The following is a 57,671-nucleotide window of genomic DNA, read 5'->3' as shown; positions in this document are numbered from 1 at the left end:
GCAGCACGAGTTCCTGGGCCAGCATGTCGGTCCAGGTGCGCCGGGTGACGTTGCAGCCGGTGTGTTCCACGAACTGCCGTAGGGCGCGTCGTCGAAGGACTCCGGCGGCGGGCTCGCACCGGCCGTGACGGCGGTGCGGCGGCCGTCCGGCGCCCGGCGAGACGTCACTCACCTCCCGCCGGGCCGGACGCGGCCGTCGCCGCCGTGTCAGTCGTGTCTCAGCTCCCGGCGCACGTGACGGTGGCGCCGCTGCCGTTGCCGGCGCCCTGGAATCCGAAGGTGGTGGTCTGGCCCGCGCCGACCTGCCCGTTGTAGCTCTGGTTCGCCACGGTGACGGTGCCGCTGGTGCCGCTGGGCACACCGTTCCACAACGAGCTGATCGACGCGCCGCCCGGCAGGGCGAGCGTCACCCGCCAGCCGGTCAGCGCCGTGGTGCCGGCGGTGACGGTGACGGTGGCGACGAACCCGCCGTTCCACTGGTCCTGCACCACGTAGGCGGCCGAACAGGACGGGCCTCCGCCGGGCGGCGGCGTAGTGGGCGGGGGAGTCGTGGGCGGCGGCGTGGTGGGGGGTGGCGTGGTCGGGGGTGGCGTGGTGGTGGGCGGCGGGTCGAGCGTCAGGTTCTTCTGCTGGACCGTCCACTGGGTGCGGCACAGGCCGCAGTCCGGGCCGACGAAGTTGGCCCCGGCGCCCACGTCGCCCTTCAGGCGCCACTTCAGGTAGAGCACCGCCACCCGGCCGAACTCGCCGCCGTTGGGCTGGTCGTAGGTGCCGCCGTGACCGACGTTCAGGTTGCCCATGAACGCGGGCAGCCCGGACGGCAGCTTGCCCCAGTCGTCCATGGCGTTGGGGTAGGCGATGTCGCTGGGCCCGCCGATGAAGTACGCGATGGGCTTGGTCAGCCGGCGCAACTGGTAGTCGTCGGCGTCGTTGAGCAGCCCGCTGCTGAAGATGCCGGTCGTGGTGACGCGCGGGTCGTTGGAGACGGCGTACGCCTCCACGCCGCCGCAGGAGAAGCCGGCCACGGCGATCTTCGTGGTGTCCAGCCGGTTGAAGTACTTGCTGCCCGACCGGGAGTTCTCCGCCACCGCCCAGTCGATGGACTGGGTGAGCATCTGGGCGTTCGTGGAGCCGGAGCCGTTCGGCGCGCCGTTGGCGATGGCGAGGAAGCCGTGGGAGGCGATCTCACGGAGGAAGTTGCCCTGGGACAGGCCGTTGGCCGAGCACGCGCCGTTGCCCCACACCAGGATGGGAAGGCGCTCGGACGGGAGGGTCTGGGGCCGGAAGATGGTGTGGTTGGCCAGGGCGGACGAGGTTTCGTAGTCGGCGGGGTAAGGGCCGGAGCCGCCGATCGCGGCGCCCGCGGGTGTCGCGCCGAACGTCATGGTCACAGAGGCGGCCGAAACGACGGCGGCGGCCAGTCCCGCGTAGATTCTCGATCTCCTTCTCATGGGTCCTCCAGCGACTGACGCGTAGGCGCCCTTGGTGGTGTCGGTGTGCGGTTACTATCACCGGCGTAACGAAAAGTGTCAATGTAACGTCCGCTGTGTGGACGCGACTTCGCGCTGGTCGGGGGCCTGAGGCGAGGCCCCGGCGCGATCAGTGGCGACCGTCCTCTGCGCCGCGCGTCAGGCGTCCGTCGCGTCGAGCCGCTTCTGCAGCCGGTCGAGGCGGTCGAGGACGTCGTGCATCATCACGCGCAGGACCGTCGTGTCGGCGTCGCGTCCGGGTAGCATCCGCCCGAACGCGACGCCGTAGTAGAGAGCGGAGAGCGCGGCGGGCGTGACGACGGCGCTCACCCCGGTGCGGCGCAGCGCGGCGCCCGCCTCGCCGTCGTCGCGCAGCAGCCCGAGCAGCAGGTGGCTGCCGGTGGTGACGGCCGAGGCGTGCGCGGTGGCCTGCTCGGCGGCGGCCGCCAGCACCGCCAGGGTGGCCGGCGAGGTGGCCGGCTCGCTGGGCGTCGCCGTGACGGCGGGGGTCTCGCCCAGGGCCGCGCGGATCGTGGCGGCGGGGAAGCCGAGCAGTTCGACGGTGTTCAGCACCAGGCTCTCGCCCTCGTCGAGGAAGGCCCGCAGCAGGTGGACCGGCTCCACCGTGCCCGCGCCGGAGGCGGACGCGAGGGCGTACGCCTGGTGCAGGATCGCCGCCACGTGGTGGTTGGCGGGCGGGGTCAGGGTGAGCCCGGCGGGCAGCGCCCGGGTGGTGGGTGTCTCGTGAGTCGCGCCCACGGCGCCGTCCAGCGCCTGGGTCAGCGCGGTCTGGCAGATCCGGGAGACCGGCAGCCGGGCGTCTCGGACGCGGTCGGCGAGGGCGTCGGGTAGATAAACGTTGACCTTGGGCACCTGACCGATCCTGTCACGCGGGGGCCGGGCCGGGCACCCCTTGATCGCCTACATTCCCTAGGGTTATAGTAGGGTTATGCCGGCGCTGCTGACCACCCGACGAGCCCTCGACCAGGGCCGTACCTCCAGCGCGCTCTGTCGCCGCTGAGCCCCACCGGCTCGCTTCGCACACGTCGCCTCGTCGTGCCCTCCTGGGCACGGCCGACTCCTTAAGGCCCGACACGCCATGACTCAGCACGACCCTGTCCAGAAAGCCCGCGTCGACCTGACCGCCGGCATCAACAAGCTCTTCGCCGCCTCGGCCATGTCGGCCAGCGGACACGGCAACATCAGCGTCCGGATCCCCGGCCACGACGACCGCCTCCTCGTCAACGCCGGGGAACTGCTGCGCCCGTGGCCCGCCGACGACCTGCGGGTCGCGGCGCCCGCGCTGCGCACCGTCAACGACGACGTCGTCGTGGTCGGCCTCGACGGGACCGTCCACGAGGGAACGCCCAGCCCGTCGGTGGCCGCGATCCTGAAGATGCACATCGGCGTCTACCAGGCCCGGCCGGACGTCAACGCCGTCATCCACACCCATTCGCCGTACGCCACCAGCTACGCCCTCGCCGGTGTGTCGCTGCCGGCCCGGTACGAGGCCCTGCTGGTGCACGGCCAGCCGGTCGACATCCCGGTCGCGCCGTGGGCGCCACGCGGCACCGAGGAGGCGGTGCGGTCGATCGCCGAGACGTTCGCGGCGCACCCCCGCACGTACGCGATCCTGCTCGGCAACCACGGCCTGCTCGTCGCCGGCGACTCCGCCCGGCACGCCGCGAGCCTCGTCGTGGCGATCGAGGAGGCGGCCGTCTCCAGCATCGGCGCCGAGCCGCTCGGCGGCCCGGTGCCGTTCCCCGACCACGTCCACGACCTCGACCTGCGCCTGCGCTTTGAGGAGCCGACCGCATGACCACCCGAAGCCGCCGGATCGCCGGCGCCCTCGCTGCCGTCCTGCTCACCACGTCGCTCGCGGCCTGCGGCGGGAACGACGAGCCCGCCGCGGCGAGCGCCGACGGCCTCACCACCGTCCGGCTCGCCTCGTCGCCGCTGGGCCACCTCGCGCCCATCTACCTGGCCCAGGAGCGCGGCATCTTCGCCAAGCACGGCCTCAAGGTCGAGGTCGACACCGAGACCTCCGACCTGACCTCCGTGCCGGCCGTGCTGGCCGGCAAGGTCGACTTCGCCACCGGCGACCTCACCACGCTGATCGTGGCCCGGTCCAAGGGCCTCGACGTCAAGGCCGTGGTGCCGGCGTCCGCGTCCACCGGCAAGGAGGGCGCCGACTACGGCGCCCTGGTGGTCAAGGGCGACTCCGGCATCACCAGCGCCAAGCAGCTCGAAGGCAAGACCGTCTCGGTCAACGTCCTCACCAACATCGCCGCCGCGGCGGCCCGCGAGGCGGTCCGCGCCGACGGCGGCGACCCGACGAAGGTCAAGCTCGTCGAGATCCCGTTCCCGCAGGCGCCCGCCGCGGTCAGCACCGGCCGGGTGGACGGCGCCTGGGTGGTCGAGCCGTTCCTGTCGGCGGCCAAGGCGCAGGGCGCGGTGCCGGTCGGCTGGGGCTTCACCGACCTGGCGCCCGACCTCACGGTCTCCGCCTGGTACGCGGCCGGCTCCTACGCCTCGAAGAACGCGAAGACCGTCACCGCGTTCCGGGACGCGGTGCGGGAGGCGTACGCGTACGCCCGCGACCACGAGGACGAGGTGCGCGCGAAGATCCCCACGTTCACCGAGATCAAGCCGGAGGTGGCCGCGAAGATCACCCTGACCGGCCTGCGTGACGAGGTCAGCCGGCAGGCGGCCGAGAAGCTCGCCGGCTACGCCCAGCGCGACGGGCTCATCACCACCACACCCGACCTCGACGAACTGATCCTCAAGTGAGAAGGGGGTGGCTCGGCGCCGTGGGCCTGGCGGGCGCGGCCACGGCGTACGAGATCCTCGCCCGCCTGTTCTTCGACCCGGCGCACGTGCCACCGCTGAGCGCCGTGGTTCCGGAGGCGCTGCGCCTGCTCACCGGGGAACGGTTCTGGACGGCGACCGGCCGTACGCTGGCGGCGGTGGCGGTCGGCCTGGTCATCGCGCTGGCCGCCGGCATCCTGGCCGGGTTCGCGCTCGGCTCGGTGCCGCAGGTGCGCCGGGCCACCTCCTCCACTCTCGACTTCCTGCGGCCGGTCCCGTCGATCGTGTTGATCCCCGTGCTGGTGCTCGTGCTCGACGTCCGGCAGATCACGGTGCTGCTGGTCGCCGTGTCCTGCTTCTGGATCGTCGTGTTCCAGGTGCTCTACGGCCTGCGTGACGTGGACCGGGTGGCGGTCGAGACCGCCCGTGCCTTCCGGCTCGGCCGGCTGGCCCGGATCGTGCACGTCACCTGGCCCACGGTGCTGCCGTACCTGGGCACGGCGCTGCGCCTGATCGTCTCGGTCGCGCTGGCCCTCGCACTGACCGGCGGGCTGGTGATGGGCGCCGCCGGACTCGGCGAGATGATCTGGAGCAGCCAGGAGTCCGGCGAGTCCACCGGCATGTACGCGCTGGTGCTGCTCACCGGTGGGCTCGGCATCGGCCTCGACCAGCTCGCCCGGCTGGCCGAGCGGCGGCTGCTGCACTGGCACGTGGCGACCCGCCGGGAGGCCCTGGCATGAAGGCCCTCGGCTACGCGCTCGGCCTGCCCGCGGCGCTCGTGGCCGCCTGGTGGGTGGCCAGCGACGGCAGCACCAACGTGTTCCTGCCGCCGCTGCGCACGATCGTCGAGGCGTTCCGGGACGTGTGGTTCTCCGACACGTTCGTCCGCGACGTGGTGCCCAGTCTGTGGCGCCTCGCCGCCGGCTACACGATCGCGCTCGCCGCCGGCGTCGTCCTCGGCTTCGTGATCGGGCGGTGGGCGGTGCCCCGCGCGCTGACCGGCCCGCTGCTGGCGTACTTCCGGGTGCTGCCCGCCCCGGTGCTGATCCCGGTGCTGCTGGTGGCGGTCGGCATCGGCGACACGACCAAGCTGGTCGTCATCACTGTGGGCGCGGTCTGGCCGATCCTGCTCAACACCGCCGACGGCGTCCGCGCCGCCGACGAGGTCGGGCTGGAGACCGCCGCGGCGTACCGGCTGCCGCGCCGCACCCGGCACCTGCTGGTGCTGCGCGGCGCGAGCCCGCAGATCTTCGCCGGCGCCCGGCAGGCCCTCGGCCTGTCGATCATCCTGATGGTGGTCAGCGAGATGCTGATGAGCACCGACGGGCTCGGCTTCACAGTGGTGCAGTTCCAGCGCAGCTTCGCCATCCCGCAGATGTGGAGCGGGGTGCTGCTGATCGGCCTGCTCGGGTTCGGGCTCGCCAAACTCTTCGAGCTCGTCGAGCGGCGCGCGTTGCGCTGGCATCGCGGCCACACCGGACAACTCACGGAGCGACCATGACCTCCCTGCTCGAGATCACCGGGATCGGCAAGACCTACCGGGCCCGGGAACGCACCGTCGAGGTGCTGACCGCGATCGACCTGACCGTGTCCGAGGGCGAGTTCGTCGCGCTCGTCGGCCCCTCCGGCTGCGGCAAGACCACCCTGCTCAAGATCGTCGCCGGGCTGCTGCCGGCCACCGTGGGGCAGGTCCGGTTCGGCGGCCGTCCGGTCACCGAACCGCCGCCCGGCCTCGGCGTCGTCTTCCAGGAGTACGGCCGCAGCCTGTACGCCTGGAAGACGGTCCGGCAGAACGTCGAGCTGCCGCTGCGGCACCTGGACCTGAGCCGGGCGCGGCGGCGGGAACTCGTCGCCGACGCGCTCGACGCGGTCGGACTCGGCGCGGCCGGCGACGCGTACCCCTGGCAGCTCTCCGGCGGCATGCAGCAGCGCGTCGCGATCGCCCGCGCGGTCGCCTACCGGCCCCGGCTGCTGCTGATGGACGAGCCGTTCTCCGCCGTCGACGCGCAGACCCGCGCCGACCTGGAGGACCTGGTGGCCACGCTGTGGAAGCGCTACGGCATGACCATCGTCTTCGTCACTCACGACATCGACGAGGCGGTCTACCTCAGTCAGCGCGTCGTGGTGCTCGGCGCCGGCGTCTCCGGCGTCCAGGCCGACATCCCGGTCGACCTGCCCGCCGACCGGGAACAGATCGGCACCCGTTCCTCCGCCCGCTTCGGCGAGCTGCGCACCCGAGTGTGGACGCAGGTCCGCCGTACCCCCGAGAGCGAGATGGTATGAGCAACGCCCGATGGACCGACACCGGCGGCGGCGAGGGTCCGCTGTGGTCCTTCCGAGTCGGTGAGGTCGAGGTCTTCCCGATCCGCGAGGTCGACTACTTCGTGGACCCGGCCGAGTTCTTCCCGCAGCTGGCGACCGAGTCGTGGACCGACGGCGCGTTCTACACCCGGGAGCCGTTCACCCACGACGGCCGGATCCTGCTCAACCAGGAGGCCCACCTGCTGCGTACGCCGGACCGGCTGATCCTGGTCGACGCCGGCGGTGGCAACGGCAAACCGCGCAACGGCGGCGTGTTCGACCGGGCGGACCGGCCGTTCCTGGAACAGTTCGCCCGCGCCGGGGTGTCGCTCGGCGACATCGACACCGTCGTCTTCACCCACCTGCACGTCGACCACGTCGGTTTCGCCACCAGCGCGGACGGCCGCGGCGGCTGGGAGCCGACCTTCCCCAACGCCCGGTACCTGGTGGTCCGGGAGGAGTTCGACTGGTGGACCGGCCCGGACGGCGCGCGGGCCATGCAGCGTACCGGCGACTACATCGCCGACAGCATCCTGCCGCTGCGCGACGCCGGGGTGCTCGACCTGATCGAGGCCGACCACGTCCTGTCCCCGCAGGTGCACCTGGTGCCCGCGTTCGGCCACACGCCCGGCAACGTCTACCTGGTCGTCGAGTCGGCCGGGCAGCGGGCGCTGTTCGCCGGCGACATGCTGCACCACGGCGTCCAGCTGGAACGGCCGGAGTGGAGCATCCGCTACTGCGTGGTGCCGGGCGACTCCGCCGACCAGCGCCGCCGGCTGCTGGAACGGGCCGCCGACTCCGGTGACCTGCTCGTGCCGGCGCACTTCCCGTTCCCCGCGGCCGGGTACGTGCGCCGGGCCGAGCGCGGCTTCACCTACACGTTCCTCGACGTCTGATGCTCATCGCCGACTTCCACACCCACCACGCCTGTCCGGACTATCCCGCGGTGCTGCCGCACAACGCCACCGGCGCGCTCGCCGCCCGCTGGGCCGACACGGCCCGGCGGGTCGCCGACCTCGACGGCCTGCTCGCCGAGTCCGGCCGGCACGGCGTGGACCTGCGCGTCCTGAGCGCCCCGCCGGCGATGGTCACCCCGCACGGCGAACGGACGCGGCCGGACGATTTGCGGCGGCTCAACGACCACCTGGCGGCCGTGGTCGCCGCGAATCCGGGCCGCCTCGCCGGGCTCGCCACGATCGACGCCTTCGGCGGCGACGCGGCCGCCGGGGAGGTGGTCCGGGCCGTCCGCGAGCTGGGCCTGCCGGGCGTCGTCGTCGACTGCGCCGCCGCGGACGGGCGGCTGCTCGGCGACCCGGCCGCCCGTCCCACCCTGTCCGCCGCGGCCGAGCTGGGTGTGCCGGTCTTCGCGCATCCGATCAGCAGGTCCACGCTGACCGCCGAGTTCGCCGGCCTGGGCCGGCTCGGCACGTCGCTGGCCCGCGGCACGATCAACGCCGCCGCGCTGCTGTCCCTGCTCACCGGCGGCGCCCTGGCCGCGCTGCCCGGCCTGCACGTGGTCTTCCCGATGCTCGGGGTGGCCGGCCTGGCGCTCGCCGCCGCCACCGACGAGGGCGCGTTGCTCAGCGCGCCCGGCCGCCGCGCCCACGTGTACGCCGACACCATGGGCTTCGCGCCGTCGGCGATCCGCTTCGCCACCGGCCTGCTCGGGGCCGACCACGTGGTCGTCGGCGGGGACTGGCCGGTCGCCGAACGGGAGACCACCCGGGAGCGGGTCGAGGCGGCGCTGCGCGGCGCGGGCCTCGACCCGGACGAGCGCGCCCTGGTGGCCGGCGGCAACACGCTGCGCCTGCTGGGCCGCGGCTGACGCGCCGATCAGGCCGGCGCCGATCCTGTCCCCGCCACGGCCAGCGGGGCCGCGCCGAACGACACCGCGAACCGCTTGCACCAGATCGACACGCTGCGCAGCCCGTCCAGGTCCACCGACGCCGGGATGTCGTACGCCTGGTCGCCGATGTTGCCCTTGAGGCGGCCCAGTTCCACCCAGCGGCCGTCGTCGAACACCTGCCAGCCCGCGCGGCCCTGCTGCACCTTCCGGTCGGTGAGCCAGACCCGCAGGTCGGGGCCGTCGGAGGTGTTCAGGCCGCGCAGCAGCAACTGACGGCGGCCGTCGGCGAGCCGGACCAGCTGCGCCCGGCCGGACGTGTCGTGCTCGTGGGTGACGAAGTCACCGGCGGCCAGGACCACGTCGGTGGGCGGCCCGCCGGTGGCCGGCGGGCCGCTCGTGCCGGCCGTCGGCGGCTCCGTCACCGACGGCAGCGCCTCGCGCACCTCGCGGTCGGTCACCAGCCGCCACGGCTGGAACAGGTACAGGCTCACCCCGAGACCGGCGACCACCACGACGGCGAGCACCGACAACACCACACGTCTTCTGCCCATGCCGTGAACCGTAGGGCCGTTCCCGGCCGGAGGATCTTTCCGTCCGCTTACGGCCCGACCGCGGGCCGCCGCGCCGGGACGCCGATGGGTAGCGTCGGGCCCATGGAGCGCTACGTGCTCGTCGTCGACGACGACCGGACGGTCAGCGACGTCGTCCGCCGCTATCTCGAACAGGACGGCTACCGGGTCCGGCTGTCCTTCGACGGGGCGGACGCGCTCGTCGCGGCCGGGGAGCAGCCGCCCGACCTGGTGGTCCTCGACCTGATGATGCCGGGCCTCGACGGCATCGAGGTGTGCCGGCGGCTGCGGCGGAGGCTGCCGGAGCTGCCCGTCGTCATGCTCACCGCGCTCGGCGACGAGGCCGACCGGGTCGCCGGGCTGGAGGTCGGCGCGGACGACTACGTGACGAAGCCGTTCTCCCCCCGGGAACTGGTGCTGCGCATCCGGTCGGTGCTGCGGCGCACGGCGCGCGACGACCGGGGACCGGCCGGGGTGCTGCGCGACGGCGACCTGACCGTCGACGCCGGCCGGCGGGTCGCCGAGCGAGGCGGGGAGCCGCTGGCGCTGACCGTGCGGGAGTTCGACCTGCTCGCGTTCCTGCTGGCGAACCCGGGTCGCGCGTGGTCCCGGGCCGAACTGCTGGACCGGGTGTGGGGCTGGCGCTTCGGCGACCAGTCGACCGTCACCGTCCACGTCCGGCGGCTGCGGGAGAAGATCGAGGACCGCCCGGCGCAGCCGTGCCGCATCGTCACCGTGTGGGGCGTCGGCTACCGCTACGAGCCGCTGGAGTCCCGGTGAGCGAGCTGCTGGTCATCGGGTCCTACGCCCTGCTGGCCGGCGCGGTCGTCGGCGCGCTCGGCGTGGGCGCGTTGCGGCTGGTGCGCCGCCGGTCGATCCTCGCGCACATCGCGGTGCTGCTCGCGGTCACGATCGCCTCGGTGACGGCGGGCGTCACCGCTGTCGCGCAGGCCATGTTCCTGTCCGCGCACGACCTGCAGGTGGTTCTCGTGACGGTTGCGGCGTCCGCGGCGGTCAGCCTGGCCGTCGGTGTGGCGTTCGCCCGCCGGCTGGCGCGGGCGGCGGTCTGGGCCGACCAGGCCCGGCAGCGGGAACGGCAGTTGGAGGCCGGCCGCCGCGAACTGGTCGCCTGGGTCTCCCACGACCTGCGGACACCGCTGGCCGGCCTGCGGGCGATGGCGGAGGCGCTGGAGGACCGGGTGGTGGACGATCCGGCGACGGTGGCCGAGTACCACCACCGGGTCCGGGTCGAGACCGACCGGATGACGCGCCTGGTCGACGACCTGTTCGAGCTGTCCCGGATCAACGCGGGCGCGCTGCGGCCCGCGCTGTCCCCGGTGCCGCTCGGCGACGTCGTCTCCGACGCGATCGCCGCCACCGCGCCGCTGGCCGCCGACCGGGGGGTGCGTGTGCTCGCCCCGGAGACCGGCTGGCCCACGGTCCGGGCCGGCGAGGCCGAACTCGCCCGCGTCGTGACGAACCTGCTCGTCAACTCGGTGCGGTACACGCCGCCGGACGGCACGGTGCGCGTCGACACCGGCCACGACGAGGGCGACGTGTGGTTCGCCGTCTCCGACACCTGCGGCGGCATCCCCGAGGCGGACCTGCCCCGGGTGTTCGACGTGGCGTTCCGGGGGACCCGGGCCCGCACACCGGCCGGCGCGGACCAGCCGGCGCCGGCCGGTGGCGGGCTGGGCCTGGCGATCGTGCGCGGCCTGGTCGAGGCGCACGGCGGGCGGGTGCACGCGCACAACGTCACCGGCGGCTGCCGGTTCGTCGTCCGCCTCCCGCCCGCCTGACAGCCGCCGCGCCCGGTCAGGCGGCGTCCGGGGGACCGGTCTGCGTCAGGCGCCCGTCGGCGAGCCGCAGCCAGCGCTCGACCCCGATCGCGGCCAGGAACCGCTCGTCGTGGCTGACCACGAGCAGCGCCCCCCGGTACGCGTTCAGCGCGCTCTCCAACTGCGCGACGCTGAGCAGGTCGAGGTTGTTCGTCGGCTCGTCGAGCAGCAGGAGATGCGGGGCCGGCTCGGCGCCCAGGACGCAGGCCAGCGTCGCCCGCAGCCGCTCGCCGCCGGAGAGCACCCCGGCCGGCAGGTGCGCCCGCGCGCCGCGGAACAGGAAGCGGGCCAGCAGGTTCATCCGCTGCGCATCCGGGGCCTGCGGCGCGAACGCGGCCAGGTTCTCCGCCACCGTACGGTCGGAGTCCAGCAGGTCGAGGCGCTGCGACAGGTACGCGATGCGGCCGTCGGCCCGGCTGATCCGGCCCTGCTCGGGTTCCAGGTCGCCGTTGATCAGGCGCAGCAGCGTGGACTTGCCCGCGCCGTTGCCGCCGAGCAGAGCGATCCGCTCCGGTCCCCGGATCGTCAGGTCGACGCCACCTGTGGCGAACAGCTGCCGGTCGCCGTACCGGATCTGCGCTCCTTCGGCGGTGAGCAGCGTGCGGCCGGCCGGCACCTCGGTGGCGGGCAGCTCCACCGAGATCCTCTGCTCGTTGCGCAGCGCCCGCTCGGCCTCGTCGAGCCGGGCCCGGGCGTCGTCCACCCGCCCGGAGTGCATCTCGTTCGCCTTGCCGGCGGCCACCTGCGCGTCCCGCTTCATGCCGCCGGCGACGATCCTCGGCAGCCCCGCGTTCTTGAGGTTGCGGGCGGCGTTGCCGGCCCGGCGGGCCGCCCGCTCGCGGGCCTCCTGCAACTCCCGCTTCTCCCGCTTGAGGTCCTGCTCGGCGTTGCGGATGTTCTTCTCCGCCACCTCCCGCGCGGCGCGCGCCGCCTCCTCGTACGCGGTGAAGTTCCCGCCGTGGAACCGCACCTCGCCGCGGTCCAGCTCGGCGATGCGGTCCATCCGGTCCAGCAGCGCCCGGTCGTGACTGACCAGCAGCAGGCAGCCGGTCCACTGCTCCAGCACGTCGTAGAGCCGGTGCCGGGCGTCGAGGTCGAGGTTGTTAGTGGGCTCGTCGAGCAGCAGCACGTCGGGCTGTTTGAGCAGTTGCGCCGCCAGGCCGAGCGAGACGACCTGCCCGCCGCTGAGGGTGTCCAGCCGCCGGTCGAGCGCGAGGTCGCCGAGGCCGAGCCGGTCCAGCTGGGCGCGGGTGCGCTCCTCGATGTCCCAGTCGTTGCCGATGGTGGTGAAGTGCCGCTCGTCGGCGTCGCCGGACTCGATGGCGTGCAGCGCCGCGATCAGCGGGGCGATCTCCAGCACCTGCGCCACGGTCAGGTCGCCGGACAGCGGCAGGCTCTGCGGGAGGTAGCCCGGCACACCGTGCACCGTGACCGACCCGGCGGCGGGCCGCAGCTCACCGGCGATCAGCTTGAGCAGCGTGCTCTTGCCGGCGCCGTTCGGCGCGACCAGGCCGGTCCGGCCCGCGCCGAGGGTGAAGGAGAGGTTCTGGAAGACCGGAGTGTCGTCCGGCCAGGAGAAGGTCAGGTTCGAGCAGACGACGAAGGAATCGGACATCAGGAAGACGACCTCGAAGATGAGGGCGGGCGGACCTCAGCCGCCCGGCGGGGGACACGGTCTCGGGGTACGACGACGCGACCACGGCGCCTGCCTGTGGTCGGTCACATGTCCGGTCTCACCCGGAGATGTCGTCGTCACCCGCCATGTCTGGTCTCCCTGCCTGCCTGATCGCCACTGGATCACTCCGGTCCACCGTAGCACCGGCCGGTGCCCGGCGCGGGCGTGCCGGACCGGCGTCCGCGCGGCGGTCCGCCGCGCCGTGCGCCCTATGCTCCTGGCCATGTCCCAGGTGACTGCGAGCCGCTGGTTCGGGCCGGCCGGATCCTCGACCGGCGACGCCCAGGTGTTCGTCTTCCCGTACGCCGGCGGCGTCGCCGCCTCCTTTGCGCAGTGGCGGGAACTGGCCGCGCCGGAGCTGTCGGTGCAGGTCGCGCTGATGCCGGGCCGGGGCGTCCGGCTGCACGAGCCACCGGTGGACGACCTCGCGGAACTGGTGGACGCGCTGGCGACGGCCGTCGCCGAGCGGGCGTCCGGGCCGTTCCTGCTGTTCGGCCACAGCCTGGGGGCGCTGGTGGCGTTCGAGGTGACCCGGGAGCTGCGCCGCCGGGGCGCGCCCGCACCGCTGGCGTTGCTGGTCGGCGGCGCGGAGGCGCCGGGGACCCGGCTGGTACGGCGGCGCGTCCACGACCTGGACGACGCCGGTCTCATCGACGCGCTGCGCGACTTCGGGGCCACGCCGGCTGCGCTGCTGGCCGACCGCGACCTGATGGAGCTGATCCTGCCCGGGGTGCGGGCCGACTTCGCGCTGTCCGAGCGGTACGCCTATCGCCAGGGGCCGCCGCTGGAGGTGCCGGTGCACGTGCTGCTCGGCGACGGGGACGAGCACGTGGACCCGGAACGGGCCGCGGGGTGGGCCCGGGAATGTGTCACCGAGCCGCGATGGCACGTGTTTCCCGGCGGGCATTTCTTCCTTACCGACCATCTGCCGGAAATCATCGACCTAATGCGACACATCGTCGTCAGTCACACCCCTGTGGCGGAATAAGCGACAAAGAGCAGGTAAGGACTCGTACCCGCGCCGGACCTTCCACAATGTCCGGTATTCGACCTGGTGAGTGGCCGAGAAGCGGTGTTAAAGTTCGCCATCCGTTCGCCGAAGGGACGTCGCTGACGAGGCGGCATACTGTCGCGTGCGCCGAGGTGTTCATGAGCCGGCCGTACCTTCCGTCCCTGGTCCTACGCGATTACCTGCACACCGTGGCGACCCTCCACCCGCAACTGCGCGAGCTGCTCGACTTCGGCCGTCCCGGCGCGGACGCGGCCCTCGCGGAACTGGCCGGCACGGTCAGCGAGTTCGACACCGACTCCACCGGCCGGGGCGATTCCTATCGCCGGGCTCAGCGGGACACGCTCGTCCGCTGGACCGGTATGCGGCGGCTGCTGGACCTCGCCACGCCGGACGCAGCCGCTCCGGTCACGCTGATCCTCGACGTACTCGGCGGCGACGGCACGGTGGCCCGCGCCGCGGGCAGCCAGTCGGCCTGCTTCGAGTCCAAACTCGCATTCATCACCGGCGACCTGTCCGGCCACATGGTCGACAAGGCGCTCGCCCACGGCCTGCCCGCCGTCCGCCAGGCCGCGCACTTCCTGTTCCTGCGCGACGCCGGCGTGGACGCGGTGCTGCTGGCGTACGGCACGCACCACATCCCGGCGGCCCGGCGGCCGCAGGCGGTCGCGGAGGCGGCCCGGGTGGTCCGACCCGGCGGCCGGATCGTGCTGCACGACTTCGACGAGTCCAGCCCGATGGCCGGGTTCTTCGGCGAAGTGGTGCACCCGCACGCCGCCGGCGGCCACGACTACCGGCACTTCAGCCGCGCCGAGCTGACCGGCCTGTTCACCGCGGCCGGGCTGCCGGTACGCGTCCTCGACCTGTACGACCCGCTGATCGTGCGCGCCGACAGCGCCGAGTCCGCGTCCGCGGGCATGCGCGACTACGTCGGCGACATGTACGGCGTGCGCGACTACTTCGCGACGCTCACCGACGACGAGGTGTGGCAGCTGCTGACCCGCCACTTCGACCACACCCGTTACCTGGCCGGGATCGGCCGCGACGACCTGCCGGCCCGTCCGCTGGTCTACCGGGCCGACGGGCAGTTCGTGGCCGAGGTGCCCCGGATGGCCATCGTCGCGGTCGCGACGAGGACGCAGGTAGCGCCGTGACCGGCCCGAGCCACCTGACCGGCCCGCGCTACCTGACCGACCTGGTGCACCGGCCCGCCGGCGCCGGCGGCGACCGGCCCGCGATCGTCGGCCCGGACGGCGAGCTGAGCTACACCGCGCTGTGGGAGCGGGCCGGCGCGACGGCCGAGCTGCTGCGCCGCGCCCGCGTGCGGCCGGGTGACCTGGTGGGTCTCTACCTGCACCGGTCCGCCGACTACGTGACGTCGCTGCTGGCGACGCTCGCGGTGGGCGCGGTGGCGGTGCCGGTCGACCCCGAGCTGCCCTCCGGCCGGGCCGAGCAGATGCTCGCGGCGGCCGCGCCCCGGCTCGTCCTGTACGCCGACCGTCCGCCCGCCGTCGCCGCGCCCGCGTCCACCGGCTGGCGGGACGTGCGTACCGCGCGGGCCGGGTCGACGGCCGACCTGACCGATCGCACCGGCTGGCTGCCGCCGGGTGAGCACGCCGCGCTGGTGCTGTTCACCTCCGGCTCCACCGGCCGGCCGAAGGGCGTGGTGCTGCACCACGCCGGGCTGGTCAACCGGCTGGCCTGGGGTCACGAGTGGTTCGGCTTCGGCGCCGACGACCGGGTGCTGCACAAGGCGTCGATCGGATTCGACGCGTCGGTGCACGAGATCCTCTCCCCGCTGATCGCGGGCGGCGCCGTGGTCGTCGCCGGGCCGGGCCTGCAGTTCGACAGCCTCGGGTTGGTCCGGCTGATCCAGCGGGAGGCGGTCACCACCGCGCACTTCGTACCGACCATGTTGCGGCACGTGCTCGACGAGCCGGAGTTCGCCGGCTGCCTCACGCTGCGGCGGGTGCTGTGCGGCGGCGAGGCGCTGGACATGCGGCTGGTCCGGCGGTTGCGCGAGGTGCTGCCGTGCGGGCTGTTCAACGGGTACGGCCCGAGCGAGACGTCGATCAACGTGTCCTACTGGGACTGCGCCGAGCCGTACGCGGGCAGCATCGCCCCGATCGGCCGGATCATCGACGGCGTCACCGCCCACGTGCTCGACGACGATCTGCGCCCGGTGCCCGAGGGCGGGACCGGCGAGCTGTGGATCGGCGGGGTCGCGGTCGGGCTGGGCTACCTGCGCGACGACGAGCGGACGGCGGAACGTTTCCGCGCCGACCCGGCGCGGCCGGGCGCGCGGCTCTACCGCACCGGCGACCTGGTGCGGATCGCGCCGCAGGGCTTCCTGGAGTTCCGCGGCCGGGCCGACGACCAGGTCAAGATCCGGGGGGTCCGGGTGGAGCCGGGCGAGGTGGCCGCCGTGCTGCGCGAGCATCCCGCCGTGCACGACGCGGTGGTGGTGACGGTCCCGGACACCGACGACGGCCCCCGCCTGGTCGGCTACGTCGTGCCGCAGCCCCGGCAGGCCCCGGCGGTCGGCGGGCTGCCGCGCTTCCCACTGCCGAACGGCATGGCGGTCACCGCGGCGTCGCCGGACGAGGCGGTCTTCCTCTACCGGCAGATCTTCGACCAGGCCGAGTACGCCCGCTTCGGCGTCCGCGTCGGCGACGGCGCCGTGGTCGTCGACGTCGGCGCCAACATCGGGCTGTTCTCGCTCTGGGCGTCCCGGCAGGCGCGCGACGTGCGACTGGTGGCGGTCGAACCGAACCCGGACACCCTGCCGTACCTGCGCGCCAACCTCGGCCTCTACGCCGGGTCGGCGTCGGTCGTCGAGGCCGCCGTGACCGACGCGGCGGGCACCGCCGAGCTGACCTCGTTCCCCGAGCTGAGCTACCTGTCCGGCCTCGGCGCCGACCGGGCCGGCGTCGCCTCCGACCTGGTCCGGTCGCACTACCGCAACGGTGGCGGCGACGCCGACGAGACCGAACAGGCGGCGCTACTCGCGGACGCCCGCCGCCGCCTCGCCCCGGTGGCGCACGTGGTGCCGACGGTGACGCTGTCGGACCTGCTGGACCGCTTCGGGCTGGACCGCGTCGACCTGCTGAAGATCAACACCGAGGGCGCCGAGCTGAGCGTGCTGCGCGGGCTGCGCCCCGAGCACTGGCCCCGCATCCGCCAGGTCTGCCTGGAGGTCGAGCGCAGCAGCGTGACCACCCCGCTGGTGCGCGAGCTGCTGTGCGCTGCCGGGTTCGAGGTCAACGACATCGGCGACTGGAACGTCGGCGCGGACGCCGACGTCAGCTACGTCTACGCCGTACGGCCGCAGGACCCGCCGCCCGCGGCGACGCCCCGGGACGAGCCCGCCGACCACCTGCTGACCACCGGGCTGCTCCAGGGCTACCTGGCCTCGGCGCTGCCGCCCGCGATGCGCCCGGACCAGATCGTCCTGGTCGACCGGCTGCCCCGCCTGCCCAACGGCAAGGTCGCGCGGCTGGAGCTGCCACCACCACCGCCCCGGCCTACCGGGCCTGCTGCGGAACCCGGCGACGGCGCCCTCACCGACCGGCTGCGCGAGGCGTGGCGGGCCACGCTCGGCGTCGACGCGGTGCACGACGACGACACGTTCGTCGCGCTCGGCGGGCACTCGCTGACCGCGCTGCGGATTGCGCTGCGGGTACGGGAGATGGCCGGGCTGGAGGTGTCCCCGGCGAGCTGCCTGCGCGCCGGGTCGTTCGCCGACTGGGTCGACCGGGTCACGGAGGCGGGACGCGATGTCAGCCCGGTCCGCTGACACGCGGCACGTCGTCGTGGTGGGCGCCGGCCGGCTGGCCCGCTCGCTGTGCCACGCCCTGGCCGCGACGCCCACCCCGGCGCCGCTGCGCGTGACGGTCCTGGCCCGCGACCCGGACGCGGCGCTCGCGCTCGCCCGCGCCGCGCGGGTGCGCGCCACAGTCGCCGGAACCCCCGTCGCCGTCACCGCCCGGCCGTTCACCGCCGAACCCGGCGCCGACCCGGGGGAGGGGTACGCCGCCGACGCCGCCTCGATGGCCCGGCTCCGGCCCGACGTGCTGGTCTGCGCCGCGTCCGCGCAGTCGCCGTACGAGCGGGCGGCGGCGCCGTCGGCCTGGACGGATCTGATCGCCGCGGCCGGTTTCGGCGTGACGCTGGCGTTGCAGGCCGAGCTGGTGTCCCGGCTGGCCGCCGCCCTGGCCGGCGGCGCGCCCGGCGCGACGCTCGTCAACGGCGCGTTCCCGGACGCGGTCAACCCGCTGCTCGCCGCGCGGGACCTGCCGGTGCGCTGCGGCATCGGCAACGTGGCGACGCTCGCCGCGTGCCTGGACGCCGCGCTCGGCCGTCCCGGCCAGCGCCGCCTGGCGGTGCTCGGCCACCACGCCCACCTCGCCGCGCCCGGCCCGGACGACGAGGACACCGCCGAGGTACGCGCCTGGCTGGACGGCCGGCCCGTCCCGGACGTCACCGGGCTGCTCGCCGGCTACCGCGCGCTGCCCCGGCCGGAGCTGAACGCGCTCGCCGGGCACGCCGGGGCCGCCCTGGTGGCGGCGCTCGCCACCGGCGACGAGGTGACGGCGAGCCTGCCCGGGCCACTGGGACTGCCGGGCGGCTATCCGGTCCGGCTCACCGGCGGCCGGACCGAGCTGCGGCTGCCGGCCGAGCTGCCGGTGGCGCAGGCGGTCGCCTGGAACACCGCCGCCGGGCGCCGCGACGGCGTCGAGGTCGGCGGCGGCCACGTCCGCTACCCGGAGCGCGCCCGGGTGGCACTGGCGGCGTACCGGCCGGACCTGGCCGGCGGCTGGCACGCGAGCGAGCTGCCCGAGATCGCCTGCCGGTTCACCGCCCTGCGTGACCATCTGCGAACGGTGCCGCCGGCGCCGGCCCGGAGTGTGTTGGAGGAAGCCCGATGACCGTGACCACCCCGGCCACCCGCAACATGATCACCGACTACTACGACGTCGTCGCGTCGGCGGTGCGCCGGTGCGGCGCGGCCCCCGGCGACGCGCCCGGGACTCCCGGCTTCGCGCCCGGCTTCGACCTGCCCGAGCTGACCCCCGAGGTACGCGAGTTCTACGCCGCCGCCACGGTCAGCTGGTCCCCGCTGGGCCACTACGGCGGGCACGACCTGACGATGCTCGACCTGACCGCCAACCCGGGCACCCGGACCACGAAGACGTTCGCCTCGATGGTGATCGTCGCCCGCGCGGTGGAGCACATCCGGCGTACCGGCGAGCGGCTGTGCATCGTCACCCCGACCTCCGGCAACAAGGGCGTCGCGCTGCGCGACTCGGTGGCCCGCGCGTACGCGGCCGGGCTGGTGACCCCGGAGCAGCTGTCCATCGTGGTGCTGGCGCCGGCGGCGACCCGGCACAAGTTCCGCCACGACGCGCTCGCCGACGATCCCGCGACCCGTGCGGTGAACCCGCTGCTGCGGTACACCGGCGCGGACCCGGAGGGCGTGAAGGCGCTCGGCCGCGCGTTCGTCGACGAGTACGCGGCCACCGCGTACGACAAGCGCGGCGTCACCCTCTGGTACACGCTCGACCTGCGTAACTACCTGGTCGCCGACGCCGCCCGGGCCGCCTTCGAAGCCGACGTGTCGCCCGCCGCCGGTTCCCGCTGGCACGCGCACGCCGTGTCCAGCGCGTTCGGCCTGCTCGGCTACAACCTGGGCCGCGACGTGCTGGAGGCGGCCGGCGACGCCGACCCGGCCGACCGGCCCGGTTTCCTGCTCGTGCAGCACCTCGGCACGCCGGACATGGTGCTCAGCCTGCGCCACGGCTCGTTCGAGCGGGACCACTGCCCGGCGTACACGCTCGACGAGAGCCGGGGCGTCTGGACGCAGGACGCCGACCTGCGCTTCCCGGCCGTCACCGACGACCCGGCCGAGGTGCTCGACCCGACGTTCTACACCCATCGCCCGGTGACCTCCCCGGCCATGAACGCGCTCATCGAACGGCACGGCGGCGACGGCATCGTGGTGTCGCGGCGCGAGTGCGTGCGGCGCTATCCGGTCGCCCGGCAGTGGCTCTCCGCCGCCGGTCTGACGCTGCCCGAGGACCCGGCCCGGCTGCGGGAGTGGTCGATCCTGATGGCGCTGACCGGCGTCTGCAACGCCGTCGACCGGGGCCTGGTGCCGGCCGGGTACGAGATCGTGGTGCACGGCACCGGCAGCTACTGCGACGACTTCCGGATCGCCGAGGCCGACGCCGAGGTGTCCACGCTCGCCGACGTGGTCGCCGCCGTCCTGGACCAGCGGTGAGCCCGTCTCCGCAGCCGCTCGGCCTGCCGCCGCGGCTCGCCGCCGGGGCGCGCGCCGCGGGCGTCGACCCGGCCGCCGTCATCCTCACCGCCACCGCCCTGGTGGTACGCCGGTACACCGGAGCCCCCGCGGTGACGCTGCGGCACGGCGACGACCCGGTGACGCTCGACCTGACCGCCGACGCGCCGATCCGGGAGTTGTGCCGGTCGCTGTGCCCGGCGCCGCCGGACCACCCGGTCGACGCCACCGTCGAGGTGAGCCCCGACCTGGCCGGCGTCACCGTCTCCGGGCTGCCCGCCGCGTACGCCGACGACCTCCGCGCCGACCTGGCCGACGTCCTGTCCACGCTGGACCCGGACGCCTCGTCGGCGGGGCTGCTGCCGTCGGCCCGCTACGAGCGGCGTCCGGCGCCGGACCTGTGGCGGCTGCACGGTGGCGACGGCACCGAGGCCGATCGGGTCCGCGGCGACACCATCCCGGCCGCGTTCGCCGCGGCGGTGCGGGCGTACCCGGACAGGCCGGCGGTGCTCGCCGACGACGCGACGGTGACCTACCGGGAACTCGGCGCGGCAGTCGCCGCGACCGCCGAAGCGCTGGCCGGGCCGGGTGACGTCACGGCGCCGGTGGCGGTGCTGTGCCGCCACGGCGTCGCCACGATCACCGGCATCCTGGCGGCGCTGGCGTCGGGGTCGCCGTACGTGCCGCTGGACCCGGCGTACCCGGCGGCCCGGCTGGCCGCGATGCTGCGCGACGCAGGCGTCCGGGCGATCGTCGCGGACCCCGGCCACGAAGAGCGCGCCGCCACGCTCGCGGCCGCCGCCGGGCTGGAGTTGCCGGTCGTGTCGTTGCGCCGGGGCGACGCCGGCGTGCCGGTGCCGGCCGGGCCCGCGCGCCCGGACGACCCGGCGTACGTGCTCTACACCTCCGGGTCCACCGGGAAGCCGAAGGGCGTGGTGCAGAGCCACCGCAACGTGCTGTTCGGCGTCCGCAACCACGTGCGCAACTTCGCCGTCCGGCCGGACGACCGCACGAGCGTGCTCACCTCGTTCGGCTACGACATGGCGGTCACCGACACGTTCGGCGCGCTGCTGTCCGGCGCCGCCGCCGTCCCGGTCGACGTCCGCACGCACGGCCTCGGCCACCTCACCGGTGCGCTCGCCGGCCGGGGCGTCACCGTCTACCACTCCACCCCGACCGTCTTCCGGTACGTGATGGCGAGCCTCGGCGAGCACGGGCGGCTGCCGTCGGTCCGCGCTGTCGTCCTCGGCGGCGAGGAGGTCACCCGGCACGACGTGACGCTGGCCCGGCGGTCGTTCGCGCCGGGCGTGGTGTTCGTCAACGGGTACGGCACCACCGAGATCAGCTTCGCCGCGCAGCACCACCTGCCGCCGGACGCCGACCCGGGGCGCGCAGTCGTGCCGATCGGGCACCCGCTGCCGGGCGTCGAGGTGGTGCTGACCGACCCGGCCGGACGCCCCGCCTGCCTCACCGGCGAGGTGGTCGTGCGGACCCCGCACGTCGCGCTCGGCTACCTGGGCCTGCCGGAGCTGACCGCGGCCCGGTTCACCGAGCACGACGGGGTGCGCGCGTACCGGACCGGTGACATCGCGCGGCGGCTGCCCGACGGCACGCTCGTCTACCTGGGCCGCGGCGACCGGATGGTGAAGATCCGCGGCTACCGGGTGGAGCTGGGCGAGATCGAGGCGTGCCTGGCGGCGCTGCCGGGGGTGGCCCACGCGGCGGTGGTGGCGCGACGCGGTGCGTCCGGCGCGGGCGAGCAGGAGATCGTCGCGTACGTGGTCGGCGCCGCCGGTACGGTCGTCGAGCCGGGAGCGCTGCGGGAACGGCTGGCCGGTGTGCTGCCGGACTTCATGGTGCCCCGGGCGGTGGTGGCGGTGCCGGAGCTGCCGATCGGCCCGACCGGCAAGCTCGACCAGGCCGCCCTGCCCGACCCGGACGCCGGCCACCCGGACGCCGGAGGGCCGCACGCGGGGCAGCCGGCCGCCGGCCGCCCGGATGCCGGGGGACCGCCGGCCGGGCCGGTCGAGCAGACCATCGCGGCGGGCTGGTGCACGGTGCTCGGACTGACCACTGTGGGCCGCCTGGTGAACTTCTTCGAGGCGGGCGGGCACTCGCTCCAGCTCGCCCTGGTGCAGGGGTACCTGGAGGAACACCTCGGCCGCCGGGTGCCGCTGGCCCGGCTGGTGGAGTTCCCGACGGTGGCGGCGCTGGCCGCGTACCTGGAGACGGCCGGGGACGCCGCGGGCGTACCGGAGGACGGCCGGCTGACCGCGGTCGGACGCCGGATGGCCCGCCGTGCCGCCGCGCGGGCCGCCGGCGGCGGGGAGGGACGGGCGTGAGCGAGGACGACCGGATCGCGGTGGTGGGCCTGGCCTGCCGGGTGCCCGGCGCGGACGACGCACCGGCGCTGTGGCGCAACCTGCTGTCCGGGGTGGACTCGGTGCGCCGGGTCCCGGCCGGGGAGGGCGCGCCGGGCGGACCGGACTGGGTGTCGGCGTTCGGCCGGCTCGACGACCTGGAGGGCTTCGACGCGGACCTGTTCGGCTATCCCGCCGCGGCGGCGGCGCTGCTCGACCCGCAGCACCGGCTGTTCCTGGAGGTCGCCTGGCACGCCCTGGAGGACGCCGCGATCGACCCGGACCGCGACCCGGCCCAGATCGGCGTGTTCGCCGGATGCGCGCCCAGCCGCTACCTGCACCACCACCTGCTCGGCAACCCCGCGCTGGCCCCGGCGGCCGGCACGCTCGCCGAGGACTGGGACGACGTGCTGACCGGCTCCGGCTGCGACTATCTGCCGACGCGCACCGCGTTCGCGCTGGGGCTGTCCGGCCCGGCCGTGGCGGTCCAGACCGCCTGCTCGACCTCGCTCGTCGCGGTGTGCCAGGCCGGGCAGAGCCTGCTGGACTACCGCTGCGACGTGGCGATAGCGGGCGGCGCGGCGGTGGTCTCGACGCGGCAGGCCGGTTACCGGCTGCGGCCGGGCGGGCTGCTGGCCACCGACGGGGTGTGCCGCCCGTACGACGCCGCCGCCACCGGGCAGGTGTTCGGCAACGGCGCCGGGGCGGTGGTGCTGAAGCGGCTCGCCGACGCCCGCGCCGACGGCGACCACGTGTACGCGGTGCTCGCCGGGTGGGCGGTGAACAACGACGGCGCCGCCCGGCCCGGCTTCACCGTGCCGGGTGTGTCCGGGCAGGCGGCGGTGCTGGCGGAGGCGTTGGCGTCGGTCGGCTGGGACGCGGCCGACGTGGGCTACCTGGAGGGGCACGGTACCGGCACGCCGGTCGGCGACGCGATCGAGGTGGACGCGCTGGCCCGGGTACGCCGGGGCGCCCGCGCTCCGCTGCTGCTCGGCTCGGTGAAGGGCAACCTCGGCAACCTGGACGCCGCGGCGGGCGTGATTTCCCTGATCAAGGCCGTGTACGCGGTCCGCACCGGGCAGGTGCCGGGTACCGCGCACTTCACCGGCGCGCACGACGACGTCGACCTGGCCGCCGCGGGCGCCGAGGTGGACGCGCAGACTCGGCCGTGGGCCTACGAGCGGCGCGCGGGCGTCAGCTCGTTCGGTCTCGGCGGCACCAATGCGCACGTGCTGGTCGAGCCGGCGCCCGCGACGGACGCGCCGGACGCCGGGGCACCCGGCCCGGTGGTGCTGGGACTGTCCGCGGGCAGCCCGGCGGCGCTGCGGGAACTGGCCCGGCGGCTGGCCCTCCGGCTGGCCGACGGCGACCTGGCGGTGGCCGACGTGGCGCACACGCTCGCGGTGGGACGGCGGCGGCTGGCGTACCGGGACGCGGTCGCCTGCGCCGACGCGGGGGAGGCGGTGCGCCGGCTGACCGCGCTCGCGGCGGGCGACCCGGCCTCCGACGACGACGCCGCAGTCCGCGCCTGGCGCGCCGGTGACGAGCCGGCCGTCCCGCCGGGCCGGCGGGTGCCGCTGCCCGGCTACCCGTTCCGGCGGACCCGGCACTGGATCGAGGCACGACGATGACCGTCCGCGACGATCAGCGCGACCAGCAGGTCGGTCCCGAGCTGCCCTACCCGCAGGTGTGCCTGCCCGACCTGGTCGCGGCGCACGCCCGGCGGCGTCCCGGCGCCCCGGCCGTGGTGCAGGGCGACCTGACGCTCAGCTACGCCGACCTGGTCGGCCGGGCCGCCGCGCTGGCCGCGTCGCTGCGCGCCCACGGCATCGGCGCGGACGACCTCGTCGGCGTCTGCGTGGACCGTCGCCCGGACCTGGTGGTCGCGCTGCTCGGCGTGCAGGCGGCCGGCGCCGGGTACGTCCCGCTCGACCCGGCGCTGCCGCCCGGACGGTTGCGCGAGCTGGCCGCCGAGGCCCGGCTGCGCGTCGTCGTTGGTACGCCCGCCGCCGAGGCGTTCACCGGACGCACCGTGCTGGACGTCCCCACCGGCACCGCGCCCTGGCAGCCGACCCCGGCGACGCTCGGCACCACCGCGTACGCGATGTTCACGTCCGGGTCGACCGGGCAGCCCAAGGGCGCGGTGATCGAGCACCGGGCGCTGACCGAGAAGGTCACCTCGATCGCGGAGTTCTCCGGGTTCGACACGGCGACCCGGTGCCTGGCGTTCGCCTCGATCGGGTTCGACGCGTCGGTGGTCGACATGCTCGCCCCGCTCGCCGCCGGGGGCACCGTCGTGCTCGCCGGTGACGCCGAGCGGGCCGACCCGACCCGGCTCTACCGGATCTGTGCCGAGCAGGCGGTCGACGTGGTGGTGCTGCCGCCGCCGATCCTGCCGCTGCTGGACCCGGTCCGGCTGCCCGGCGTGCGGCTGGTCGTCACCGGCGGCGAGGCCACCGGCCCGGAACAGGTCGGCCGCTGGACCGCCGGCGGGCGCCGCTTCGTCAGCGTGTACGGCCCGACCGAGGCGACGGTGCTGGTGACCTGGTTCGAGGGCAGCGGCGACTGGACCCGGCCCATCCCGATCGGCCGGCCCGCCGCCAACCACCGCATCCACCTGGTCGACGACGAGCTGCGCGAGGTCGGCCCGGGGGAGATCGGCGAGGTGCTCGCCGGTGGGCCCGGGCTCGGCCGCGGATACCTCTTCGACGCCGCCCGCACGGCGGAACGGTTCCTCCCGGACCCGTTCTCCGGCAAGCCCGGGGAGCGGCTCTACCGCACCGGTGACCTGGCCCGGTGGCTGCCGGGCGGGAGCCTGGAGTTCCTCGGCCGGGCCGACCGGCAGGTGAAGATCCGCGGGCAGCGGATCGAACTGGGCGAGGTCGAGGCGGTGCTGCGCCGCCACCCGGACGTCGACCTGGCCAGCGTCCAGGTCCGCGCCGGCGCCGGCGGTCAGGAACTCGTCGCGTACGTGGCGACCGGCCTGGACACCGCCGAGCTGCGTGACTACTGCGCCCGGCTGCTGCCGCCCGCCGCCGTACCGGCCCGGATGCACACCATGCCCGCGCTGCCGATCACCATCAACGGCAAGATCGACACCGAGCGGCTGGCCGCGCTCGACGTCGCCGGACCGGCCCCCGTGCCGTCCGGCGAGCCGCCCGCCACCGACACCGAACGCCTCGTCGCGCAGGCGTGGGCGGCGCTGCTGGACGTGCCCGCGGTCGGCCGCGACGACGACTTCTTCCACCAGGGCGGGCACTCCATCACCGCGATGCGGCTGGTCGCCGACCTGCGCGAGCGGCTGGGCCGCGACCTCGCCATCGAGGACGTGCTGGTCGGGCGGACGCCACGCGGCATCGCCGCCCGCGCCGACGCAGCCGCCGGAACCGGCCCGGCCCCGGTCGTCCGGGGACGGCCACCGGCGCTGTCCCCGGCACAGCAGCGGCTGTGGTTCCTCGACCGCTACTTCCCGGCCGCCGCGTCGGCGTACAACGTCGCGTTCGCCGAACGGATCACCGGCCCGCTCGACGTGGCGGCGCTCGCCACGGCACTCACCGCCGTCGCGGACCGCCAGCAGATCCTGCGCTGGCGCATCCCGGAGCGCGACGGCGTGCCGTACGCGGTCGCCGACCCGTCCACACCGGTGCCGCTGCCGGTACGCGACCTCGCCCCGGGCACCGACCTCGCCGGCCACCTCGCGGCGAGCGCCGCCACACCGTTCGCGCTGGGCACCGACACGCTGTGGCGGGCCGAGCTGATCCGCACCGGCGACGGCGAGCACGTGCTGGCCGTCTACGCCCACCACGCCGTGTTCGACGGCTGGTCGCAGTCGCTGTTCTACGCCGACCTGGCCGCCGCGTACCGGGCCGTGCTCGGGGACGGGCCGCCGCTGCCGCCGCTGCCCGCCACGTACGGCGACTACGTGGCCTGGCGCGCCGACCGTGCCCGGCGTCGCGCCGCCGCCGACCTCGACTGGTGGCTGGACCACCTGACCGGGGCGCCGGTCGTGCTGCGGCTCCCCGGTGGACGGGACCGGCCGGCCGAACAGACGTACACCAGCGCTACGGTGCGTACCCGGCTGGACCGGGCCGCCACTGCCGCGCTCAACGACCTCGCCGCCGGGCTCGGCGCGACCCCGGCGGCCGCCGTGCTCGCCGCGTTCGCGCTGGTGCTGGCCCGGCGTACCGGCCTGCCCGACCTGGTGGTCGGCACCCCCACGGTGGACCGGCGGGCCGCCGACTTCGAGCCGATGGTCGGCTTCTTCATCGAGATCGCACCGCTGCGGCTGCGCCGGACGCCCGGGGCCGGCTTCGCCGCGCACGTCCGCGCCGCCTGGGAGGAACTGCTCGCCGCGCTCGCCCACCCGGAGGCGCCTGTCGAACGCATCGTCGGCGGCCTCGGGCTGGGCGGCCTGCTCGACCGCAGCCCGCTGGTGCAGGTGCTGTTCAACATGTACACGTTCGACGAGCCCCGGCTGGACCTGGCCGGCCTGTCCGCCGAGCCGGTGCCGGTGCCCGCACCCGGCTCACCGTTCGACCTCACGCTCTACGGCATCACCCGGCACGGGCGGCTGCGCGTGGAGATCGTCTTCAACCCGGACGTCTACGGCGAGGCCCTGATCACCGACGTGCTCGCCGACGTCGAGCGGTTGCTGCGGGCCGGCGCCGCCGACCCGGAGCGGCCGGTGGCCGAGCTGCCCGCCTGGACCGCCGTCCCGGCCGGAACGGCCGACGACGTGCCCCGGGCCGCCCGGGTGAACCGGGCCGGAGGCCGCGCCGGGGTGCCCGCCGCCCGCCCGGCCACCGCCACCGAGCGGCGGATCGCCTCGGTCTGGTGCGACGTGCTCGGCGTACCGGAGGTGGCCGCGACGGACAGCTTCTTCGACGTCGGCGGCGGCTCGCTCGCGGTCGCGGTCGTGCAACGGCAGCTCAACCGGCTGCTCGGCACGAACCTGCGGGTCGTGGACCTGTTCCACCACCCGACCGTCCGCGCGCTCGCCGCGCACCTGGACAGCCTCGGTGCGCCCTCGTCCGGCGAGGACGCCGAGGACGAGGCGGTGGCACGGGCCGCGCGCCGGGGCGCGCTGCGCCGCCAGCGGGTCCAGCGCCGCCCGGTGGTGGAGGAGGAGCCACGGTGACGTACCTGGTCCCCCTCGGCGACACCGGCTGGTCGGTGTGGCGGGACGTGCTGCTGCGCAGCGCCGGGTTCCCCGCCGACGGACTGGACCGGTTCGCCGCGCCGGACTGCGCCGACGCGGCCGACCGGCATCTGTCCGGCGAGCTGGACGAGACGGCTTTCAGCGCCGCGTACGCCACCGCCGTCCGGGCGTCGTCGGCGGCGCTGTGCGGGATCGCCGCCGACCCGCTGTTCCGTGAGGCCGTCGCCTGGCAGAACCCGGAGGCGCTGGTGGCGCTGGACGGGCTGCTCCGCGACGGCCCGGACGCACCCCGCAACGTGCGCCGCCGGGGCCGGGAGAACGTCGTCGCCGGGTACTGGCAGCGCTACGTCGCCAAGTGCGAGACCATCGGCTTCTTCGGGCCGGTGTGCTGGGGCACCGTGGCACCTGGTGCGCCCGGCGTCACCGCCGTGCCCGGCCCCGGACTGCTCCGCCGCCGCGCCGTCCACCTCGAACACTGGGCGCTCGCCGCGTACGCGGACCGGCTGGCCGCCGACCCGCAGGTCCGGCAGTGGCTGGCCCCGGTCCGGGCGCCGCACGTCCACCTGGCGGACCGGGTCGTGCACCGGCCGGCCCAGCGCCCGGAACCGGTGTCGCTGAGCGAGTCGATCGCGCTGTGCCGGTGCGACGGCACCCGCCCGGCCCGGGACGTCGTCGACGACCTGGTGCGCGACGGGCAGACCGGTGTGCGCCGCGCCGCAGAGGGGTTCCTGCTGCTCGCGCAGCTCGTCGAGCGAGGGCTGCTGCGCTGGGACTTCGACCTGCCGCAGGGCTTCGCCGCGCAGGAGCACCTGCGGGAGCGGATCGCCGCGATCGGTGACCGGGAGTGCCGCGCGCGGGCGCTGGCCGGGCTGGACCGGCTGGCCGCCGCCCGCACCCGGGTCGCCGACGCCGCCGGTGACCCGGCCGCCCTCACCGCCGCGCTGTCCGCGCTGGACGCCGAGTTCACCGCGCTCACCGGGTTGCCGCCGCGCCGCCGGGCCGGGCAGAACTACGCCGGGCGGGCGCTGTGCCACGAGGAGACCGCACGCGACGTGGACCTCACCGTCGGCGGCGGCCTGCTCGACTCCCTGGCCCCGGCGCTGGACCTGCCGCTGCGGGCGGCGCGCTGGCTCACCGCCGAACTGGCCACGGCGTACGGCGACGCGCTGCGCGACCTGTACGACGACCTCGGCGGCGACGGGCCGGTCCGGCTCGGTGACCTGTGGTTCGTCGCGCAGGGGCCGCTGTTCGGGCCCGGTGACCGGCCGGTGGACCGGGTCGCGGCAGAGTTCGCCGCCCGCTGGGAGCGGGTGCTCGGACTGGCCGGACTGCCCGCCGGGACGACCCGGGTGGAGTTCGCCGCGGCCGAGCTGGCGCCCCTGGTGGCCGACGCGTTCCCGGCCGGCCGTCCCGGCTGGAGCGCGGGCCGGGTGCACAGCCCCGACCTGCAACTGTTCGCCGAGTCACCCGAGGCGCTGGCCGCCGGCGAGTTCGGGGCGGTGCTCGGCGAGTTGCACGCCGCGTACGCCACGTTCAACGCCGAGCTGTTCACCCACTGCCACCCCGACGTGGACCGGCTGCGGCGCGCGTACGCGGCCGACCTGGGCCCGGGACGGCTGCGCCCGCTCTACCCGGTCGACTTCCCCCGCGTCGGCGGGCGGTTGTCCGCGTCCCTGCACGGGCCGGACGACCACCGGCTCGCGTTCGCCGACGCGCCCGGCGCGCCGCGCGACCGGCTCGTGCCGGCGAACGCGGCGATCGTGTCCGAGGTGGACGGCGTGCTGGTGGCGACCGGCCCGGACGGCACGCGCTGGCCGCTGGTCGAGGTGTTCTCCGACCTGATCGCGGTGCACGCCGGCGACGCGTTCAAGCTGATGACCGACCGCCCGCACAGCCCCCGGGTGACAGTCGACCGGCTGGTGCTGGCGCGGGAGACCTGGCGCACCACGGTCGGGGCGACCGGCCTGGCCGACGCCGTCGACCAGGCGCGGCGCTACCTCGCGGTACGCCGGTGGCGGACCGCGCTGGGCCTGCCGGAGCGGGTCTTCGTCCGGGTGGCCACCGAACTCAAGCCCACCTACGTGGACCTGACCAGCCCGCTCTACGCCAACCGGCTCTGCCTGCTGCTGCGCGCCGCCCGGCGGTCCGGCGGCGACGACGTGACGGTGACCGTGTCGGAGCTGCTGCCCGCGCTCGGGCAGGCGTGGCTGCCCGACCGCGCGGGCCGCCGCTACGTCAGCGAACTGCGCCTGCACATCAGCGATTCGGCCGAGCCGGAGGTCATGGCGTGAACGAGACAGTGGAGCCGATCGCGATCGTCGGGCTCAGCCTGCGCGTGCCGGGGGCGGCGTCGGCGGAGGAGTTCTGGCGCAACCTGGTCGTCGGCGCCGAGTCGCTCACCCGGTTCACCCGAGCGGAGCTGCTGGCCCGGGGCGTCGCGGCGGAGCAGCTCGACGACCCGGCGTACGTGCCGGTGGCCGCCGTGCTCGACGGCGTGGACCGGTTCGACGCGGAGCTGTTCGGGCTGAGCCCCCGCGACGCGGAGCTGACCGACCCGCAGCAGCGGCTGTTCCTGGAGCACGCGCACGCGGCGCTCACCGACGCGGGCTGCGACCCGGCCCGCTACGACGGCGAGATCGGCGTGTACGCGGGCGGCAACGCCGACCTGTACCAGTGGCTCAACGTCCGGCGGAACCCGCGGGCGCTCGCGGACGCCGGTGAGCTGCGCGTGTCGCTCGGCAACAAGCCGGACTACCTGGCCAGCACCGTCGCGTTCCGGCTCGGCCTGCGCGGCCCGGCGATGACGGTGCAGACCGCCTGCTCGTCGTCGCTCGTCGCGGTGCACCTGGCTGCCGAGGCGCTGCGCAGCGGCGAGTGCGACACGGCGCTGGCCGGCGGCGTGTGCGTGGAACTGCCGCACGGCGTCGGGTACGTCGCCGACGAGGGCTACACCTCCGCCGACGGGCACTGCCGCCCGTTCGACGCGGACGCCGACGGCACCGTCTACGGCAGCGGCGTCGGCGTGGTCGTGCTCAAGCGGCTCTCCGACGCGCTCGCCGACGGCGACGACATCCGGGCGCTGGTCATCGGCAACGCGGTGAACAACGACGGCTCGGCCAAGGCGAGCTTCACCGCGCCGAGCGTCACCGGTCAGGTGGAGGTGGTCACGCAGGCGCTCGCGGTGGCCGGCGTCGCCCCGCGTTCGGTCGGGTACGTCGAGGCGCACGGCACCGGCACCGTCCTCGGCGACTCGATCGAGCTGGCGGCGCTGAGCACGGCGTACGGGCGGCGCACCGCCGAGCGCGGCTGGTGCGGGGTCGGCTCCACGAAGGCCAACATCGGTCACCTCAGCGCGGCCGGCGGCGTGATCGGCCTGATCAAGACCGTGCTGTCGATGCGGCACCGGCTCATCCCGCCCACCGTCAACCACGACCGGCCGCACCCGGGCATCGACATCGAGGCGAGCCCGTTCTACGTGGTGTCCACGCTGACCAAGTGGGAGCCCGAGGACCAGCGACCGCTGCGGGCCGGCGTCAGCTCGCTCGGCCTCGGCGGCACCAACGCGCACCTGGTGCTCCAGGAAGCGCCGCCGCGCGTACCCCCGGAGCCGGATCACGGCGGCGGCGAGCTGCTCCAGGTGTCCGCCGCGACGCCCGACGCGCTGGCCGCTGCTTGTGCCCGGCTGGCCGAGCGGCTCACCGGCGCGCCCGATGTGGAGCTGCGCGACGTGGCCCACACGTTGCGGGAGGGCCGGCCGGCGTACCGGCACCGGGCCGCCGTCGTCGCTGTCGACCGGGCCCGGGCGGCGGCGGCGCTCACCGACCCGAAGCGCCGGGCCGCCGGGGACGCCGCGACGCCGCCCCGGGTGGGCCTGCTCCTGCCCGGGCAGGGCGCGCAGCACCCCGGCATGGGCGCGCACCTGGCCGCTACCGAGCCGGTGTTCGCCGCCGCCGTGGACGAGTGCGCCGCGATCCTCGGCTGGGACGCGGGCGAGATGATCTTCGACGCCGGACCGGGCGCGGACGAGCGGCTGGCCGGACCGGCGGTGGCGCAGCCCGCGCTGTTCGCCGTCGAGTACGCGCTCGCGGCGCTGTGGCGGCACTGGGGCGTCACGCCCGCCGCGATGATCGGCCACTCCGTCGGCGAACTGGTCGCCGCCACGGTGGCCGGGGTGTTCGACCTGCCGGACGCGCTGCGGCTCGCCGCCGCCCGGGGCCGCCTCGTGCAGGCCGCGCCGGAGGGCCGGATGCTCGCCGTGCAGCGCGGCGCCGACGAGATCGCGCCGCTGCTGCCCGACGGTGTCGCGGTGGCGATCAGCAACGGCCCGCACACCTGCGTGGTGGGCGGCGCGCCGGAACCGGTCGCCGCCGCCGAGGTCCTCCTGCGCGAACGCGGCATCGGCTGCACGCCGCTGCGGTCGCCGTACGCGATGCATGTGCCGCTGCTGACGGCGGTGCGCGACGAGTTCGCGGCGCTCGTGGCGGCGGTGCCGCGCCGGGCGCCGGACCTGCCGGTGTTCTCGGCCGCGACCGCCGCGCCGTTCACCGACGAGCAGATCACCGACCCGGCGTACTGGGCCGACCAGTTCTGCCGGCCGGTGCGGTTCGGCGCCACGGTGGCCGCGCTCGCCGCGACCGGCGCCGCCGACGACTGGCTGCTGCTGGAGTGCGGCCCCGGCCGGCAGCTCGCCGGTCTGGCCCGGCTGAGCCTGCCGGCGGGGGCCCGGGCGCCGCTGCGCACGCTGCCCGCGCCGGGGGAGCGGCTGACCGGCAGGCAGACCGCGTACGAGGCGGCGGGCCGGCTGTGGACGGCCGGGGTGCCGGTGCGACTGCCCGCATCCGGCACGCCGCGCCGGGTGCCGCTGCCCGGTTACCCGTACCAGCGCGCCCGGCACTGGATCGACCCGGAGCCGGCGGCCGCGCCCGCCGGACCGGCCACCGACGAGCGGTACGACGACGGCGTGGTCGAGGTGCCGGTCTGGGGTCAACTGCCCGACCTCGCGCCCGTCGAGGCGCCCGGCCCGCTGCTGTTGTTCGCCGCAGGGGAGCGCGGCACGGCGCTCGCGGACCGGCTGCGCGAGCGCGGCGTGGACGTCACGGTGGTACGTCCCGGACCGGCCTTCGCGGTCCGCCCGGACGGCTACCGGCTGCGCCCGGCCAGCGTCGCCGACCACCAGCGCCTGCTCGACGAGTGCGCCGACGACGGCCGGGCCGCCCGGATCGTGCACGCGTGGGCGCTCGACGGCGACCCGGCCGGCCCGGACGCCGATGCCGTGGCGGCGGCCCAGGAACACGGGTACCTCGCGCTGCTGACCCTGCTGGAGGCACTGCCTGCCGCCGACGTGACGCTGGACGTGGTGACCGCCGGGACGGCCGACGTGACCGGATCCGACCTGCTGCGCCCGGAACACGCCACAGTCGCCGGGGTGGTGCGCTCGGTGCCGCTGGAACGTCAGGGACTGCGTTGCCACTGGGTCGACGCCGACCCGGCCGACCCGGGCGCGGACGCGCTGGCGGACGAACTGCTCGGCGCCGAGCGGGCCGACGCGGTCGCGCTGCGGCTGGGCGGGCGCCGCTGGACACGCGGGTTCACGGCCGCGCCGGCGCGCCGGCGTACCGGGCCGGCACTGCGCGACGGCGGGCGCTACCTGATCACCGGCGGACCGGGCCGGATCGGCGGGGCGTTCGCCGCCGAACTGGCCCGCCGGGGCGCGCGGCTGGTGCTGGTCGGCCGGACCGCCCGGCCGGACCTGGTCGAGGCGCTGGAACGGGCCGGGGCGCAGGTGCGCCACGTGCGCGCCGACGTGACGGACGTGGACGCGCTGCGGGCGGTACGCGCCGACATCGAGGACGACCTCGGCGGACTCGACGGCATCGTGCACGCCGCGCGGCTGCCCGACACCGGACTGTCCACCGGGTCGCGGCCGGCCGAGGCGACAGCCGAACTGCTGCCGAAGGTCACCGGCGCGCTGGCGCTGCGCGCGGTCTTCGGCGACATGCCGCTCGACTTCGTGCTGCTCAGCTCCTCGGTGACCGCGCTCGCCGGTGGCCTGGGCCGCGCCGACGACACGGCCGCCAACGCGTTCCTCGACGCGTACGCGCGCAGCCCGCACGGCTGGCGGTCGCCGGTGCTGTCGGTGGCCTGGGGCGCGTGGCGGGAGGAGGGCGTACCCGACCACGACGGGCTGGCCCCGGACGCGGCGGTGCGCGCGGCGTGCCGGGTCCTCGCCGAGGGGCGGACCGGCTCGATGGCGATCGGCGCCTACACGGTGGGGGCGGTCGCCGGGCACGAGCGGCGGCTCGCCGCGACCACGGCGGCCACCGCCTCGACGGTGACCGCCGCCGACGGCGACCTGCAGGACACCGTCGCCCGGATCTGGCGTGACGTGCTGGGCGTGGCCGAGGTCGGCCCGCACGACGACTTCTTCCGGCTCGGCGGCACCTCGCTCGTTGCCGCGCAGCTGGTGCTGCGGATCCGGCAGGCGGTGGGCGCCCGGCTGTCCATGCGGGTGCTGTTCGACGCGCCCACCGTCGCGGCGATGGCCGCCCGGATCGAGTCGCTGCGCGCCGCCCCGTCCGCCTCCGCATCTGCTGAGGCGCCCATCCCGCGTCTGCGCCGACCGGGACGGCCGGGATGACCGAGTCGCGCCACGACGTCACGCCTGTGGACGACGTCTACACCGTTCCCGCCTCGTACGCCCAGGAGCGGGTCTGGTTCACCGCCCAGCTCAGCCCCGGGCAGCCGCTGTTCACCATGACCGACGCGGTCACCCTGCCGGCGGGCGCCGGGCCGGAGCAGGCGCTCGCCGCGCTGCGGACGGTCACCGACCGGCACGAGGCCATGCGCACCACGCTGCGCCTGCACGACGGGCGGCTCTACCAGGACATCCACCCCACGGTCCCGGTGGAGCTGCCGGTCACCGACCTTTCCGCGCTGCCCGAGCCGGAGCGGGACGCCGCCCGCGCCCGGATCGTCGCCGAGTACGCAGGTCTCGACCTGCCGATGGACGCCGCCCCGCTGTGGCGGGGCCGGCTGCTGCGGCTCGACCCGGACACCTGGTGGCTGCTGTTCGCCGGGCACCACGTCGTCCTCGACGGCACCTCCCTGCTCCACCTGCGCGCCGAGCTGACCGAGCTGTGCGCCGCCGCCGTCGCCGGCCGCGCGCCGGACCTGCCCGAGCTGCCGATCCAGTACGCCGACTACGCGGCCTGGGAACGCGACCGCCTCGACGGCCCCCGCTGGGACGAGCTGCGCGAGTACTGGCGGGAGGCGCTGACCGGCCTGCCGGCAGTGCACGCGCTGACCACCGACCGGCCGCGCCCGGCGACGCTCACGTTCGACGGCGCCGACGTCCGCCGCACGCTGCCCGGGCCCGTGACGGCGGCGCTGCCGGAGCTGTCCCAGCAGGCCGCCGCGACCCCGTTCATGGTGCAGCTGGCCGCCTACGTCGCGCTGCTGCACCGGCTGTCCGGAAGCGACGACGTGGTGGTCGGCATGCCGGTGGCCGGCCGCGACCGGGCCGAGCTGGAACCGCTGCTCGGCATGTTCATGAACATGCTGGTGCTGCGCGTCGACGTGTCGGGCGATCCACCGTTCCTGACCCTCGTCCGCCGGGTCCGCCGGGTCGTGCTCGACGCCTGGGACCACCAGGACATGCCGTTCCAGAAGCTCGTCGAGGAGCTGGCGGTACGGCGCGACCCGGGCGTGCCGCCGCTCTACCAGCTCACGTTCCACCACCTGCCGACCGGCCGGGGCGAGGCGTTCGGCGGCGCCATGGACGACCTGTCGCTGGAGATCGCCGGGGACGAGCTGCGGCTGGAGTACCGCACCGCGCTGTTCGAGCGCACCGCGATGGAGGCGTTCGCGGACCGCTACCTGCTGCTGTTCGCCGCCGCCGTGGCGGCGCCCCGGACCCGGGTGAGCGCGCTGCCGGTCATGCCGGACATCGAGCACGCGGCGGTCGTGACCGGCTGGAACGCCACCGCCGCCCCGGTGCGCCGGACCACGCTGGCGGAGCTGTTCGACGCCCAGGCCCGGCGCACGCCGGACGCGGTCGCGCTGGTCGACGGCGACACCCGGATGACGTACGCGCAGTTGTCCGACGCCGCCGAGCAGGTGGCGTCGCGGCTGGTCGCGCACGGCGTGGGACCGGAGTCGGTGGTCGCCATCCACGAGCCCCGCTCCCGCCGCCTGATCGCCGGGCTGCTCGGCATCCACCGGGCCGGCGCGGCGTACCTGCCGCTGGACCCGGACCACCCGCCGCAGCGGCTGGCCTTCATGCTCGCCGACGCCGGGGCCGGGGTGCTGCTGGCCGACGAGCTGCCGGACGGGCTGACCGTCCCGGGCACCGTGCTGCCGCTGACCGCGCCGGACCGGCCGCGCGCCGCCGGGGGCACCGCCGCCGGGCCGGGGAACGCGGCGTACGTGATCTACACGTCGGGCTCCACCGGACGGCCGAAGGGCGTGGTCAACGAGCACGCCGCGATCGTCAACCGGCTGGACTGGATGCAGGACGCCTTCGCGCTCGGACCGGACGACGCGGTGCTGCACAAGACACCGATCGGGTTCGACGTGTCGGTGTGGGAGGTGTTCTGGCCGCTGCTCGTGGGCGCGCGGCTGGTGCTCGCCGCGCCGGGCGGGCACCGCGACCCGGCGTACCTGCGGGAGCTGATCGAGCGGGAGCGGGTCACCACGGTCCACTTCGTGCCGTCGATGCTCGACGCGTTCCTGTCCACGGCCGCCCCGGCCGGCCCGGCCCGCTGCGGGTCGCTGCGGCGGATCGTGTGCAGCGGCGAGGAACTGCCCGCCGACCTGGCCCGCCGCGCCGTCGCCGCGATCCCGTCGGCGGCGCTGCACAACCTGTACGGACCGACCGAGGCGGCGATCGACGTCACCGCCTGGGCGGCCACCCCCGACGCGCTGACCGGCGTGACCCGGGTGCCGATCGGCGGGCCGATCCGCAACGTGCGGACCTACGTGCTCGACGAGGCGATGCGCCCGGTGCCGGTCGGCGTGGCCGGGCAGCTGCACCTCGGCGGCGTTCAGGTGGCCCGCGGCTACCTGAACCGCCCCGGACTCACCGCCGCCGCGTTCGTCCCCGACCCGTTCGGCGAGCCCGGCGGCCGGCTGTACGCCACCGGCGACCTGGCCCGCTGGCGTACCGACGGGACGCTGGAGTTCCTCGGCCGCATCGACGACCAGGTGAAACTGCGGGGCCTGCGGATCGAGCTGGGGGAGATCGCCGCGGTGCTGCGCGAACAGCCCGGCGTCGGCTCCGCGGCCGTCGTCGTGCGCGGCGCCACGCCCGCCGAGCAGCGTCTCGTGGCGTACCTGACGGGCGAGGCCCCGGACCCGGCGGAGCTGCGGGCGGCGCTGAAACGGCGGCTGCCCGAGTACATGGTGCCGTCGGCGTTCGTGACGCTCGACGCGCTGCCGCTGTCCGCCAACGGCAAACTCGACACCGCCGCGCTGCCCGCACCCTCGTCCGGCGTCGCCCCCGCGCAGCGCCGTCCCCCGGTGACCCCGGTCGAGCAGACGGTTGCCGCCACCTGGCGCGACGTGCTCGGCGTGCCCGAGGTCGGCCTGGACGACGACTTCTTCGAGCTGGGCGGTCACTCGCTGCTGGCGATCCGGATGCTGGCGCTGCTGCGCGAGGCGTACGGGCAGGTCGACGTCGGCGTGATGGACGTGTTCGCGCACCCGACGGTGCAGGGGCTGGCCGCGCTGATCGACGCCCCGGCGGACCAGGAGCGGCAGCGCCCGCTGCTGTACGAGCTGACCCGGCCGGTCCCGGCGGACCAGCGGGTGCGCTCGTACGTGTGCGTGCCCTACGGCGGCGGGCTCGCCAGCATCTACCAGCCGCTCGCGGACGCGCTGCCGGCCGGGCACACGCTGTTCTCCGTGGCGATCCCCGGCCACGACGTCGGTGTCCGTGACACCGAGCTGCCCTTCGACGAGCTGGTCGAGCGGTGCGTGGCCGAGATCCAGGAGCGGGTGGACGGCCCGCTGGTCCTGTACGGCCACTGCGTCGGCGGCGCGCTGTTGACCGGCATCGCCCGGCGGCTGCACGAGCGCGGACGTCCCATCGAGGCGATCTACGCCGGGGGCGTGTTCCCGACCGCCCGCCCGGACAACATGCTCGGCCGGCTCGTCGACTGGGCCGACTCCCGGGGCGCGGACCGGCGGTACGAGACGTTCCTGCGCTCGATCGGCGCGGAACTGGCCGACCTGGACCCGGCGCAGGTCGACCGGTTCGTGCACCACGTACGGCGGGAGGCCGCCGAGGCGCAGGAGCGGTTCACCGAGTGGCTGGACGGCGAACCGGTCCGGGTGCCCGCACCGGTGATCTCCGTCGTCGGCACCCACGACGTGCTCACCGAGTACTACGAGGAGCGGTACCGCGAGTGGAGCTTCCTCGGCGAGTCGACAGCGCTCGTGGTGCTGGACGAGGCCGGGCACTACTTCGTCAAGCAGCGGGCCGAGGCGCTCGCCGAGGTGCTCACCCGCACCCATCCCCGGCTCGCCGCGCCGTCCGCCGCGCCGTCCGCCGCGCCACGACAGCTCGCCGGTGACGGCTGGGCACTGGCGGCCACCAGCACCGATCCGGTCACCGCCGAGACCGGCGTGCAACCGGGCGTACGCCGGTTCCTGGCGATCACCGCCAGCCAGCTCATCTCGTCGACCGGGTCGGCGCTGACCCAGTGGGCGGTGCCGGTCTGGGTCTACCTGGAGACCGGGTCGATGCTGTGGTTCGGCCTGTCCGGGGTGATCGCGTACCTACCGGCGCTGCTGACGCTGCCGGTCGCCGGCGCGGTCGCGGACCGGTTCGACAGGCGCCGGGTGCTGCTGGCCGCGTGCGCGACGGCGGTGACAGCGGAGGCGCTGCTGGCGCTGCTGCTCTGGACCGACCGACTGGGGCTGGCGGCCGTCTACACGCTCGTGTGCGTGCTCGGCGCGGCGTCGGTGTTCCAACGCATCACCTACCTGGCCGCGATCCCACAGGTGGTGCCGAAGCGCTATCTGGGGCACGCCAACGGCATCGCGCAGCTCGCGGTCGGGCTCAGCTCGCTCGCGGTGCCGCTGCTGGCTGCGGGTCTGCTCGCCGCGATCGGCCTGGCCGGCGTCCTGGTCATCGACATCGTCAGCTACGTGGTGGCGATCGGTGTGCTGGCCGCCGTGCGGTTCCCCGACCTGCTCGGCCGGCGGCGCAAGGAGCCGTTCCTGGCGGAGCTGATCGGCGGCGCGCGGATGACGTGGGCCGAGCCGGGCTTCCGGGCCATGCTGGGCTTCTTCTCGCTCTACAACCTGTGCCTGGCGAGCCTGCTGCTGGTGCCGCCGATGGTGCTCGCGTTCGGCACGATGGGCCAGGTCGGCACCGTGGCGTTCGCCGAGGCGCTCGGCGCCGTCCTCGGCGGACTCGCCATCGCGGTGTGGGGCGGCCCGACCCGGCGCCGGATGCCCGCGCTGATCGCCATCGCGTTCGGCGTGGCGGTCAGCCTGGTGCTCAGCGGCGTCCGGCCGAGCCTGCTGCTGGTGGCGCTCGGCAGCTTCGGCGTGGGGCTGGGCCTGGGCCTGCACAACGGCATCTACCTGTCGATCATCCAGGTGAAGGTGCCGCAGCGGTTCCACGGCCGGGTGCTGGCGATCATCCAGACGCTGACCTGGGCGACGCTGCCGCTGGGCTTCGCCGTGCTGGTGCCGCTGAGCGGGTCGCTGCTGGAACCGATGTTCGCCCCCGGCGGCGCGCTGGCCGGCAGCGTCGGCGCGCTGATCGGCACCGGCCCCGGCCGGGGACTCGGGTTCGCGTTCGTGGTGTCCGGGCTGGCCCTGGCCGTGGTGGCGCTCGGCGCCTACGGCGTACGCCGGCTGCGCCGGTTCGACACCGAGACCCCCGACGCGCCGGCGGACGCCACCGAGTGGCTACCGCACCTGCGCCGGGTCGACGATCTGTAGCCGCAGTTCCGAGGCGTACGCCCGGCCGGCCCCGTCGGTCAGCCAGGCGTCGTCCGGGCCGGGCAGCAGCTCGGTGACGGTGAGCCCGACGCCGTCGCCGCCCTTGGCGTGCGCGCCGCGCAGCAGCGTGCACAGCAGCCGGGTGTAGACGCCGCTGGTCAGGTCCACATAGCTGGGTTTGAGTTCGGTGTCGACCCGCACGAAGATCCGCTCGGGCAGGCCGAGCGCGAGCCGCCAGCGCCGTACCGCGAGGTAGCGTTCCCGCTCGCCCTTGACCGTGTGCAGGCCGGTCTCGCCCACAGTGGTGCGCCACGTCTCGCGGACCAGCACCAGGTCGTCGACGGTGACGCGCGGCGTGCGCCCGGCGTTGCCGGCCAGCTTCCACGTGTCGAACACCTGGTAGTCGAACAGCGGCGCGAACACCTCCAGCAGCGGCCACCGCCGCCCGTCGTCGGCGTGCGCGGAAAGAGTGCCGTCGTCGTCCGGCCGCACGGTCAGGGTCGTGATCGGCACGAGGCGGTCCGGGTCGGCGCCGGGCGCGTCGACGAACCCGAGCTGGGCGTCGGCGGGCCCGTGCAGCCACTCCGCGATCCGGGCGGTGTGCCGGGGCCAGTCCACCGGCGGCAGCAGCCGGACCCGGCCGCCGGGCAGGTCGGCGCGCATCCCGTCGCGCAGCCGCTGCGGGTCCGGGTGCCCGTACGCGAAGAAGTGCGTGTCGAACGCGGCCAGCGCCACGTGCAGCTCGCCGAGCACGACTGTGAAGTCGCCGCGCAGCAGCGCCGCCTCGTCCGGCGCGCACACGTGCACGTCCGGGCTGTGGATGCGGGCGGCGGCCCAGCCGGGCGCGTCGGCGGGGAACGCGGCGGCGACCCGCTCGGTCAGCGCGGCGGCGTCGAACCGCAGCTCCCGGGCGTCGGTGTCGGCGTCGGCCAGGCCGAGCACCGTCGACCACCGGGCCAGGAACTCGGCGGTGACGGCGGCGGCGGGCGGGTCCGCCCCGAACACCACCGCCTGCGCCAGGAACCACAGGTCGGCCACCGGCACGTCCGCGGTGGCCGACTCCGCCGCCAGGTCGCGGTACAGGGCGGCCAGCGCGTCGGCGTACGCCTGCCCGATCGCCGCGGTCAGCCACCGCGCCGACAGCAGCAGCGGTTCCAGCGGCGCGAGCCGTGCCAGCAGCGCGTCACCGAAGCGGACGTCCAGGTCGCGGACCGTCTCCAGGTGGCACAGCGTGCGCCCGGCGTACACCTCGCCGGGCTGCTGCCGCGCGTCCCGGCCGGTCAGCTCCACGAACCGCCGGTCCAGCGCGGACATCGCCGCGGCCAGCGCGTCCGGGCCGTCGGCGGCGGCCACCGCGTCGCGCAGGTCGCTCACCGTCGCGAGGTCGCCGAGCACCCGCTCGCGGACCGTGTCGTCGCCGATCGCGGCGAGCTGCTCGCGCAACGCGTCCTCGGCGGTGAGGTCGACCGGCAGGTCGAAGCCGATCCGCAGCACGCCGCGCCCGGCCAGGTCGTCGAGCTGCGCGTGCACGTCAGCGGCCCGGCGGAAGCCGCTCGCCGGGTCCGCGAGCAGCGCGGCGACCAGGTCGGCCACGCGCGGTCCGCGCCGCGCCAGCGTGAGCAGCGCGGCGGTCGCCGCCGGGAGCGTCTGCGGTGGATGGTGCGGGCGCCGCAGCACCCGGTCGCGCAGGCTCAGGTGCGGGGCCAGCCGCACCGGCAGCCAGTCCCGCACGCCTGGTACGCGGGTGAAGGCCTCCGCGAGCGCGTCCAGGCCCCACCGCTCCAGGAACACCTTCCGGGTACGCGTCAACGCCGCGCCGGGACGCACCGTCGCGATCGGACCGCTGCCGCCCAGCTCGGTCCAGCAGATCGGGCCGAAGAAGCCCACCGTGTCGTTCTTCAGGCAGTACCGCTGCCAGTACTTCGCGACGACCTCCTCCCGGTGCCGCCGGCGCAGGTTGCGCGGGGCGTGCGGGCCGTCGCGCCGGATCGCGTCGACGGCGAGCAGGACCGCAGGGTTCTGCCAGGTCAGCGCCGTACGGAAGGCGTCGTCGCAGGCGATGCCGTAGACCGTCTGCCCGAGGTCGGCCGCGGCGGCGTCGAACGCCGCAGCGAACTCCGCGGCGTCGCCGTCCCCGCGCAGGTGCCGGTCGGCCGCCTCCGCGAGCGCCGGAGCGGCGAACCGGCTCATCCCGCCGGCTGGAAAACCGGCCGACCGGAGCAACGCGGAACGCCATACGTGCCAACGGGTTCCGGGCAGGGACGTGAGATGCTCTCGGGGCATGGGGGAATGGTAAGCAGCGGCGGATCTGCGGCGGGACGGTCGAGCATGAGCTTCGGGCTGGTGTCCTTCGGTGAGGCGCTCGGCGACCCGGCGCCCGTCGCCGACGTGGTGGCGCAGTACACCGACGACGTCAACCGCGTCCTCGGCTACGGCTACCGGCGGGTGCACCGCGCCGCGCCGGACGTCGGCCTGACCGACCTCGCCGAGCGGGCCGCCCGCCGCGCCCTGGACGCCGCCACGCTGCCCGCCGCGCGGGTGGACCTGCTGGTGCTCGCCGTCACCGACCTCACCGAACACCTCTACTGGGACGCCGCCGCCGACCTGGCGTACCGGCTCGGCGCGGCCGGCGCCGAAGCGGTGCTGCTCACCCAGGCGTGCACCACCGGCGTGCTCAGCCTTGACACCGTCGCCGGCAAGTTCGCCACCCACCCGGAGTACGACACCGCGCTCGTGATCGCGGCCAACCGGACCTGCGAGGCGTACTGGAACCGGATGGAGACCCAGCCGATGGTGTTCTCCGACGGCGCGGTGGCCACAGTGGCCCGGCGCGGGCACCCCCGGCTGCGCTGGCAGGTCACCGAGGCCGCCACCGACGGCCGCTACGCCGGGTTCTACCGGCTCGACGGCGGTGGCGCCGCGGCGCCGTTCGCACCCGGCGCCGAGCCGCCGGCCGCCCGCGACGTGTGGCACGTGATGGAGTTCTTCGACTACGACCCCGAGCAGTTCGCGCAGTACGCCCGCCACCTCGACGAGCGGATGGTGCGGGTCACCGAACGCGCCTGCGAGCGGGCCGGCGTCACCGTCGCCGACCTGGCGCGGCTGATCCTGGTCGCCGACAACGAACGCGCCATGACGTCGCTCGCCGAGGCCCACAAGGTGCCGCCCGAGCGGACCAACCGGGAACTGGCGGCCGAGTACGGGCATCTCGGCGCGGCGGATCAACTGTTCGGGCTGAGCCGCCTGCTCGACGCCGGTGAGCTGCGCGACGGCGACCGCGTCGCGTTGATCTCGTTGGGCCGGGGCACCCACTGGGCCTGTACGATCATCGAGGTATGAGCATGTCCAGCCGGCTGGTGCGGCTCGTCGCCGACGTGCTGGAACTGCCCGTCGACCAGGTCGACGCGCAGACCGGCCCCGCGACCACCGCCGCGTGGGTGAGCCTGCGTCACCTCCAGATCGTCGTGGCCGTCGAGGACGCGTACCGGATCTCGCTGACGCCCCGGGAGATCCGGACCGTGCGGTCGGTGGGCGACCTGCGCGCGCTGCTCGCCCAGCGGGGCGTGCCGGAGTGAGCGCCGCGCCGGCCCCGCTCGACGACGCCGACCTCGACGCGGGGCTGCTCATCCGCCGCTTCGAGGAGCACCTGCTGCGCCTGTACGCCGACGGTCACCTCGCCGGCACCACGCACGCCTGCCTCGGCCAGGAGTACGTCCCGGTCGCGCTGGCCCCACTGCTGACCGGGGACTTCGTGTTCAGCAACCATCGCGGACACGGGCACTACCTGGCGCACTGCGGCGACCCGGAGGGCCTGCTGGCGGAACTACTCGGCCGCGACGGCGGGGTGTGCCACGGGTACGGCGGCAGCCAGCACCTGCGCCGGGACCGGTTCCTGTCCACCGGCGTGCAGGGGGAGAGCCTGCCCGCCGCTGTCGGCGTGGGACTGCACCTCAACCGCACCGGGCAGGACACGATCGTGGTGGCGTACATCGGCGACGGGACCTGGGGCGAGGGTGCTGTCTACGAGGCGCTGAACATGGCCGCGCTGTGGCGGGTGCCGCTGCTCGTCGTGGTCGAGCACAACCGGATCGCCCAGTCCACCCCGACCACCGCGCAGCTCGCCGGCACCATCGCCGGCCGGGTCGCCGGGTTCGGCATCACCGTCAGCGAGTCCGGCTCGTTCGACCTCACCGAGGTACGCGCCGCCGCCGCGCCGCACGTCGAGCGGGTCCGCGCCACCCGGACGCCGCACGTGCTCGTGCAGCACACGGTCCGGCTCGGCCCGCACAGCAAGGGCGACGACACCCGGCCCGCCGACGAACTCGACCGGCTGCGCCGCCTCGACTGGCTCCAGCGGTACGCCGAGGCGTACCCGGAGCGGTTCGCGGCCGCCGACGCGCGGGCCCGGCAGCGGGTCGCGGAGGTCTCGGCCGAGGTGCTGGCCCGGCCGCTCGCGCGCGGAGCGGCGGCGTGACGCGCGCGGAACGGGTGAGCCGCAACCTCAACCGTGCCCTGCACGCGCTGTTCGCCGCCGACGAGCGGGCCTGGCTGCTGGGAGAGGACGTCGCCGACCCGTACGGCGGGGCGTTCAAGGTGACCCAGGGCCTCTCCACCGCCTACCCCGACCGGGTGCTGTCGACGCCGCTGAGCGAGAACGGCATCACCGGCGTCGCGGGTGGCCTGGCGCTGTGCGGCGACACAGTGATCGTCGAGATCATGTTCGGGGACTTCGCCGGTCTCGCCTTCGACCCGATCCTCAACCTGATCACCAAGTCCGTCGCCATGTACGGCGAGCGCACCCCGATGCGGGTGGTGATCCGCTGCCCGGTCGGCGGCGGGCGCGGCTACGGCGCGACGCACAGCCAGAGCCCGCAGAAGCACTTCATCGGCATCCCGCACCTCGCGCTGTACGAGCTGTCCCCGCTGCACGACGCGGCCGACGTGCTGGCCGCCGCGCTGCGCCGCGACGAACCGGCGATGCTGTTCGAGGACAAGATCCTCTACACCCAGCGGCGGTACGTGGACGGCCGCGTCGACGACCGCCTCGCCTTCGAGTTGCGCGGCGCGGACGGCAACTGGGCCCGCGTCCACGACCCGGACGCCACCGGCGCGCCGACGCTCGTCATCGCGCCGGGCGGGGTCGCCAACCGGGCGATCGCCGCCGCCACGCGGGCCGCCGAGCGGGGACGTACGGTCGAGGTGCTGGTCCCGGCACGGCTCTACCCGGTGGACGTGGACGGCCTGCGCGACCTGCTCGCCGGCGCGCACGGCGTGATCGTCGCCGAGGAGAGCACCGCGGGCGGCACGTGGGGGAGCGAGGTCGCGGCCCGCCTGCACGCCGAGGCGTGGCCGCTGCTGCGCGGCCCGGTCGAGCTGGTCAGCTCCGCCGACCGGGTCATCCCGTCCGCGCCGCACCTGGAACAGGCGGTGCTGCTCGGCACCGACGCGATCCTGGACCGGATCATGCGCCTGCCCGCCGCGCCGGTGGCGACCGGCTACCGGGGCGGACCGGCTGACGCCCCGGCGACTCCGGCCGGCGTGTCTCCGGGCGTGCCCGGCGCGGTTCCGGTTCCGCGCACCGATCCGTCACCCGTCGATCCGCCGCCCTCCGCTCCGACGACGGCGGCGCAGGCGGGCGTCCCGGTGGACGTACCGCGGCTCAACCCCAACGACGACAGCTACGTGCTGCTGGAATGGCTGGTCGCGGACGGCGCCACGGTGGAGGCCGGCGAGCCGGTCGCGGCGGTCGAGACGTCCAAGGCGATCGAGGAACTCGCGGCGACGCGGGCCGGCGTGCTGCGTCAGGACGTGGCAGCCGGCGCCGACTGCGCCCCGGGCGCTCCCATCGGCCGGATTCTGCCCGAGTCGGCCGTGCCCGCCCCGCCAGAGCCGCTGGGCTCGCCCGCTGCGGCGTACCCGGAGCAGGTGGAGGCCGTGGGGACGCGGACGGCGACGCCGGGACGGCCGCTGCCACCGGCGCAGCGCCGCATCGCCGACGTGGTGTCCACCTCGCACCGGGAGATCCCGGTGGCCTTCACCGCCGTGCGCGTCGACGTGACGGCAGCGCTCGCCTATGCCCGCCGCGCCGCCGACGAGACCGGCGCCACGGTCGGCCTGACCGAGGTCGTCATCGCCGCCGTGGCCGCGCTGCACGAGCGGTTCGGTGCCCTCTACGCCCGGCTCACCGGCGACGGGCTGGTGGTCGACGCGGAAGCGCCGTCGATCGGGCTCACCGTGGACGTCGGCACCGGACTGTTCCTGCCGGTGATCCGCGACGCGGCCGGACTGGACCTCGGCGACCTCGCTGACGCCGTGGTCGCGCTGCGGATGAAGGCGCTGCGCGGCCGGCTCCGCGAGGAGGACATGGCCGGCATGAACTTCCTGGTCGCGCTCAACGACACACCCGGCGTCACGGTGTCCCGGCCGATCATCCCGCCCGGCGTCACCTGCGCCCTCTCGGTGCCGGACGTGCACCGCGAGGTCGTGCTCGACGGCGACGGCGGGGTACGCGAGCGGGCGGTGGCGGACCTGGGGCTGGCGTACGACCACCGGCTCGTGAACGGGGCGCAGGCCGGGGCGTACCTGGCTGCGCTCGGCGAGGTGCTGCAACGCTGACCGGCACCCCGGATCGGCCGCCGTGCGGTCGTCGCAGCCGCCTCGTCCCCGTCCGGCGCCGGCAGCGGCGTGCCGCACCGGTGGGCAGGCGCGTGACCTGCGTTACCTCTCGCCGAGACGGGAATGTGATCACGGGGGGCGCATTTGACTCACTGTGTGAGTGCCGCACCCTCCCGCGCCCGGTCGCACGACCGGGCCGGTACGCCCCAGACGACCGATGCCACCCCGACGCCCACCTCGGGTGACCTGATGAGCCGCAGCCAGCGCCTGAGGCTCGTGCTCGTCCTCGGCTCGCTGATCGCTGTGGGTCCGCTGACCATCGACATGTACCTGCCCGCGCTGCCCGCGATCGTGGCGGACTTCGCGACCACGTCCGCGGCGGTGCAGTTGACGCTCACCGGGACGCTCGCCGGGCTCGCCGTCGGCCAGTTGCTGATCGGGCCGCTGTCGGACGCGGTCGGGCGGCGCCGCCCGCTGATCGCCGGTCTGCTGCTGCACATCGTGGCCTCGGCGCTGTGCGTGGTCGCCCCGAACGTCGCCGTCCTGGGCGTCCTGCGGGTCGTGCAGGGCCTCGGCGTCGCCGCGACCGCAGTGGTCGCGATGGCGGTGGTGCGCGACCTGTTCAGCGGGTCGGCGTTCGCCACCATGCTGTCCCGGCTGCTGCTGGTGATGGGCGCGGCGCCGGTCCTCGCCCCGACGCTCGGCGGTGGTGTGCTGCGGTGGACGGACTGGCGTGGCGTGTTCGTGGTCCTGGCCGTCTTCGGGGTGCTGCTCGTCGTGCTGGCCACGCTCGCGCTGCCGGAGACGCTGCCGCCCGCGCGCCGGCAGCGCGGCGGAGTGGTGGCGACAGTGATGAACTACGGCGGGCTGCTGCGCGACCGCGTCTTCGTCGGCCTGGTCCTGGTGGCCGGCCTGGCCATGGCGGCGCTGTTCGCGTACGTGGCCGGCTCGTCGTTCGTCCTCCAGGACGGGTACGGCCTCAACGAGCAGGAGTTCGGGCTGGCGTTCGGGGCGGGCGCGGTGGGCCTGATCGGCGCGACCCAGTACAACGTGCGGCTGCTGCGCCGCTACTCCTCCCAGTGGATCCTGGTGGCCTCGCTGGCGGGGGGCACGGTGGCCGGGCTGGCGCTGCTGGTGTTCGCCGCGACCGGCTTCGGCGGGCTGCCCGCGCTGCTGGTGTCGCTGTGGTTGGTGCTGGCGGCGGCGGGTCTGGCCATGCCGAACGCCCCGGCGCTGGCCCTGTCCCGCCACGGCGAGGCGGCCGGCACCGCGTCCGCCCTGCTGGGCGCGGTGCAGTTCGGCGTGGGCGCGGTGGCGGCGCCGCTGGTGGGCGTGCTCGGCACCGGCGCGGTGGCGATGGCGCTGGTGGTGGCCGGCGGGATGGTGGCGGCGCTGGCGGTGCTGCTGGTCGTGGTGCGGCCGTCGCAGCTCGCCGGCCTGGAGGCGGATCCGGCGGTCGCGGTCGCGCACTGACGGACCGTCCGGCGCGCGGGGTGCGGGCAGCGCCTACGCTGCTGCCATGACCGCCCCGGCCCGCATCCTGGTCGAGGGGATCCACGGGTCCGGCAAGTCGACGCTGGCCGCGCGGCTGGCGCAGCGCTACCGCCTGCCCTGGTATCCGGTGGACGACCTGCTCTGGGAGCCGGGCTGGGTGGAGGTGCCGGTCGCCGAGCAGCGACGGCGGATCGCGGAGATCTGCCGACGTGACCGCTGGATCCTCGACGGCGCCTACCACGGCTGGCGGGACGTGGTGCTCGGCCGCGCCGACCTGGTGATCGGCCTGGACTACCCGCGCGGGGTCTCGTTCCGGCGGCTGCTGCGGCGTACGCGGCAGCGGCTGGCCAGCGGCGAGGAGATCTGCAACGGCAACCGGGAGTCGTGGGGGAGCGTGCTGTCCCTCGACTCGGTGCTGGTGTGGCACGTGACCGGGTTCGGCCGGGCGCGCCGGCGCCTGCGGGCCTGGGCGGCCGACCCGGCCGGACCGCCGGTGCTGCTGTTCACCGACCCGGCGGCCCTCGACGACTGGCTGGCGCGCGGCAGCCGGGTGCCGGACCGGCGCGGGACGTGACTACATCGGAAAACGGCCGCGACGCCACTGCCAGTGGCGGCCGGCCCGCAGGTGGTCGATGACCGCGCGCTGGAGGACGGTGCGGCGGGGCAGCCGGTCCAGCGGCGTGTTCAGGCTGCGGAAGACGAAGCGCAGCACCTCGACGTCGCCGTCCAGCCCGTCCATCTGCTGGTAGGGCTCCAGCGTGAACCGCCGCTGGAACCGGACGATGTTGGAGTCCGCCGGCAGGTATTCGCTCAGTTGTGGGTCGAGCAGCCAGGAGCCGCAGGAGAAGGCGGTGTAGCTCTCGTCGGGGAAGTGGCGCGGGAAGAACGCCCGGGCGCGCTCCAGCGACGCGTCGACCGCCGCCGGGGTCAGCGGCCCCGAGTCGGGGATGTGCAGGTCGAGGGCGCCGGTGTCGCCGCGCTGGTGCTGCAGGCGGCCCAGCTCGTAGAGGCCGCCGCGCGCGTGCAGCGTCAGCCATGCCTGCATGACCGGCCAGCCCTCACCGTGCATCCGCCGGTCGACGGCGAGGTTGTTGCCCAGGTCGGCGAGCGTCGCCCAGGAAACCTCGTCGGGCACGCCGTGGTCGGCGTGGTACGCCCGGACGACGTCGACCAGTGCCAGGTACGCGTAGGCGTAGAGGTGCCGCCAGGCCGGTCCCCGGTCGCGGGGCAGCGCCGGGCCCGGCGGCAGCCACGCGAAGCCGCCGAGGTCGGCCCGGACCAGGGCGATCGAGCGGTCGAGCAGCCAGCGCAGCTCCGGCGTCCACAGTGGGGACTCCGGGTCCGGCCAGCCCGCCATGATCTCGGCGGCGTCGTCGGGGCGCACCGCGAGCCGCCGCAGCAGCGCGGGCGCGTCCGCCCGGGCGGGCGGCGGCGCGGAAGGCCGGTCGCCGGCGAGCCGGCGCACCCGGTCGATCTCCTCGGCGGGCACGCCGAGCCGGCCGGCGACGTCGTCCACGTCCATGGGGACGACGCTACCGGCCGGCGCGCGCGCCGACAGCCCCGTGCGGCGTCAGCGCCGTTGCTGGCACGGCACGCAGAAGCGGGCCGCGGGGCGGATCTCCAGGCGGGCGGTCGGGATGTCCTGGCCACAGCGCTCGCAGACGCCGTACGTGCCGTCGGACATGCGCTTGAGCGCCTGGGCGGTGTCCGCGACGCCCTGGCGCGCGGCCTCGATCAGCCGGCGCAGGGTGTCCGGGTCGTGACCGCCGTGGTCGGGCTGCCGCGTGTGCAGCGTCAGCTCGGTGAGCTGGTCGGTGTACTCGTTGAACTGCCGGTCCAGCAGTTCCCGCAGGGTGTCCGTGCGGTCGTTCAGGGCGTGCGTCATGATCAGGCGCTCCTTTCCGGGCGGCGCTGGGTGTCGTGCGGGTGGCGCAGGGCCGAGACAGCGGCCATGCCGGCGCCGGTCAGGGCGGCGGTCCGGGGTGAGGCCGCGCGGTGGACGGCGGCGCCGAGCCTCGCGACCAGGCGCGCGGTCACGTCCGGCCGGGTCGCGCCGTCGCCGATGACGATCGCGCCGCGGGCCAGGGCGGTGCGGACCAGGGGCCGCAGCGCCGGGTCCTGCCGCAGCTCACGGACCAGCCGGGCGGCGGCGTCGGCGAGCATGCCGGCGGTCGTCGCGTGGTTCAGGTCGCGGGTGCCGACCTCGGCGCGGCGGGCGGCGACGACCCGGCCGTCCTCCAGCAGCGCCACCTCGGTGAGCTGCGCGCCGATGTCGGCGAGCAGCAGGGTGCCGGCGGCGGCGCCGGCGCCGATGGCGCCCGCCCGGACGCTGTCGAGGAACAGCAGCCGGGACGGCGCGAGGACGGCGGCGAGCACGCGGCGCGTCGCCTCCTGCTCGGCCGGCGCGGCCAGCACCGGCCGGCAGGCGACCACGAGCGCGCCGACCGGCACCGACGCGCGGTGGTCACGCAGGATGCGTCGCAGCTCGGTGACGCAGGCCGGACCGTCCACGATCCGTCCGCGCCGCACGACCGGGCTGCGCAGGCCGTGACCGAGCGGGACGCTCAGCGTCCGGCCCGGACCCAGCCAGATCCGCAGCAGGCTGCTGCCGAGGTCCACGGCGATCGGCGCCGCGTCGGCGCCCACCGGCGGGCGGGTGGTGTGGGAGCGGCCGATCAGCAGACCGGTACGCGCCGGAGAACGGACGACGGTGACGGGATGCGGCATACCGACCTCTTTCGGATCAGGTGCCCAACCGGGCGGTGGACGGTGCGGGGGAGGGGCGTGGCCGGGGGCCGGGGCCGGATTCGCTCGACGGCGCCGGCGGCCGGGGCTCAGGCGCGCCGCGGGTCGCCGCTCGCGGACCGGGACGCGACGAAACCGGCGAACACCGGTGGTGAAGCCATCGACGTGCGGGTCATGGTCACCACCTCCTCGCTACTCGGGTACCGCCTCGGACCTCCAGCTTCGCCCGGAATGCCGCGCTCGGCATTGCGCACGACCGGCCAACAAAGGGCCGAATGATTGCCGGTCACTGGACAACCGGTCCGGGCACCCCCCGGAGCTATGGTTGACCCGAGGAGGTTGACGTGATCATCGAACGCACGATCCTCCCCGGCATCGGGGTCCGGCACACGCTGACCACCGACGAGGGCCGCCGCATCGGAGTGATCGACTACCAGACCGGCGGCCGGCGCGACATCGTCCACGACGACCCGGACGACCCGGACCGGATGGTGGCTCTCAGCCTCACCCGCGACGAGGCGTCGGCCCTGGCGAACCTGCTCGGCTTCCCGGAACTGGTGGCCGTTCCCGCCTGAGCGTCACGCCGGCAGCGGCCTGAGCGTCACGCCGGCAGCGGCTTGCGCGGCCAGTCCAGCGCCCGCGCGCCGAGGACGGCGGCGTGCAACGTGAACCGGTCCCGCGCGTCGGCGGGGTCGTACCCGCTCAGTGCCCGGACGCGGGCCAGCCGGTAGGTGACGGTGCGGACGGAGACGTGCAGCCGCCGGGCCGCCTCGGTGCTCACCTCGCCGCAGGCGAAGTACTCGTTCAGCGTGTCCAGCAGCGGCTCGGCGCCGCCGCGCGCCTGGGCCAGCGGCGTCAGCACCGCCCGGACGAGGTCCACCATGGCCGGCTGGTCGCGCAGCAGCACGCGGTAGATGAGCAGGTCGTGCGCGTCGATCACGGACGTCTCGGAGTGCAGCCGCCGCGCCGTGGTCAGCGCCTCCCGCGCCTCCTCGTAGGAGCGGGCGATGCCGTACACGCCGGGGTGCGGGCGGCCCACCGCCACCTGCCACGGCCGGCCCCGCACCAGGCGGTCCAGCTCGCCGTGCATCAGCGTGCCCAGGTTGCCGGCCGGCCCGCGGCCCCGGTCGGTAGCCACCGGGTCGGCCGGGGCGATCACCACGAGCAGCCCCTCCTTCGTGGCCACCAGCACGTCCCGGTCGCCCAGCCGGTCGAACACGGCCCGTTCCAGCGCGCTGATCGCCGCCTCCGTGTCCGGCAGCCGGCGACCGGGCGCGGCGAGCGCCACCTGGTGTACGCGGGCGAGGTCGAGCCCGAACGGCTCGGCCCGTTCCACCAGCCCGCCGAGGTCGGAGTCGCCGCGCAGCAGGTCGTCGACGAGTTCCCGGCGCAGCGACTCCTCCCGCCGGACCAGTTCCCGCCGGGCCACGGCGTAGCCCTCGGCGAGCGTGGCGACGGCGGTGTCGACCACCTGCAGCACGGCGTCGGCGGCGGCGCGCACCGCCTCGCTGTCGTCGGAGCGGTCCAGGTGCGGAAACTGCCGCCACACCCGCCGCGCCGCGGACAGGTAGAGGCGTACCGCGCGTCCGGCGGACACCCCCTGCTCGGCCGCGCGCCGGCCGAGGGCGCCCACCGCGTCGAGTTCGGCGCGGCGCGGACGGCGGCCGGTCACCGCCGCGTCGGTCAGCAGCCGCAGGTAGTCGCCGAGCAGTTCCACAGGTACGCCACCGGCGTCGGCGCTCGCCGCGCGGGCCACCTCGGCCAGCCACTGCTCGTCCTCGCCGCCCGCGGCCGGCGCCGGCCGGCGGACGTTGTCGGTCATCGCGGTCTCCCCGTGCCGGGCCGGCACCCGATGCCGGCCCACTGCGCCCAGCGTAGGCCGGGGGTCCGGCGCCGTCGGGCGCGACCGGCCCGCGCGGTCCGTCCGGGAGCGGGCGCGCCCGTTGTCATGCCCGTGACGGCGGGCCCGGGTCGACCACGAGCGCCGGACCGGTCCGCCGTCCACCCCGGGGACCGCGGGTCAGGCGCCGCGCCGCCCCCGCCGGGTCGTCGTCGGCCGCCACCTGATCGAGTACGCGCACCCAGCGCTCGCCGTGCGCGTCGGCGAACGCGGCGGCGACCACGGCGACCCGCCGGCCGGTGACCGGCGACGGCGTCGCGCCCCCGCCCGGTGACGCGGACCCGGCCCGGGCAGTGGACCCGGCCCGGGCAGTGGACCCGGCCCGGGCAGCAGAGCCGGCCCGGGCAGGGGACCCGGCCGGTCGAGTGGACCCGAGCGCCGGACCGGCCGGCACTCCGGCGAGGGCGGCCCGCTCTGCGGCGACGGTGATCAGGTCGGGCGAGCCGCAGCGCGCCGCCTCCACCGCGCCGGACCGGTCCACACGCACGATCGTGGCGCGCAGGTGACCCGCCGGGGCGAGGTCGCGTACCGCCTGGTCGAGCACCCCGGCGAGGCGCTGCGGCGACGCTGCCGGCCGGGCGTGCCGGCGGAACGTCTGCTCGATCGCCCGCCGCCCGGCGGGCGTGTCCAGCGCGGCGCCGGTGACGGTGCCGACCAGGGCGAGAAGCCCGCCGCCGCGCAGCGGGACGGCGGCGCCGATCTCGCCGGGCGAGCCGCAGACCGCCAGCGCGGCGCTTCCCGGGCCGGCCGGCACGGTGAAGACCGCGACGTCCGTGGGCCCGGCGGCGCGCGTCACCGACGCGGTCCGGGTCCGTCGGCGGGCCCACGCCAGCAGGGGCACCGCGGTCAGGCTGAGCGTGGAGGCGAGCAGCGCCTGCGGGTCGCTGCGGTGGCCGGGGATCACCGGTACGAGGACCGACGCCACCACCAGCACGCCCGCCCACGCCGACACCAGTGCCGCCACCCGGGGCCGGGCCGAGACGCCGAGCAGGCCGGGCAGCAGCACCCAGCCGATCGGGGTGCCGACCTCGGCGACACCCATCAGCACCGCGTTCCCGGTGGTGCCCGCCAGGGCGGCTCGCATCGGCAGCACGCCCACCACCCTATCGGGGCCCCCGCCGTACCGGCCGAGACCCAACCTCACTCCTTACCCTGTGCGGGACCCGGACGACACGACACGAGCGCGTGATTCTCTCGACATACCGTCGTGCCGCCTGGCCAGTTAGGGTTGACGTACCGAGCGTCGATCTTGAGGAGTGTGTGTGCTGGTTCTGGTGGCGGTCCATGCGCTCGCAGCCGTGATCGCCCCCGTGCTGGTACGCCTACTCGGTCGACGCGCTCTCTACGTCCTCGCCGCCGTTCCCGCCGCGGCGGGAGTCTGGGCCCTGACCCGCACCGAGGAGGTCCGCGCGGGCCGGCCGGTCGTCGAGACGGTCACCTGGGTGCCGCAGCTCGGCCTCGACCTGGCACTGCGGATGGGCACGCTGTCCTGGCTGCTGGTGCTGCTCGTCGGCGGCGTCGGCGCCCTCGTGCTCGTCTACAGCGCGCGCTACTTCCACTCCGACGACCCGAGCCTCGGCCGGTTCGCCGCGGTGTTCGTCGCGTTCGCCGGCGCGATGCTCGGCCTGGTGGTCTCCGACGACCTGCTGCTGCTGTACGTGTTCTGGGAACTGACCACGGTCTTCTCGTACCTGCTGATCGGCAGCGACCCCACCAAGCGGGCCAGCCGGCGCGCCGCGATGCAGGCGCTGCTCGTGACCACGCTGGGCGGCCTGGCGATGCTCGCCGGGTTCGTCATGCTCGGCCAGCACGCCGGCTCGTACCGGTGGTCCGAGATCGCCGGGAACCTGCCGGAGGGCGGATACCTCACCGCCGCGCTGGTGCTCGTCCTGCTCGGCGTGACGAGCAAGTCGGCGATCTTCCCGTTCAGCTTCTGGCTGCCGCGCGCGATGGCCGCGCCCACGCCGGTCAGCGCCTACCTGCACGCCGCCGCCATGGTCAAGGCGGGCGTGTTCCTGGCCGCGCTGATGGGCCCGGCGGTCGGCCAGGCCACCGTGTGGCGCGCCATCCTGCTCGGCGGCGGCCTGATCACGCTGTTCCTCGGCGGCTGGACGGCGCTGCGGCAGGTCGACCTCAAGCTGCTGCTGGCGTACGGCACGGTCAGCCAGCTCGGCCTGCTCATGGTGATCCTCGGGGCGGGCACCCGCGACACCGCGCTGGCCGGCGCCGCGATGCTGCTGGCGCACGCCCTGTTCAAAGCCACCCTCTTCCTCGTCGTCGGCGTCGTCGACCACGTCACCGGCACCCGGGACCTGCGCGAGCTGAGTGGGCTGGGCCGCCGTGCGCCGGTGCTCGCGGCGGTCGCCGGGCTCGCCGCCGCCTCCATGGCCGGGCTGCCGCCGCTGTTCGGCTTCGTGGCCAAAGAGGCAGCGCTGGAGGCGTTCCTGCACGGCGGCCCGGTCGAGCTGCTGGTACTCGCCGGGGTGGTGGCCGGTTCGGCGCTCACCGTCGCGTACACGTTGCGTTTCCTCTGGGGCGCGTTCGCCGCCAAGCCCGACGTGCCCGACACCCCTGTCGAACGGATCGAGCCGGCCTTCCTCGGCCCGGCGGCGGTGCTCGCCCTCGCCGGCCTCGTGGTCGGGATCGCCGCTCCGGCGGTGGACCGGGTGCTCGCCCCGTACGCCGACCAGTTCCCGACCGCCGACCCCGGCTACCACCTCGCGCTGTGGCACGGCCTGACGCCGGCGCTCGGCCTGTCGGCGCTGGCCGTCACCGGCGGCGTCGGGCTGTTCCTGCTGCTGCAGCGCCGCCGCCCGCGCCTGCTGCGGCTGCCCTTCGACGGCGCCACCGGCTACGAGCGGCTGGCGAGCGCGGTCGACCGCGCGGCGGTGGAGCTCACCGGCGCCACCCAGCGCGGATCCCTGCCGTTCTACCTCGGCGTCATCCTGCTGGTGCTGGTGATCCTGCCGGGCGGGGCGGTGCTGGCCGGCCTGCCCTGGGCGCAGCGGTTCCAGCTCTGGGACACCCCGCTGCAGGCCGTCGCGGGAGCGGTGGTCGTGGTCGCCGCGCTGGTCGCCGCGCGCGCCCGCCGCCGGCTGACCGCCATGATCCTGGTCGGGGTGACCGGCTACGGCACGGCGCTGCTGTTCATCCTGCACGGCGCGCCGGACCTGGCGCTCACCCAGTTCCTGGTGGAGACCGTCACGATCGTGATGTTCGTGCTGGTGCTGCGCCGCCTGCCGCGCCGGTTCTCGGCCCGCCCGATCCGCGCCACCCGGCAGTTCCGCGTGGCGCTCGGCGTGGCCGTCGGCGTGGTCACCGCCGGCATGGCGTACGTCGCGGCGGGCAGCCGGGTCGCCACGCCGATCTCGGTCGGCTTCCCGGACGAGGCGGTCTCCTACGGCGGCGGCAAGAACGTCGTCAACGTGACGCTCGTCGACATCCGGGCCTGGGACACGATGGGCGAGATCGCGGTGCTGGTGGTGGCCGCCACCGGTGTGGCCAGCCTGATCTTCCGCGGCACCCGCGCCCTGGACCTGCGCAGCGGCATCCCCGGCGTCGGCCGGCAGCAGTCGTCGCGCCCGCGCTGGCTCACCAGCGGCGCGACGTCCCGGCAGCAGTCGGTGATCCTCCAGGTCGTCACCCGGCTGCTCTTCCACGCCATCCTGCTGTTCTCCATCTACCTGCTCTTCTCCGGCCACAACGCGCCGGGTGGCGGGTTCGCCGCCGGGCTGGTCGCCGGTCTCGGGCTCGCGGTGCGGTATCTGGCGGGCGGGCGTACCGAACTCAACGGCGCCGCACCGGTGGACGCCGGCTTCGTGCTCGGCGCGGGACTGTTCGTCGCGGTCGGCACCGGCGTCGCCGCGATGCTGCTGGGCGGCGAGTTCCTGCAGAGCGCGACGCTCGACTTCCACCTGCCGCTGCTGGGCCACGTCCACTTCGTCACCTCCGTCTTCTTCGACGTGGGCGTCTACCTCATCGTGGTCGGCCTGGTGCTGGACATCCTGCGCAGCCTGGGCGCCGAGATGGACCGCCAGGAGGAGGACGACGAGCAGGAGACCGAGCCGGCCGGCGTACGGGAAGAGGAGCTGGTATGAGCCCGAACATTCCCAACCTGGTCTACATCCTGGTGATCGGCGTCCTGTTCGCCACCGGGGTCACGCTGCTGCTGGAACGCAGCCTCACCCGCGTCCTGATGGGGGTCATCCTGCTCGGCAACGGCGCGAACCTGCTGCTGCTCACCGGCGGCCGGGCCGGCGGCCCGCCGATCGTCGGCACCTCCGCCCAGGAGGACATGGCCGACCCGCTGCCGCAGGCCATGGTGCTGACCGCGATCGTGATCACGCTCGGCATGACCGCTTTCCTGCTGGCGCTGGCCTACCGCAGCTGGCACCTCAACGGCCACGACGAGGTGCAGGACGACGTCGAGGACCGCCGCATCATGGAACTGGCCGACCGGGACGAGGGCCCCGGCACCGCCGACGCCGACACCGCGGACGGCGGCCCCGCGGACGGCAGCCCCGAGGCGCGGGTCCTGGCCGAGGCGGAGGGCGGCCGATGACCTGGCTCGTCCCGCTGCCGGTGGTGATGCCGCTGCTCGGCGCGGCCCTCACGCTGCTGCTCGCCCGGCGGGCCCGCGCCCAGCGCTGGGTCAGCATCGTCGTGCTCGCCGCCACCGTCGCCGTGGCGGCACTGCTCCTGGTCCAGTCTTCGCTGGACGGCCCGCTCGTGGTCGAGGTGGGCGGCTGGGTCGCGCCGATGGGCATCGTGCTCGTCGCCGACCAGCTCGCCGCGTTGATGCTCGTGGTCTCCGCCTCGGTCACCCTGTGCGTGCTCGTCTACTCCATCGGGCAGGGCATGGCCGACGGCAACGAGGAGACGCCGCTGTCGGTCTACCACCCGACCTATCTCGTGCTGACCGCCGGCGTGTGCAACGCCTTCCTCTCCGGCGACCTGTTCAACCTCTACGTCGGCTTCGAGATCCTGCTGGTCGCCAGCTACGTGCTGCTGACGCTCGGCAGCACCGAGACGCGGATCCGGGCCGGCACCACGTACGTCGTGGTCAGCCTGCTCTCGTCGTTGATCTTCCTGGTGGCGATCGGCCTGGTCTACTCCGCCACCGGCACGCTGAACCTGGCCCAGCTCGCCGACCGCCTGGACGCGTTGCCCGACGACATGCGCCTGGTCCTGCAGGGCATGCTGCTGCTCGCGTTCGGGATCAAGGCGGCGGTGTTCCCGCTGTCGGCGTGGTTGCCGGACAGCTACCCGACCGCGCCCGCGCCGGTGACCGCCGTCTTCGCCGGCCTGCTCACCAAGGTCGGCGTGTACGCGATCATCCGCACCGAGACGCTGCTGTTCCCCGGCGGACGCACCGCCGACCTGCTCATGGTGATAGCGGCGTTGACCATGGTGGTCGGCATCCTCGGCGCGGTGGCCCAGTCGGACATCAAACGACTGCTGTCGTTCACGCTGGTCAGCCACATCGGCTACATGCTGTTCGGGGTCGGCCTGACCACCCCGCTCGGCCTGTCCGCGGCGATCTTCTACGTGGTGCACCACATCACCATCCAGACCACGCTGTTCCTCGCCGCCGGCCTGGTCGAACGACGCGGCGGCAGCACCGCGCTGGACCGG

Annotated in this window: 41 protein-coding genes (2 of these 41 cut by a window edge); 30 read left to right on the top strand and 11 right to left on the bottom strand. The window is 75.2% G+C overall.

All coding sequences use genetic code 11. The features are described 5' to 3' along the window. The 3 genes from DQE82_RS31215 to DQE82_RS25145 all read right to left on the bottom strand — a co-directional run. On the bottom strand, positions 1–172 hold the 5' portion of the coding sequence (locus DQE82_RS31215) for a hypothetical protein (protein ID WP_223201123.1). It extends 5 nt beyond the left edge of the window; only the first 172 of its 177 coding nucleotides appear in the window; the start codon lies at positions 170–172; the stop codon falls past the left edge of the window. A 46-nt stretch (positions 173–218) separates the two neighbouring features. Further along, positions 219–1,451 (bottom strand): cellulose binding domain-containing protein, encoded by a 1,233-nt coding sequence (locus tag DQE82_RS25150; protein WP_113974343.1) that lies wholly within the window; start codon positions 1,449–1,451, stop codon positions 219–221. Between the two features lie 177 nt (positions 1,452–1,628). Next, positions 1,629–2,342 (bottom strand): Clp protease N-terminal domain-containing protein, encoded by a 714-nt coding sequence (locus DQE82_RS25145; protein WP_113974341.1) that lies wholly within the window; start codon positions 2,340–2,342, stop codon positions 1,629–1,631. A gap of 226 nt (positions 2,343–2,568) precedes the next feature. Here DQE82_RS25145 and DQE82_RS25140 point away from each other — a divergent pair, with 226 nt between their 5' ends. Genes DQE82_RS25140 through DQE82_RS25110 form a run of 7 tightly spaced genes read left to right on the top strand, consistent with a single transcriptional unit; the run spans position 2,569 to position 8,403 of the window. After that, the gene (locus DQE82_RS25140; RefSeq protein WP_113974339.1) at positions 2,569–3,288 is read left to right on the top strand and encodes a class II aldolase/adducin family protein; all 720 of its coding nucleotides are present in this window, start codon (positions 2,569–2,571) and stop codon (positions 3,286–3,288) included. Further along, complete coding sequence (locus DQE82_RS25135) at positions 3,285–4,259, top strand: ABC transporter substrate-binding protein (protein ID WP_113974337.1); 975 nt, start codon at positions 3,285–3,287, stop codon at positions 4,257–4,259. The genes DQE82_RS25140 and DQE82_RS25135 overlap by 4 nt, the downstream gene beginning before the upstream one ends. Further along, positions 4,256–5,017, top strand: a complete 762-nt coding sequence (locus DQE82_RS25130; protein WP_104115952.1) for an ABC transporter permease — start codon at positions 4,256–4,258, stop codon at positions 5,015–5,017. The genes DQE82_RS25135 and DQE82_RS25130 overlap by 4 nt, the downstream gene beginning before the upstream one ends. Then, positions 5,014–5,778: an ABC transporter permease gene (locus DQE82_RS25125; RefSeq protein WP_073829906.1), complete on the top strand. Its 765-nt coding sequence runs from the start codon at positions 5,014–5,016 to the stop codon at positions 5,776–5,778. Before DQE82_RS25130 ends, DQE82_RS25125 begins: the two co-directional genes overlap by 4 nt. Further along, the gene (locus DQE82_RS25120) at positions 5,775–6,560 is read left to right on the top strand and encodes an ABC transporter ATP-binding protein (protein ID WP_113974335.1); all 786 of its coding nucleotides are present in this window, start codon (positions 5,775–5,777) and stop codon (positions 6,558–6,560) included. The genes DQE82_RS25125 and DQE82_RS25120 overlap by 4 nt, the downstream gene beginning before the upstream one ends. After that, complete coding sequence (locus DQE82_RS25115) at positions 6,557–7,474, top strand: MBL fold metallo-hydrolase (protein ID WP_073829904.1); 918 nt, start codon at positions 6,557–6,559, stop codon at positions 7,472–7,474. The genes DQE82_RS25120 and DQE82_RS25115 overlap by 4 nt, the downstream gene beginning before the upstream one ends. Continuing rightward, positions 7,474–8,403 (top strand): amidohydrolase family protein, encoded by a 930-nt coding sequence (locus DQE82_RS25110; protein ID WP_104115955.1) that lies wholly within the window; start codon positions 7,474–7,476, stop codon positions 8,401–8,403. The genes DQE82_RS25115 and DQE82_RS25110 overlap by 1 nt, the downstream gene beginning before the upstream one ends. An 8-nt stretch (positions 8,404–8,411) precedes the next feature. On the opposite strand, the gene DQE82_RS25105 is transcribed toward DQE82_RS25110, so the two are convergent. Then, positions 8,412–8,975, bottom strand: a complete 564-nt coding sequence (locus DQE82_RS25105; protein ID WP_104115956.1) for a DM13 domain-containing protein — start codon at positions 8,973–8,975, stop codon at positions 8,412–8,414. An 84-nt stretch (positions 8,976–9,059) separates the two neighbouring features. Here DQE82_RS25105 and DQE82_RS25100 point away from each other — a divergent pair, with 84 nt between their 5' ends. Next, positions 9,060–9,773: a response regulator transcription factor gene (locus tag DQE82_RS25100; protein WP_104115957.1), complete on the top strand. Its 714-nt coding sequence runs from the start codon at positions 9,060–9,062 to the stop codon at positions 9,771–9,773. After that, positions 9,770–10,792 (top strand): sensor histidine kinase KdpD, encoded by a 1,023-nt coding sequence (locus DQE82_RS25095; RefSeq protein ID WP_043324777.1) that lies wholly within the window; start codon positions 9,770–9,772, stop codon positions 10,790–10,792. Before DQE82_RS25100 ends, DQE82_RS25095 begins: the two co-directional genes overlap by 4 nt. 16 nt (positions 10,793–10,808) lie before the next feature. On the opposite strand, the gene abc-f is transcribed toward DQE82_RS25095, so the two are convergent. Next, complete coding sequence (gene abc-f / locus DQE82_RS25090; protein ID WP_104115002.1) at positions 10,809–12,446, bottom strand: ribosomal protection-like ABC-F family protein; 1,638 nt, start codon at positions 12,444–12,446, stop codon at positions 10,809–10,811. A 283-nt stretch (positions 12,447–12,729) separates the two neighbouring features. On the opposite strand from abc-f, the gene DQE82_RS25085 reads away from it, so the two are divergent. The 11 genes from DQE82_RS25085 (at position 12,730) to DQE82_RS25035 (ending at position 39,283) form a co-directional block, all read left to right on the top strand. Continuing rightward, positions 12,730–13,494: a thioesterase II family protein gene (locus tag DQE82_RS25085; RefSeq protein WP_233514779.1), complete on the top strand. Its 765-nt coding sequence runs from the start codon at positions 12,730–12,732 to the stop codon at positions 13,492–13,494. Positions 13,495–13,706: 212 nt separating this feature from the next. Further along, positions 13,707–14,669, top strand: coding sequence for a class I SAM-dependent methyltransferase (locus tag DQE82_RS25080; RefSeq protein WP_223201121.1), 963 nt, complete (start codon positions 13,707–13,709; stop codon positions 14,667–14,669). Then, positions 14,666–17,311 carry an amino acid adenylation domain-containing protein gene (locus tag DQE82_RS25075; RefSeq protein ID WP_233514778.1) on the top strand — a complete coding sequence of 882 codons (2,646 nt, stop codon included), beginning with the start codon at positions 14,666–14,668 and terminating at the stop codon, positions 17,309–17,311. Before DQE82_RS25080 ends, DQE82_RS25075 begins: the two co-directional genes overlap by 4 nt. Beyond that, complete coding sequence (locus DQE82_RS25070) at positions 17,292–18,443, top strand: potassium transporter TrkA (protein WP_113974331.1); 1,152 nt, start codon at positions 17,292–17,294, stop codon at positions 18,441–18,443. The genes DQE82_RS25075 and DQE82_RS25070 overlap by 20 nt, the downstream gene beginning before the upstream one ends. Continuing rightward, complete coding sequence (locus DQE82_RS25065; protein WP_113974329.1) at positions 18,440–19,795, top strand: DUF6002 family protein; 1,356 nt, start codon at positions 18,440–18,442, stop codon at positions 19,793–19,795. The genes DQE82_RS25070 and DQE82_RS25065 overlap by 4 nt, the downstream gene beginning before the upstream one ends. Then, a complete protein-coding gene (locus tag DQE82_RS25060; RefSeq protein ID WP_113974327.1) occupies positions 19,792–22,155 on the top strand; it encodes a non-ribosomal peptide synthetase in 2,364 nt (787 codons plus the stop codon). The genes DQE82_RS25065 and DQE82_RS25060 overlap by 4 nt, the downstream gene beginning before the upstream one ends. Further along, a complete protein-coding gene (locus DQE82_RS25055; RefSeq protein ID WP_113974326.1) occupies positions 22,152–23,804 on the top strand; it encodes a polyketide synthase in 1,653 nt (550 codons plus the stop codon). The genes DQE82_RS25060 and DQE82_RS25055 overlap by 4 nt, the downstream gene beginning before the upstream one ends. Beyond that, entirely contained in the window at positions 23,801–27,310 is a 3,510-nt protein-coding gene (locus DQE82_RS25050; protein ID WP_113974324.1) for a non-ribosomal peptide synthetase, read from the top strand. The genes DQE82_RS25055 and DQE82_RS25050 overlap by 4 nt, the downstream gene beginning before the upstream one ends. Next, positions 27,307–29,622: a lantibiotic dehydratase gene (locus tag DQE82_RS25045; RefSeq protein ID WP_113974322.1), complete on the top strand. Its 2,316-nt coding sequence runs from the start codon at positions 27,307–27,309 to the stop codon at positions 29,620–29,622. The genes DQE82_RS25050 and DQE82_RS25045 overlap by 4 nt, the downstream gene beginning before the upstream one ends. Continuing rightward, on the top strand, positions 29,619–33,968 hold the full coding sequence (locus DQE82_RS25040) for an SDR family NAD(P)-dependent oxidoreductase (protein WP_113974320.1): 4,350 nt from the start codon (positions 29,619–29,621) through the stop codon (positions 33,966–33,968). The genes DQE82_RS25045 and DQE82_RS25040 overlap by 4 nt, the downstream gene beginning before the upstream one ends. Beyond that, positions 33,965–39,283: a non-ribosomal peptide synthetase/MFS transporter gene (locus DQE82_RS25035; RefSeq protein WP_113974318.1), complete on the top strand. Its 5,319-nt coding sequence runs from the start codon at positions 33,965–33,967 to the stop codon at positions 39,281–39,283. Before DQE82_RS25040 ends, DQE82_RS25035 begins: the two co-directional genes overlap by 4 nt. Here DQE82_RS25035 and DQE82_RS25030 read toward each other — a convergent pair. Next, positions 39,251–41,473, bottom strand: coding sequence for a lantibiotic dehydratase (locus tag DQE82_RS25030; RefSeq protein WP_233514777.1), 2,223 nt, complete (start codon positions 41,471–41,473; stop codon positions 39,251–39,253). The two genes, DQE82_RS25035 and DQE82_RS25030, sit on opposite strands and share 33 nt — an antisense overlap. Before the next feature lie 138 nt (positions 41,474–41,611). On the opposite strand from DQE82_RS25030, the gene DQE82_RS25025 reads away from it, so the two are divergent. From DQE82_RS25025 to DQE82_RS25000, 6 genes are all read left to right on the top strand, one after another. Beyond that, complete coding sequence (locus DQE82_RS25025) at positions 41,612–42,622, top strand: 3-oxoacyl-[acyl-carrier-protein] synthase III C-terminal domain-containing protein (protein ID WP_113974315.1); 1,011 nt, start codon at positions 41,612–41,614, stop codon at positions 42,620–42,622. After that, on the top strand, positions 42,619–42,858 hold the full coding sequence (locus tag DQE82_RS25020) for an acyl carrier protein (protein WP_223201113.1): 240 nt from the start codon (positions 42,619–42,621) through the stop codon (positions 42,856–42,858). The genes DQE82_RS25025 and DQE82_RS25020 overlap by 4 nt, the downstream gene beginning before the upstream one ends. Then, the gene (locus tag DQE82_RS25015; RefSeq protein WP_113974313.1) at positions 42,855–43,757 is read left to right on the top strand and encodes a thiamine pyrophosphate-dependent dehydrogenase E1 component subunit alpha; all 903 of its coding nucleotides are present in this window, start codon (positions 42,855–42,857) and stop codon (positions 43,755–43,757) included. The genes DQE82_RS25020 and DQE82_RS25015 overlap by 4 nt, the downstream gene beginning before the upstream one ends. Next, complete coding sequence (locus DQE82_RS25010) at positions 43,754–45,898, top strand: 2-oxo acid dehydrogenase subunit E2 (protein ID WP_113974311.1); 2,145 nt, start codon at positions 43,754–43,756, stop codon at positions 45,896–45,898. The genes DQE82_RS25015 and DQE82_RS25010 overlap by 4 nt, the downstream gene beginning before the upstream one ends. Before the next feature lie 249 nt (positions 45,899–46,147). Further along, a complete protein-coding gene (locus DQE82_RS25005) occupies positions 46,148–47,371 on the top strand; it encodes a multidrug effflux MFS transporter (protein WP_043324765.1) in 1,224 nt (407 codons plus the stop codon). A 46-nt stretch (positions 47,372–47,417) separates the two neighbouring features. Beyond that, on the top strand, positions 47,418–47,966 hold the full coding sequence (locus DQE82_RS25000) for an adenylate kinase (RefSeq protein ID WP_113974309.1): 549 nt from the start codon (positions 47,418–47,420) through the stop codon (positions 47,964–47,966). On the opposite strand, the gene DQE82_RS24995 is transcribed toward DQE82_RS25000, so the two are convergent. From DQE82_RS24995 to DQE82_RS24985, 3 genes are read right to left on the bottom strand one after another with little or no spacing between them, the layout of a single operon-like run. Then, a complete protein-coding gene (locus DQE82_RS24995; protein WP_113974307.1) occupies positions 47,967–48,914 on the bottom strand; it encodes an acyltransferase domain-containing protein in 948 nt (315 codons plus the stop codon). 48 nt (positions 48,915–48,962) lie between these two features. Continuing rightward, entirely contained in the window at positions 48,963–49,277 is a 315-nt protein-coding gene (locus DQE82_RS24990; protein ID WP_030501973.1) for a TraR/DksA family transcriptional regulator, read from the bottom strand. A gap of 2 nt (positions 49,278–49,279) precedes the next feature. Continuing rightward, entirely contained in the window at positions 49,280–50,119 is an 840-nt protein-coding gene (locus tag DQE82_RS24985) for a rod shape-determining protein (protein ID WP_043324762.1), read from the bottom strand. A 362-nt stretch (positions 50,120–50,481) separates the two neighbouring features. On the opposite strand from DQE82_RS24985, the gene DQE82_RS24980 reads away from it, so the two are divergent. Next, the gene (locus DQE82_RS24980; protein ID WP_043324761.1) at positions 50,482–50,712 is read left to right on the top strand and encodes a hypothetical protein; all 231 of its coding nucleotides are present in this window, start codon (positions 50,482–50,484) and stop codon (positions 50,710–50,712) included. 26 nt (positions 50,713–50,738) lie between these two features. On the opposite strand, the gene DQE82_RS24975 is transcribed toward DQE82_RS24980, so the two are convergent. Both DQE82_RS24975 and DQE82_RS24970 read right to left on the bottom strand, forming a co-directional pair. Then, positions 50,739–51,959, bottom strand: a complete 1,221-nt coding sequence (locus tag DQE82_RS24975; RefSeq protein ID WP_064446529.1) for a CdaR family transcriptional regulator — start codon at positions 51,957–51,959, stop codon at positions 50,739–50,741. A 124-nt stretch (positions 51,960–52,083) separates the two neighbouring features. Further along, the gene (locus DQE82_RS24970) at positions 52,084–53,121 is read right to left on the bottom strand and encodes a SpoIIE family protein phosphatase (RefSeq protein ID WP_113974467.1); all 1,038 of its coding nucleotides are present in this window, start codon (positions 53,119–53,121) and stop codon (positions 52,084–52,086) included. Between the two features lie 178 nt (positions 53,122–53,299). Here DQE82_RS24970 and DQE82_RS24965 point away from each other — a divergent pair, with 178 nt between their 5' ends. The 3 genes in view from DQE82_RS24965 to DQE82_RS24955 are tightly spaced (each overlapping or abutting the next) and all read left to right on the top strand, a layout consistent with a single transcriptional unit that may run on beyond the window. After that, on the top strand, positions 53,300–56,134 hold the full coding sequence (locus tag DQE82_RS24965; RefSeq protein WP_043324759.1) for a Na+/H+ antiporter subunit A: 2,835 nt from the start codon (positions 53,300–53,302) through the stop codon (positions 56,132–56,134). After that, complete coding sequence (locus tag DQE82_RS24960) at positions 56,131–56,598, top strand: Na(+)/H(+) antiporter subunit C (protein WP_043324758.1); 468 nt, start codon at positions 56,131–56,133, stop codon at positions 56,596–56,598. The genes DQE82_RS24965 and DQE82_RS24960 overlap by 4 nt, the downstream gene beginning before the upstream one ends. Continuing rightward, positions 56,595–57,671, top strand: partial view of a Na+/H+ antiporter subunit D gene (locus DQE82_RS24955; RefSeq protein WP_113974305.1) — the 5' portion only. It continues 495 nt past the right edge of the window; only the first 1,077 of its 1,572 coding nucleotides appear in the window; the start codon lies at positions 56,595–56,597; its stop codon lies beyond the right edge, outside the window. The genes DQE82_RS24960 and DQE82_RS24955 overlap by 4 nt, the downstream gene beginning before the upstream one ends.

The organism is Micromonospora sp. LHW51205 (assembly GCF_003315815.1).
Lineage (GTDB): Bacteria > Actinomycetota > Actinomycetes > Mycobacteriales > Micromonosporaceae > Micromonospora > Micromonospora chalcea.
This window is presented reverse-complemented; position numbering and strand designations above follow the sequence as displayed.

Coding starts and splice junctions, on each gene's coding strand:
- DQE82_RS25120 (WP_113974335.1), top strand. CDS start 5,775: ATGACCTCCCTGCTCGAGATCACCGGGATCGGCAAGACCTACCGGGCC.
- DQE82_RS25050 (WP_113974324.1), top strand. CDS start 23,801: ATGACCGTCCGCGACGATCAGCGCGACCAGCAGGTCGGTCCCGAGCTG.
- DQE82_RS25020 (WP_223201113.1), top strand. CDS start 42,619: ATGAGCATGTCCAGCCGGCTGGTGCGGCTCGTCGCCGACGTGCTGGAA.
- DQE82_RS25135 (WP_113974337.1), top strand. CDS start 3,285: ATGACCACCCGAAGCCGCCGGATCGCCGGCGCCCTCGCTGCCGTCCTG.
- abc-f (WP_104115002.1), bottom strand. CDS start 12,446: ATGTCCGATTCCTTCGTCGTCTGCTCGAACCTGACCTTCTCCTGGCCG.
- DQE82_RS24995 (WP_113974307.1), bottom strand. CDS start 48,914: ATGGACGTGGACGACGTCGCCGGCCGGCTCGGCGTGCCCGCCGAGGAG.
- DQE82_RS25085 (WP_233514779.1), top strand. CDS start 12,730: ATGTCCCAGGTGACTGCGAGCCGCTGGTTCGGGCCGGCCGGATCCTCG.
- DQE82_RS25005 (WP_043324765.1), top strand. CDS start 46,148: ATGAGCCGCAGCCAGCGCCTGAGGCTCGTGCTCGTCCTCGGCTCGCTG.
- DQE82_RS25110 (WP_104115955.1), top strand. CDS start 7,474: ATGCTCATCGCCGACTTCCACACCCACCACGCCTGTCCGGACTATCCC.
- DQE82_RS25105 (WP_104115956.1), bottom strand. CDS start 8,975: ATGGGCAGAAGACGTGTGGTGTTGTCGGTGCTCGCCGTCGTGGTGGTC.
- DQE82_RS25150 (WP_113974343.1), bottom strand. CDS start 1,451: ATGAGAAGGAGATCGAGAATCTACGCGGGACTGGCCGCCGCCGTCGTT.
- DQE82_RS25030 (WP_233514777.1), bottom strand. CDS start 41,473: ATGAGCCGGTTCGCCGCTCCGGCGCTCGCGGAGGCGGCCGACCGGCAC.
- DQE82_RS25035 (WP_113974318.1), top strand. CDS start 33,965: ATGACCGAGTCGCGCCACGACGTCACGCCTGTGGACGACGTCTACACC.
- DQE82_RS24970 (WP_113974467.1), bottom strand. CDS start 53,121: ATGCGAGCCGCCCTGGCGGGCACCACCGGGAACGCGGTGCTGATGGGT.
- DQE82_RS24975 (WP_064446529.1), bottom strand. CDS start 51,959: ATGACCGACAACGTCCGCCGGCCGGCGCCGGCCGCGGGCGGCGAGGAC.
- DQE82_RS25100 (WP_104115957.1), top strand. CDS start 9,060: ATGGGTAGCGTCGGGCCCATGGAGCGCTACGTGCTCGTCGTCGACGAC.
- DQE82_RS25065 (WP_113974329.1), top strand. CDS start 18,440: ATGACCGTGACCACCCCGGCCACCCGCAACATGATCACCGACTACTAC.
- DQE82_RS25125 (WP_073829906.1), top strand. CDS start 5,014: ATGAAGGCCCTCGGCTACGCGCTCGGCCTGCCCGCGGCGCTCGTGGCC.
- DQE82_RS25025 (WP_113974315.1), top strand. CDS start 41,612: ATGAGCTTCGGGCTGGTGTCCTTCGGTGAGGCGCTCGGCGACCCGGCG.
- DQE82_RS25115 (WP_073829904.1), top strand. CDS start 6,557: ATGAGCAACGCCCGATGGACCGACACCGGCGGCGGCGAGGGTCCGCTG.
- DQE82_RS25070 (WP_113974331.1), top strand. CDS start 17,292: ATGTCAGCCCGGTCCGCTGACACGCGGCACGTCGTCGTGGTGGGCGCC.
- DQE82_RS25140 (WP_113974339.1), top strand. CDS start 2,569: ATGACTCAGCACGACCCTGTCCAGAAAGCCCGCGTCGACCTGACCGCC.
- DQE82_RS24960 (WP_043324758.1), top strand. CDS start 56,131: ATGAGCCCGAACATTCCCAACCTGGTCTACATCCTGGTGATCGGCGTC.
- DQE82_RS24985 (WP_043324762.1), bottom strand. CDS start 50,119: ATGCCGCATCCCGTCACCGTCGTCCGTTCTCCGGCGCGTACCGGTCTG.
- DQE82_RS25000 (WP_113974309.1), top strand. CDS start 47,418: ATGACCGCCCCGGCCCGCATCCTGGTCGAGGGGATCCACGGGTCCGGC.
- DQE82_RS24990 (WP_030501973.1), bottom strand. CDS start 49,277: ATGACGCACGCCCTGAACGACCGCACGGACACCCTGCGGGAACTGCTG.